50 protein-coding genes and 2 pseudogenes (2 of these 52 only partly in view) are annotated in these 57,671 nt (G+C 66.6%); 22 read left to right on the top strand and 30 right to left on the bottom strand.

Features of this window, described 5'->3' with window-relative positions; translation table 11 throughout:
• Positions 1-451, top strand: the 3' portion of a protein-coding gene (locus OHA40_RS24050) for a TetR/AcrR family transcriptional regulator (RefSeq protein ID WP_330229147.1). 119 nt of this gene lie to the left of the window's left edge; the window shows 451 of its 570 coding nt (coding positions 120-570); its start codon lies off the left edge, out of view; it ends in the stop codon at positions 449-451.
• Positions 452-538: 87 nt separating this feature from the next.
• A complete protein-coding gene (locus tag OHA40_RS24045) occupies positions 539-925 on the top strand; it encodes a hypothetical protein (RefSeq protein WP_330229146.1) in 387 nt (128 codons plus the stop codon).
• Between the two features lie 9 nt (positions 926-934).
• On the opposite strand, the gene OHA40_RS24040 is transcribed toward OHA40_RS24045, so the two are convergent.
• Entirely contained in the window at positions 935-3,388 is a 2,454-nt protein-coding gene (locus tag OHA40_RS24040) for an FHA domain-containing protein (protein ID WP_330229145.1), read from the bottom strand.
• Between the two features lie 620 nt (positions 3,389-4,008).
• On the opposite strand from OHA40_RS24040, the gene OHA40_RS24035 reads away from it, so the two are divergent.
• Entirely contained in the window at positions 4,009-4,935 is a 927-nt protein-coding gene (locus OHA40_RS24035; protein WP_330229144.1) for a DMT family transporter, read from the top strand.
• On the opposite strand, the gene OHA40_RS24030 is transcribed toward OHA40_RS24035, so the two are convergent.
• Positions 4,911-5,069, bottom strand: coding sequence for a hypothetical protein (locus OHA40_RS24030; protein WP_330229143.1), 159 nt, complete (start codon positions 5,067-5,069; stop codon positions 4,911-4,913). The two genes, OHA40_RS24035 and OHA40_RS24030, sit on opposite strands and share 25 nt — an antisense overlap.
• A gap of 457 nt (positions 5,070-5,526) precedes the next feature.
• On the opposite strand from OHA40_RS24030, the gene OHA40_RS24025 reads away from it, so the two are divergent.
• Positions 5,527-7,170 carry a TerD family protein gene (locus OHA40_RS24025; protein ID WP_330229142.1) on the top strand — a complete coding sequence of 548 codons (1,644 nt, stop codon included), beginning with the start codon at positions 5,527-5,529 and terminating at the stop codon, positions 7,168-7,170.
• Positions 7,171-7,230: 60 nt separating this feature from the next.
• Here the strand turns inward: OHA40_RS24025 and OHA40_RS24020 are convergent, their stop codons facing one another.
• The 7 genes from OHA40_RS24020 to OHA40_RS23990 form a co-directional block, all read right to left on the bottom strand.
• Positions 7,231-8,523 (bottom strand): MFS transporter, encoded by a 1,293-nt coding sequence (locus OHA40_RS24020; RefSeq protein WP_442944075.1) that lies wholly within the window; start codon positions 8,521-8,523, stop codon positions 7,231-7,233.
• Positions 8,524-9,090: 567 nt separating this feature from the next.
• Positions 9,091-9,882, bottom strand: coding sequence for a 3-oxoacyl-ACP reductase (locus tag OHA40_RS24015; protein ID WP_442944074.1), 792 nt, complete (start codon positions 9,880-9,882; stop codon positions 9,091-9,093).
• Positions 9,882-11,243, bottom strand: coding sequence for an aldehyde dehydrogenase family protein (locus OHA40_RS24010; protein WP_330229139.1), 1,362 nt, complete (start codon positions 11,241-11,243; stop codon positions 9,882-9,884). The genes OHA40_RS24015 and OHA40_RS24010 overlap by 1 nt, the downstream gene beginning before the upstream one ends.
• On the bottom strand, positions 11,240-11,986 hold the full coding sequence (locus OHA40_RS24005) for a gamma-glutamyl-gamma-aminobutyrate hydrolase family protein (protein ID WP_330229138.1): 747 nt from the start codon (positions 11,984-11,986) through the stop codon (positions 11,240-11,242). Before OHA40_RS24005 ends, OHA40_RS24010 begins: the two co-directional genes overlap by 4 nt.
• On the bottom strand, positions 11,967-13,331 hold the full coding sequence (locus OHA40_RS24000; protein ID WP_330229137.1) for a glutamine synthetase family protein: 1,365 nt from the start codon (positions 13,329-13,331) through the stop codon (positions 11,967-11,969). Before OHA40_RS24000 ends, OHA40_RS24005 begins: the two co-directional genes overlap by 20 nt.
• 125 nt (positions 13,332-13,456) lie before the next feature.
• The gene (locus tag OHA40_RS23995) at positions 13,457-14,845 is read right to left on the bottom strand and encodes a lipase family protein (RefSeq protein ID WP_330229136.1); all 1,389 of its coding nucleotides are present in this window, start codon (positions 14,843-14,845) and stop codon (positions 13,457-13,459) included.
• Positions 14,846-15,011: 166 nt separating this feature from the next.
• On the bottom strand, positions 15,012-16,151 hold the full coding sequence (locus tag OHA40_RS23990; RefSeq protein WP_330229135.1) for an esterase/lipase family protein: 1,140 nt from the start codon (positions 16,149-16,151) through the stop codon (positions 15,012-15,014).
• A 274-nt stretch (positions 16,152-16,425) separates the two neighbouring features.
• Between OHA40_RS23990 and OHA40_RS23985 the strand changes: the two genes are divergently transcribed.
• Positions 16,426-17,673: a PucR family transcriptional regulator gene (locus tag OHA40_RS23985; protein WP_330229134.1), complete on the top strand. Its 1,248-nt coding sequence runs from the start codon at positions 16,426-16,428 to the stop codon at positions 17,671-17,673.
• A gap of 473 nt (positions 17,674-18,146) precedes the next feature.
• Here OHA40_RS23985 and OHA40_RS23980 read toward each other — a convergent pair.
• A pseudogene (locus OHA40_RS23980) lies at positions 18,147-18,473 on the bottom strand (transglycosylase family protein); the annotation flags it as partial.
• Between the two features lie 444 nt (positions 18,474-18,917).
• Between OHA40_RS23980 and OHA40_RS23975 the strand changes: the two are divergent.
• Positions 18,918-20,441, top strand: coding sequence for a sulfatase family protein (locus tag OHA40_RS23975; protein ID WP_330229133.1), 1,524 nt, complete (start codon positions 18,918-18,920; stop codon positions 20,439-20,441).
• Between the two features lie 4 nt (positions 20,442-20,445).
• On the opposite strand, the gene OHA40_RS23970 is transcribed toward OHA40_RS23975, so the two are convergent.
• From OHA40_RS23970 to OHA40_RS23960, 3 genes are all read right to left on the bottom strand, one after another.
• Entirely contained in the window at positions 20,446-20,910 is a 465-nt protein-coding gene (locus OHA40_RS23970; RefSeq protein ID WP_330229132.1) for a YiiD C-terminal domain-containing protein, read from the bottom strand.
• Between the two features lie 181 nt (positions 20,911-21,091).
• Positions 21,092-21,658 carry a type 1 glutamine amidotransferase domain-containing protein gene (locus tag OHA40_RS23965; protein WP_330229131.1) on the bottom strand — a complete coding sequence of 189 codons (567 nt, stop codon included), beginning with the start codon at positions 21,656-21,658 and terminating at the stop codon, positions 21,092-21,094.
• Between the two features lie 58 nt (positions 21,659-21,716).
• The gene (locus OHA40_RS23960) at positions 21,717-22,376 is read right to left on the bottom strand and encodes a MerR family transcriptional regulator (RefSeq protein WP_330229130.1); all 660 of its coding nucleotides are present in this window, start codon (positions 22,374-22,376) and stop codon (positions 21,717-21,719) included.
• 108 nt (positions 22,377-22,484) lie between these two features.
• Here OHA40_RS23960 and OHA40_RS23955 point away from each other — a divergent pair, with 108 nt between their 5' ends.
• The 3 genes from OHA40_RS23955 to OHA40_RS23945 are packed head-to-tail and all read left to right on the top strand — an operon-like array spanning position 22,485 to position 24,417.
• The gene (locus OHA40_RS23955) at positions 22,485-23,447 is read left to right on the top strand and encodes a hypothetical protein (protein WP_330229129.1); all 963 of its coding nucleotides are present in this window, start codon (positions 22,485-22,487) and stop codon (positions 23,445-23,447) included.
• A complete protein-coding gene (locus OHA40_RS23950) occupies positions 23,444-23,890 on the top strand; it encodes an ABA4-like family protein (RefSeq protein WP_330229128.1) in 447 nt (148 codons plus the stop codon). The genes OHA40_RS23955 and OHA40_RS23950 overlap by 4 nt, the downstream gene beginning before the upstream one ends.
• A complete protein-coding gene (locus tag OHA40_RS23945; protein WP_330229127.1) occupies positions 23,887-24,417 on the top strand; it encodes a DoxX family protein in 531 nt (176 codons plus the stop codon). The genes OHA40_RS23950 and OHA40_RS23945 overlap by 4 nt, the downstream gene beginning before the upstream one ends.
• Positions 24,418-24,437: 20 nt before the next feature.
• On the opposite strand, the gene OHA40_RS23940 is transcribed toward OHA40_RS23945, so the two are convergent.
• Positions 24,438-25,979 (bottom strand): class I adenylate-forming enzyme family protein, encoded by a 1,542-nt coding sequence (locus OHA40_RS23940; RefSeq protein WP_330229126.1) that lies wholly within the window; start codon positions 25,977-25,979, stop codon positions 24,438-24,440.
• A 9-nt stretch (positions 25,980-25,988) separates the two neighbouring features.
• On the bottom strand, positions 25,989-26,144 hold the full coding sequence (locus OHA40_RS23935; RefSeq protein WP_330229125.1) for a hypothetical protein: 156 nt from the start codon (positions 26,142-26,144) through the stop codon (positions 25,989-25,991).
• A 183-nt stretch (positions 26,145-26,327) separates the two neighbouring features.
• On the opposite strand from OHA40_RS23935, the gene OHA40_RS23930 reads away from it, so the two are divergent.
• The 4 genes from OHA40_RS23930 (at position 26,328) to OHA40_RS23915 (ending at position 29,062) form a co-directional block, all read left to right on the top strand.
• Positions 26,328-26,897 (top strand): TetR/AcrR family transcriptional regulator, encoded by a 570-nt coding sequence (locus tag OHA40_RS23930; protein ID WP_330229124.1) that lies wholly within the window; start codon positions 26,328-26,330, stop codon positions 26,895-26,897.
• Positions 26,898-27,010: 113 nt separating this feature from the next.
• The gene (locus tag OHA40_RS23925; RefSeq protein WP_330229123.1) at positions 27,011-27,556 is read left to right on the top strand and encodes a TetR/AcrR family transcriptional regulator; all 546 of its coding nucleotides are present in this window, start codon (positions 27,011-27,013) and stop codon (positions 27,554-27,556) included.
• A complete protein-coding gene (locus OHA40_RS23920; RefSeq protein WP_330229122.1) occupies positions 27,553-27,969 on the top strand; it encodes a DUF6463 family protein in 417 nt (138 codons plus the stop codon). Before OHA40_RS23925 ends, OHA40_RS23920 begins: the two co-directional genes overlap by 4 nt.
• Before the next feature lie 361 nt (positions 27,970-28,330).
• Positions 28,331-29,062 carry an alpha/beta hydrolase gene (locus OHA40_RS23915; protein WP_330229121.1) on the top strand — a complete coding sequence of 244 codons (732 nt, stop codon included), beginning with the start codon at positions 28,331-28,333 and terminating at the stop codon, positions 29,060-29,062.
• A gap of 125 nt (positions 29,063-29,187) precedes the next feature.
• On the opposite strand, the gene OHA40_RS23910 is transcribed toward OHA40_RS23915, so the two are convergent.
• On the bottom strand, positions 29,188-30,909 hold the full coding sequence (locus OHA40_RS23910) for an IPT/TIG domain-containing protein (RefSeq protein WP_330229120.1): 1,722 nt from the start codon (positions 30,907-30,909) through the stop codon (positions 29,188-29,190).
• 475 nt (positions 30,910-31,384) lie between these two features.
• Here OHA40_RS23910 and OHA40_RS23905 point away from each other — a divergent pair, with 475 nt between their 5' ends.
• Positions 31,385-32,338 (top strand): alpha/beta hydrolase, encoded by a 954-nt coding sequence (locus tag OHA40_RS23905; RefSeq protein WP_330229119.1) that lies wholly within the window; start codon positions 31,385-31,387, stop codon positions 32,336-32,338.
• A 227-nt stretch (positions 32,339-32,565) separates the two neighbouring features.
• Here the strand turns inward: OHA40_RS23905 and OHA40_RS23900 are convergent, their stop codons facing one another.
• On the bottom strand, positions 32,566-33,990 hold the full coding sequence (locus tag OHA40_RS23900; protein WP_330229118.1) for an MFS transporter: 1,425 nt from the start codon (positions 33,988-33,990) through the stop codon (positions 32,566-32,568).
• A gap of 78 nt (positions 33,991-34,068) precedes the next feature.
• Between OHA40_RS23900 and OHA40_RS23895 the strand changes: the two genes are divergently transcribed.
• From OHA40_RS23895 to OHA40_RS23885, 3 genes are all read left to right on the top strand, one after another.
• Positions 34,069-34,689 (top strand): TetR/AcrR family transcriptional regulator, encoded by a 621-nt coding sequence (locus OHA40_RS23895; RefSeq protein WP_330229117.1) that lies wholly within the window; start codon positions 34,069-34,071, stop codon positions 34,687-34,689.
• Between the two features lie 61 nt (positions 34,690-34,750).
• Positions 34,751-35,185, top strand: a complete 435-nt coding sequence (locus OHA40_RS23890; protein ID WP_330229116.1) for a LysR substrate-binding domain-containing protein — start codon at positions 34,751-34,753, stop codon at positions 35,183-35,185.
• A 72-nt stretch (positions 35,186-35,257) separates the two neighbouring features.
• Positions 35,258-35,677, top strand: coding sequence for a VOC family protein (locus OHA40_RS23885; RefSeq protein ID WP_330229115.1), 420 nt, complete (start codon positions 35,258-35,260; stop codon positions 35,675-35,677).
• An 82-nt stretch (positions 35,678-35,759) separates the two neighbouring features.
• Here the strand turns inward: OHA40_RS23885 and OHA40_RS23880 are convergent, their stop codons facing one another.
• Positions 35,760-36,839 (bottom strand): ADP-ribosylglycohydrolase family protein, encoded by a 1,080-nt coding sequence (locus OHA40_RS23880; protein ID WP_330229114.1) that lies wholly within the window; start codon positions 36,837-36,839, stop codon positions 35,760-35,762.
• Positions 36,840-36,921: 82 nt separating this feature from the next.
• Here OHA40_RS23880 and OHA40_RS23875 point away from each other — a divergent pair, with 82 nt between their 5' ends.
• Positions 36,922-37,479, top strand: a complete 558-nt coding sequence (locus tag OHA40_RS23875; RefSeq protein ID WP_330229113.1) for a sugar O-acetyltransferase — start codon at positions 36,922-36,924, stop codon at positions 37,477-37,479.
• 14 nt (positions 37,480-37,493) lie between these two features.
• Here OHA40_RS23875 and OHA40_RS23870 read toward each other — a convergent pair whose 3' ends face one another.
• On the bottom strand, positions 37,494-38,117 hold the full coding sequence (locus tag OHA40_RS23870; protein WP_330229112.1) for a response regulator transcription factor: 624 nt from the start codon (positions 38,115-38,117) through the stop codon (positions 37,494-37,496).
• Positions 38,114-39,313, bottom strand: a complete 1,200-nt coding sequence (locus OHA40_RS23865) for a sensor histidine kinase (protein ID WP_330229111.1) — start codon at positions 39,311-39,313, stop codon at positions 38,114-38,116. The genes OHA40_RS23870 and OHA40_RS23865 overlap by 4 nt, the downstream gene beginning before the upstream one ends.
• Positions 39,314-39,491: 178 nt before the next feature.
• On the opposite strand from OHA40_RS23865, the gene OHA40_RS23860 reads away from it, so the two are divergent.
• Positions 39,492-40,079: a universal stress protein gene (locus OHA40_RS23860; RefSeq protein ID WP_330229110.1), complete on the top strand. Its 588-nt coding sequence runs from the start codon at positions 39,492-39,494 to the stop codon at positions 40,077-40,079.
• Here OHA40_RS23860 and OHA40_RS23855 read toward each other — a convergent pair.
• Genes OHA40_RS23855 through OHA40_RS23845 form a run of 3 tightly spaced genes read right to left on the bottom strand, consistent with a single transcriptional unit; the run spans position 40,023 to position 43,268 of the window.
• Positions 40,023-40,538, bottom strand: a complete 516-nt coding sequence (locus OHA40_RS23855; protein WP_330229109.1) for an ester cyclase — start codon at positions 40,536-40,538, stop codon at positions 40,023-40,025. The two genes, OHA40_RS23860 and OHA40_RS23855, sit on opposite strands and share 57 nt — an antisense overlap.
• A 2-nt stretch (positions 40,539-40,540) precedes the next feature.
• On the bottom strand, positions 40,541-41,086 hold the full coding sequence (locus tag OHA40_RS23850; RefSeq protein ID WP_330229108.1) for a cupin domain-containing protein: 546 nt from the start codon (positions 41,084-41,086) through the stop codon (positions 40,541-40,543).
• Between the two features lie 13 nt (positions 41,087-41,099).
• Positions 41,100-43,268, bottom strand: a complete 2,169-nt coding sequence (locus OHA40_RS23845; RefSeq protein WP_330229107.1) for an MMPL family transporter — start codon at positions 43,266-43,268, stop codon at positions 41,100-41,102.
• Between the two features lie 159 nt (positions 43,269-43,427).
• Here OHA40_RS23845 and OHA40_RS23840 point away from each other — a divergent pair, with 159 nt between their 5' ends.
• Positions 43,428-44,294, top strand: a complete 867-nt coding sequence (locus tag OHA40_RS23840; protein WP_330229106.1) for an alpha/beta fold hydrolase — start codon at positions 43,428-43,430, stop codon at positions 44,292-44,294.
• Between the two features lie 76 nt (positions 44,295-44,370).
• Here OHA40_RS23840 and OHA40_RS23835 read toward each other — a convergent pair whose 3' ends face one another.
• The 6 genes and pseudogenes from OHA40_RS23835 to OHA40_RS23810 form a co-directional block, all read right to left on the bottom strand.
• Positions 44,371-45,750, bottom strand: coding sequence for a flavin monoamine oxidase family protein (locus OHA40_RS23835; protein ID WP_330229105.1), 1,380 nt, complete (start codon positions 45,748-45,750; stop codon positions 44,371-44,373).
• Positions 45,747-48,806: an AMP-binding protein gene (locus OHA40_RS23830; RefSeq protein WP_330229104.1), complete on the bottom strand. Its 3,060-nt coding sequence runs from the start codon at positions 48,804-48,806 to the stop codon at positions 45,747-45,749. The genes OHA40_RS23835 and OHA40_RS23830 overlap by 4 nt, the downstream gene beginning before the upstream one ends.
• Complete coding sequence (locus OHA40_RS23825) at positions 48,803-53,494, bottom strand: amino acid adenylation domain-containing protein (protein ID WP_330229103.1); 4,692 nt, start codon at positions 53,492-53,494, stop codon at positions 48,803-48,805. The genes OHA40_RS23830 and OHA40_RS23825 overlap by 4 nt, the downstream gene beginning before the upstream one ends.
• 959 nt (positions 53,495-54,453) lie before the next feature.
• Positions 54,454-55,596, bottom strand: coding sequence for an esterase/lipase family protein (locus OHA40_RS23820; protein WP_330229102.1), 1,143 nt, complete (start codon positions 55,594-55,596; stop codon positions 54,454-54,456).
• Between the two features lie 198 nt (positions 55,597-55,794).
• Positions 55,795-55,956, bottom strand: a complete 162-nt coding sequence (locus OHA40_RS23815; RefSeq protein WP_330234498.1) for a hypothetical protein — start codon at positions 55,954-55,956, stop codon at positions 55,795-55,797.
• Between the two features lie 38 nt (positions 55,957-55,994).
• A pseudogene (locus tag OHA40_RS23810) lies at positions 55,995-56,138 on the bottom strand (hypothetical protein); the annotation flags it as partial.
• A 140-nt stretch (positions 56,139-56,278) separates the two neighbouring features.
• On the opposite strand from OHA40_RS23810, the gene OHA40_RS23805 reads away from it, so the two are divergent.
• Both OHA40_RS23805 and OHA40_RS23800 read left to right on the top strand, forming a co-directional pair.
• Complete coding sequence (locus OHA40_RS23805) at positions 56,279-56,929, top strand: TetR/AcrR family transcriptional regulator (RefSeq protein WP_330229101.1); 651 nt, start codon at positions 56,279-56,281, stop codon at positions 56,927-56,929.
• 174 nt (positions 56,930-57,103) lie between these two features.
• Positions 57,104-57,388 (top strand): tyrosine-type recombinase/integrase, encoded by a 285-nt coding sequence (locus OHA40_RS23800; protein WP_330234344.1) that lies wholly within the window; start codon positions 57,104-57,106, stop codon positions 57,386-57,388.
• Between the two features lie 164 nt (positions 57,389-57,552).
• Here OHA40_RS23800 and OHA40_RS23795 read toward each other — a convergent pair whose 3' ends face one another.
• A protein-coding gene (locus OHA40_RS23795) for a LysR family transcriptional regulator (protein WP_330229100.1) crosses the window boundary here: on the bottom strand, positions 57,553-57,671 show its 3' portion. The gene runs 721 nt beyond the window's last position; only the last 119 of its 840 coding nucleotides appear in the window; its start codon lies beyond the right edge, outside the window — the gene reads right to left on this strand; it ends in the stop codon at positions 57,553-57,555.

Genomic DNA, 57,671 nt, shown 5'->3' with positions numbered 1-57,671 from the left:
GGGCGTCTCGCACGCCGCGCCCGCACACCATTTCGGCGATCGAGCGGGCCTGCTCACCGCGCTGGCCACCGACGGCTTCGAGCTGCTGACCGAACGACTCGAGCAGGCCGCCGGGGACTTCCGAGAGGTCGCGGTGGCCTACATTCGCTTCGCGCTCGAGCATCCCGGTCACTTCGACGTGATGTACCGCCACAACCTGCTGCACGCCGACGATCCGAAACTGCAAGCGGCGCGGGAACGTTCGGGCACGGCGCTGCGCTCCGGCGTCTCGGCGATCCAGCCGGAGCACAGCCGATCCCGCCAACAGGCGACTCAACTCGCCGCGTGGTCCCTGGTGCACGGCTTTGCTTCGCTGTGGCGCGAAGGGGCACTACACAATTCGGCGCTGGCCACCGACCCGGATCCGGAGGTACTCGCACGCACGATGCTGTCCACCATCCGGTTCGACTGACCGGAAACCGTCGTGTGCCGAGCCGCCACCGTGTTAGCTGGACATCCGGAAGGAGCAGGCGGCCCCACCCCAGCTGCCCGTCGACACATGGACATCCACGCCTACCCGACCGAGGCGACCACGCCGGTGGACCCGACCGAAGCGCACCGGATCGCCGACCACTACCTCACCGGCGACGACCACGCCTCGCACGGAACCACTTACCGGATCACCGAATTCGACACTTGCTTCGTCGCCGTCGCCGTCTTCGACGGCCCACCGCACGCCGACCCGAACGCGCCGGTAGTGATCGTCGGCGGCTCGGTCTGCGTCATCGACAAGCCCACCGGCGCAGTCTCCTACTGGCCCACATACCCGGCCGCGACGGTCGCCGAACAGTACGCGGCCATGCTCCACGACGGCCGCCTGATCATCGAGGACGACTGGCCGGAGGGAGATGATCAGCCCGACAACGCTGAACCATCCCCTCGATGACGGGTGGCGTCAAAGCCTCGCCCGGCGGGCGCCGCGGCGCCGTGGGCGCAGCTGGTACAGGCGGTACCAGGCCAGCGCGAGGAAGATGACCCCTAGACCGGCGACGACTCCCATGTCGAGCAGCCACGCGCCGAGGGTGTGTCGCCACAGTGGGTCGGGTGCGCCCTCATGGGGTGAGAGTGTGTCGAGGTCGACGGTGGCGGCTCCCGCGCCGTAGCCCCAACGGGACGGCGAGAGATAGGACAGTTGGTCCAGGACGGGTGTGCCGGGGAGCCGCACCAGACCGCCGGTGAGCACCAGTTGCGCCATCGACAGCACTATCAACAGCGGCAGCGTCTTCTCCGAGGTGTCGACCAGTACCGACACCAGCAAGCCCAGTGCCAGCGATGCGATGCCGAGCACCGCCATCGCCAGGATCAGTTCCAGCTCGACCGAGGTGAATATCCCTTTCGCCGGCATACTCTCACCAATGGTGCCGATGAAGAACAACACCGCCGCCTGCACAGTGGTGATCACGCCCAGGACCAGCAGCTTCGACATCAGATAGACGCCGGCCGACAAGCCCGCCGCGCGTTCTCTGCGGTAGATCGTCTGCTCCTTGACGATCTCCCGAATCGAGTTGCCGGTGCCGACGAAGCATGCGGCGAAGATCAGAATCATGAGCTTGGTCGGGGCATCGGTATTGGTTCCCGGCGTCCCGGTGAAACCCTCGCCCGACGGTATCGCGGCGATCAAGCCACCGAGAAGCAGAGGCATCACGCCGAGGAGCGCCAGGTAGCTTCGGTCCGAGGCGATCACCGCCAGATATCGGCGGCACAGCGTACTGAGCTGGCTGAGCTTGGACTGCGGCGCGGGCGGCGGTGCCGGTGGGCGCACTTCCGCCGGGCCGACTTCGTCGGTCAGTCCGACCGCCACGTACTGCTCGAAGCGTGGCGAAGCCTGGAACTCACCGGCCCAGTCGCGGTCGGTGTCGCGATCGAATGCCTGGAAAACCTCAGCCCAGCTGCGCTGCGCGAACTGCTGCAATCCCTCCGCGGGCGGCCCGTAGAAGGCCAGCCGCCCGCCGGGCACCAGGACAAGCAAGCGGTCACAGGAATCGAGATTCGCGACGCTGTGCGTGACGACGATGACGGTCCGCCCGTCATGCGCCAGTTCGGACAGCATTTCCATGACCGTTTTGTCCAGGCCCGGATCGAGGCCGGAGGTCGGTTCGTCGAGGAACAACAGGGACGGCTTGGTCAGCAACTCCAGCGCGACGCTCACGCGTTTGCGCTGCCCGCCCGAGAGCCGATCGATGCGGGTATCGGCGTGCCGCGCCAAACCGAGTTCCTCGAGGACCTCGTCGACCCGCTGCTCCCGCTCCTCGCTGCGTGTGTCACCGGGGAAGCGCAGTTCGGCTGCGTAGAGCAGGGCGCGCCGCGTCTGAAGCTGGCTGTGCAGGATGTCCTCCTGCGGGACCAGCCCGATCCGATGCCGGAGCTCGTCGTAATCGGTGTACAGGTCGCGTCTGTCGTAGCGGACCGTCCCCTCCGTCGCGGGGCGCAACCCGGTGACGGCGCCGAGCAGTGTCGACTTGCCCGCCCCACTTGGCCCGATGACGCCGACGAGCGAACGTTCCGGGATGGGGAAGCTCACCTCGTCGAGGAGCACCTTGCCTTCCGGCGTCCGCACGATGAGGCTCTGCACCGAGACCGACACATCGCCGGTGTCGACGGTCTCGCGCAGTTCGTCGCCGACCAGCCGGGCCGTGGTGTGCCCCATGCTGATCAAATCGGATTCGGATAGGTCTGCGGCGTCGACCCGCGAGCCGTTGACGTAGGTGCCGTTGTGGCTGTCGAGGTCGACGATCCGGTATCTGCCCGGGCCGATCGTGCGCAGCTCGGCGTGATAGCGGGAGACCATGAGGTCGTGCACGACGAGGTCGTTGTCGGCCGCGCGTCCGATCCGGAGGGTGGGCGAGGTGATCCGGACTACCGTGCCGGCGTGGGCCGCCGGAGGCGCCGATCGCGAAACCCGCCGGGGCAGGCCCGGCTCGAACTTGGTGACCGTTGCTTCCTCGTCGAGGTTGTATCCGGGATCGGGGACGACCATCGTGTCTCCGCCGATCTCGCCATCGGACTCGTGGCCGGGTGGTGCTTCCACCGAGCAGGCCAACTGCTCACCGTCCACGGCGTGGCCGAGCTGGAACGTCTCGTCGTGGTCGATCACCATCCGCCCGACCCGGTGGCCCTCGAAAAAGGTCCCGTTGAGGCTGCCCGCGTCCTCGATTTCCCAACCGCCCGAACCCCGCTCCAGAACGGCGTGCACGGAGGACACCCGTGGATCGGCCACAACAATGTCGGCTTCCGGATCGCGACCGACATTATATGCGCCCCCAGCACGTAGCCGATAGACCCGTTCCCTCGTCTGCACCACAAGAACCGGTTCATCGGGAAATTCGGTGGAGGGCAGTTTATCCGCCATAGCGCGAGTATACGACCGTGCCACACTGTCGCCGCAATAGTCGGCCACCCGCCATCCCGCCGCGGTGTTCGCTTGCCTCCAGCCTCACACTCTCTACGACACCCGCCTGACCAGCTCAAACAGACCCGGCGAGCAGGAAGGCGATCGTATCCGGCCCCGTGGAAGCCGCTGCACGAGTCACCCGGCCACGCCGAAAGTAATTCACGATTCAATTCGAAATCCGAACCCCGATCAGGCCGATACGGCGGCTGGACGCAAGATCGAGTCCGAATGTTTCCCAATTCGTTTCCATGGCGCAGAAGCGCCGAATTCTGTCGCTTCCCAAATTGCCTGCCGACAGCGGAAATACCGAGGTAGATCGTTCTTCCATTTCCATAACAAGGCAGTAGGCCCCTGTTATGTGCGGTACACCCGAGCGGCTGACCGCCAGCGCTCCCGCGCACGCCCATCCACCGCTGCACCGCGGACGATTCCGACGGCACCAGCGCATCGAGCCCGGTCGAGCACCGAGTCGCCGAGTCGAGCGAACGACCGAACCGGCAGTTACGAAGGCATCCATTGCTTCTCGGTGGAGCGCCGCGCGTCCGACCCGGCCGACCGCGCCGGAGTAGTCTGCCGGAGTGTCGTCCTCACCGGTCGCCGTCGTTTTCGCCGTCAGTGCGGCCGTGTGTATAGCGCTCGGGGCGGCGATTCGCCAGCGCGCCGCCGCACGAACGGCAGACGCGCCCGACTCGCTCGCGGCCATGGGTGGCATGCTCCGCACCCCCGACTGGTGGCTGGGGACGCTCGTCGGCTTCGGTGGATTCGCCTTCCAGGCGGCCGCCTTGGGTAGGGGCGCGCTGATGCTCGTGCAGCCCCTGCTGGTGCTGTCGCTGCTGTTCGTGCTGCCGCTGGGTGCGTGGCTCAACGGGCGCTCGGTATCGGCCGGCGATTGGGCATGGGCGCTGGCGCTGACCGCCGGGATCGCGATCCTGGTGGTGGTCGGCGACCCCCGGCCCGGCCAGCCGCACGCCGAGACGTTTCACTGGGTGATCGTGGGGCTCCTCGCCGTTCCCTTGTTCACCGCCGCGCTGCTCGGTGCCCGTGCCTGGCCGGGGCGGCGGCGGGCGGTCCTACTGGGCCTGATCGCCGGTGCGCTGTTCGGGCTCGCGGCCGTGCTCGTCAAGGGCGTGCTCGCCACCGCCGACCGAGGCGCGAACGCGGTGCTCGTCTCGGCCGAGACCTACGCGCTGATTGTCGTCGGCCTGTCCGCCACCGTGCTGCAGCAGTACTCGTATCGGGCCGGAAGCCTGCATGCATCGTTCCCGGCGGCGACTGTCGTCGAACCGGTGGTGGTCGGCGCCCTTGGATTCCTGGCGCTCGGCGAGTACCTGGACGTGGACGTCGCGCTGGTCGGGCTGCTGGTGGCCGCGTTCGCGATGGTGGTGATCGCGACGGTCGGGCTCGCGCGCAGCAAAGGCGCCGACGCCGCCCCCGCCCGCCCCGGCCTGCCGGACCACACGCCACGGTGGGACGTACCACCTCAGCTTCGCAGAGACACCTCGTAGTCGTGGAAGCGCACCGCCGACCCTAGACCCGCAATCGAGAGCGCGGGGCCCACGATGGTGTCGTCGACCTCGAATACACGCAGCACCGAGACGTCCGGGACCCGGTTGTACAATTCCGCCAGCACCGCAGCCATCAGTCCGCCGAGGGCTTCCGCACCGGTGTCTCACGGTATGAAAACCATTCCCCCACAGCGTTTTACGCCTCAGTGTCGGAGATCCCGCGGTGACCGTCGCGACCCGGTTCGGCTTCAGCAACGCTACCAAGAGCATTTCCTCTCGCGTCTGCACGAATTCGGCCGGTGTTCAGCCAAGGGCGCGGCGAAGGCGATAGGTCAGTAGGGCCCCGCTTGGTCGACAAGCCCACCGCGGTCGGCATCTGTGCGATGACTCCGGACCACCTGGACTCACTGGATCGGCCCAACCGACCACTGACCGCGGTCGGCTAGGCAGCGCGAGAACACTCGCCCAGACGCTGGGGAGAGCGGAACCAGGCCCGGAGATCGCGAATCTAGCTGCTGCAGTGGAGGACACAGGTACATAACAAGTCGCTATAGACGTAACGGAAGCCACTGCGGGAACGGTGTGCACGGCGTGAAGCTCACCAGAGGAGGGAACGCTCCGGTAACCGCACCGAGCGTGACCGTGCTGCTCGAATGGGGGTCCCGCAACGAGGTCGACCCGCAGGCTCTACTACTGGCTGACACCGGGAAGATCCGGACGAACGACGACTTCGTGTTCTACAACGCAGCGAAGCATCCATCCGGCGCCGTCTCCCTGGACGAGTCCGCGGCGGGCTCCGCGACACTCACAGTGTCCCTCGCCACCGTCGAAGGCTCGGTTTCCCGCGTCGTCATCTCGGGATCGGTCGATCAAGGAACGTTCCGAGACATCCGCGACCTCACACTGACCGTACGCGACGGGACCAGCACGCTCATCGTGTTCGACATCGACCAACCCGATGCCGTCACAGCGATGGTGCTCGGCGAGTTCTATCGCCGAAACGGGGCATGGAAGTTCCGCACGGTCGGCCAAGGGTGGGTTAGCGGACTGCGCGGGCTCGCTGAGGAGTTCGGTGTCGAGGTCGACGATGCGCCTGCCGCGCCGACAGGGGCATCCGCTCCCGCACCCAGCTATACCGCCGCGCCGGAGCCCTCGACCCGGATGGAACCCGCGTGGTATCCGGACTCGACCGATCCCGGTCGTGTCCGCTGGTGGAACGGCACCTCGTGGACCGGCGACACCAGACAGTTGTTTCCCGCGGATCCGTCGATCTGCGAACGCTGCGGCCGCGCGAAGCGGATTCCACGTTTCGGCGCGCCGCCACCATGCCGCTGGTGCGAGTCCGACGTCAATGGCTTCATGGCGACGTGGAAATCGCAGGCATGGCAGGTGCTGACCGCTTCGGGCCCGCGCGGCACCGCGTGGGACGAGCTGTGGGTTGCCCTCCGTTTCCAACGTATTCATGAAAGCAGCGGGAGGGAAGCATTGCGGCCGCTCGCCATGGCCTATCTGGAGCGAGTCGTCGCCTTCGCTTTCGCGGACGACGAGATAGAGCAGCATGAGCTGGACAGCTTCGAGCAGGCCGTGACGGAGCTTCAAGCGGCCATCGATCTGGGCGCAGCGCAACTGCGCGTGAACGAGCTTCGACAGCGCATGGTCCGCGGCCGATCGCTCACGCAGGTGCGGGCGGGCGAGCTGCCCCGCTTGCAACGATCCGGGCTGCACCTGGAAGCCGACGAGACGCTTTACATCGACGTCGCCGCGGCACAGGTCAAGTACTTGGCCAGCGGTCCTCGCCACACCAGCGGCAGGCTGATAGGCAGCAGCAAGAAACTCCGGTTCGTCGGGGCCGGGGCGGGTACCGAACTGCCGTGGTCGAGAATCGTGTCCATCGCCAGCGAGTACGGGAATGTCATCGTCTCGGCGACCACCGCTCGCGGCGGCGGAACGTACAGTGTCGCGGACCCTCAGTACGTTGCCGCCGTGCTCGAAGGGGCACTTCGGATCGCAAAGCGATTGGTACTCGCTCCCGGGCAACGCGACGCCCGCTCGATACCGCCCGACATGAAATCCGAAGTCTGGCAGCGAGATGGTGGCAAGTGCTGCCAATGCGGGGACAACCACTACCTCGAGTTCGACCACATAATCCCGTTGAGCCGAGGCGGCGCAACGAGCGTCGCGAACCTCCAAATCCTATGCCGCAGGTGCAATCTCGAAAAGGGAGCCCGCCTCTGACCCGGGTTCGTCCCGCGGTAAGCGCTCGTTTCCTCGCACGTACAGGAACATCTGAGGAGTTCACGGAGCGGGCGAAGGAAGTCCGGGTGCCGGTTCGGCGGGCAGGTCCGGGACGGGTTCGCCCGCGTCGGGGACTTCCGTGCCGCGCAGGGAGGTTCCGGCGGTCTCGCGGAGGAAGGTCCAGGCGACCAGGCCGATGAGGGAGGCGCCGATCATGTAGACGGCGGGGAACAGGGACCAACCCGTTGCATCGATTACCGCCTCGTTGATCAGCGGGGCGGTGCCGCCGAATGCCGCCGTGGAGACGTTGTAGGCCAGCGCGAAGCCCGCGTAGCGGACGTGGGTCGGGAAGATGGCCGGGAAAGTGGAGCTGATGGTGGACAGCTGCGGCACGTAGAACAGACCGAGCACGATGAAGCCGGCGATGGCCCATCCGGTGCCCTGCCCCATCAGCCAGTACATCGGCACCGCCAGCACCGCGAGGCCCACCAGCGAGAACAGCCACATCGGGCGTCGCCCGACGCTGTCGGACAGCCGACCGAAGAACGGCAGCACCAGCATCATCACCAACTGCCCGACCAGCATCATCGCGGTGGTGGCCGACTCGCCCATGCCGATCGTGTTCTGCAAATAGGTGGGCTGGTAGGTGAGCAGCGTGTAGTTCACCACGTTGAGCGCGACGACCAATCCGGCGAGCGTGAGGGTCTCGCGCCGGTAGGTGGTCAACACTTCCCGCAGCCCGCCCGGCGGGTGCTTGTGCTCGGCGACCTCGCTGAACACCGGGCTCTCGGTCAGCTTGGCCCGCAGGTACCAGCCGGTCAGACCGAGCGGAATCGCGATCAGGAACGGGATGCGCCAGCCCCAGTCGTGCATGGCGTCCGAGCCGAGGACGAGCTGGCAGGCCAGCACCGTCGCGGAGCCGCCGACGAAACCGGCGAGCGTGCCGAATTCCAAGAAGCTGCCGAGGAATCCGCGCCTGCGATCGGACGCGCACTCCGCCAGATACGTTGCGGCGCCGCCATATTCACCGCCGGTCGAAAAGCCTTGCACCACACGCAGAGTGATGAGCAGGATCGGCGCAAGCACACCGACGGTGGCATGGGTCGGCAGCAGGCCGATGGCGCCGGTCGCCGCGGCCATGAGCAGAATCGTGGTGGCCAGCACGGCTTTCCGGCCGATTCGGTCACCGAGCGGTCCCCATACCATGCCGCCGAGTGGCCGGAGGACGAACGAGATGGCGAAGCCGAGCATGGTGCCGAGCGTCCCCAGTTCCCCGGGGAAGAACGCGCCGGTGAGATACGTCGCGGTGGCGGCGTAGACGCCGTAGTCGAACCATTCGGTGGCGTTGCCCATGGCGGATGCCGCCACGGAACGCCGCAGCGGGAAACCGGCCGATGCCTGATCGGTCACGTGCACGTCCTCTCCAGCCCGTACACGGACCTTGATTCGTTCCACCTCCGGCTCCGGACTTCCGGAGGTTCAGCACGAAACAGGGCGATACCCAGGTTTTTCACCAGGCAAACCGGAACGCCCTGGGACGGCCGCGAAAACAGCCGCCCTGAACTGCTGATTCACCAAGTTTGTGACTCCAGTCACAATTGAGTCATCCGACGGCCGTGGCCGGACGAAGTGCGGCGTGCCGCCACCTCCCGACCAACACAGCACGCACAGCCTGCCGGACACGCGTTCCGACCGGAGAATGCCACAGGACGCCACCGGCCGACGAGCACCACGCAGCCTTCCGGGGACAGATGTCCGGCTAGCCGGATGCCATTGAGCGGTCACCGGCCGACACGCAACCCCCAGCCTTCCGGACAAGCGACCCGGTTCGCAGCCTGCCACCGACCGATACGCAACCCACGCGACCTTCCGGACAGGTAATCCGGTTCGGCGCGATCGACGTGCAGCGCATACGCCTTACTACAGCGGCGTCACGTACGCACCCGCGATGCCGCCGTCGACCAGGAACTGCGAGGCGGTGATGAACGAGGAATCGTCGCTGGCGAGGAACGCGACGGCCGCGGCGATCTCCTCCGGTTCCGCGAACCGCCCGATCGGCACGTGCACCAGGCGACGGGCGGCGCGCTCGGGGTCTTTGGCGAACAATTCGCGCAACAACGGTGTGTTCACCGGACCGGGGCACAGGGCGTTGACCCGAATGCCGTTGCGGGCGAACTGGACTCCGAGCTCCCGGCTCATGGCCAGTACCCCGCCTTTGGAGGCGGTGTAGGAGATCTGCGAGGTCGCCGCGCCCATGACCGCGACGAACGACGCGGTGTTGATCACCGAGCCCTTGCCGCGCTCCAGCATGTGCCCGATCGCGTACTTGCTGCACAGGTATACCGAGGTCAGATTGACCTCTTGCACGCGGCGCCAGGCGTCGATGCCGGTGGTCAGGATGGAGTCGTCCTCCGGCGGCGAGATGCCCGCGTTGTTGAACGCGATGTCCAACCCACCGTAGGTGTCGACCGCGGTCTGGAACAGCGCCTCGACCTGGGCTTCATCGGTGACGTCCACCTGGACGTACCGCCCTGCGACCTCCTCGGCCGCCGCTTTGCCGGTCTCGGCGTCGATGTCCGCGACGACCACCTTCGCCCCTTCCGCCGCGAAACGACGGACCGTGGCCAGCCCGATACCGCTCCCGCCGCCGGTGACGACGGCAACCCGATCCTGTAAGCGCTGCAACGTATCTCCTGTCGGATATGCTGGGATCACTGCGTGGCGAGGAAGACGTTCTTGGTTTCGGTGAACGCCAGCGCGGCGTCCGGCCCGAGCTCACGCCCCAGCCCGGACTGCTTGAAACCGCCGAACGGCGTCCAATACCGCACGGACGAATTCGAATTGACCGACAGGTTGCCCGCCTCGACACCCCGGGCCACGCGCAGCGCCAGGCCCACGTCGCGGGTCCAGATCGAGCCGGACAGGCCGTAGTTCGTGTCGTTGGCGATCCGCAGCGCCTCGGCCTCGTCCTCGAATGGGAGCACCGCGACCACCGGGCCGAACACCTCCTCGGTGAGTACACGGTCGGTGGGCGCGCCGGGCAGCACCACGGTCGGCGGGTACCAGAACCCGGGGCCGTCGGGCACGCTTCCGGTGAAGGCCACCTTGGTCGAAGGCTGCACGAACCCGGCGACGCGCTCCCGGTGCGCGGCCGAGATCAGCGGGCCCATCTCGGTGGATTCCTCGGACGGATCGCCGACCCGCACGCCGTGCACCGCCGGTTCCAGCAGTTCGAGGAAACGGTCGAACACACTGCGCTGCACCAGGATTCGAGACCGCGCGCAGCAGTCCTGCCCGGCGTTGTCGAACACGCCGTAGGGCGCCGTGGCCGCCGCACGCTCCAAGTCTGCGTCGGCGAACACTATGTTCGCGCTCTTGCCGCCCAGTTCCAGCGTCACCCGCTTCACCTGCGCTGCGCAGCCCGCCATGATCTGCTTACCCACCTCGGTGGAGCCGGTGAACACCACTTTGCGGACCGCGGGATGGGTGACGAACCGCTGACCCACCACCGAGCCCTTACCGGGTAGCACCTGGAACACACCCTCGGGCAGCCCCGCCTCCAGCGCGAGTTCACCGAGCCGCACCGCGGTCAGCGGCGTGAGTTCGGCGGGCTTCAGCACCACTGTGTTACCCGCCGCGAGCGCGGGCGCGAATCCCCACGCCGCGATCGGCATCGGGAAGTTCCACGGCACGATCACCCCGACGACGCCGAGCGGTTCGTGAAAGGTGATGTCGACTCCGCCCGCGACCGGGATCTGATTGCCCAGCAGCCGCTCCGGCATCCCGGCGGCGTAGTGCAGCACGTCGCGGACGTTGCCCGCCTCCCAGCGCGCGTTGCCGATGGTGTGCCCGGAGTTCGCCACCTCGAGCCGCGCGAGGTGCTCCAGGTCCGCGTCGACCGCTTCGGCGAACCGGCGCAGCAACCGGGCTCGGTCACCCGGCGCCACCTCGCGCCACGCGACCGCAGCGCGTTCGGCCTCGGCGATGGCGGCGTCGGTCTCCGCTTCGCCCAGCAGCTCGACGGACGTCACGATCTGTTCCGTCGCCGGGTTGACCACGTGCGCCGTCGTCACGAGTTCCGCTCCCTTCGGTAGGTGTCGGCCGCCTCGACCAAAGCCCGAGTCAAGCGACGATCGGTGGCGTCGGCCTCCGGATGCCATTGCACACCCACCAGGAACGATCCGTCGGACGCTTCCGCGGCCTCGATCGTGCCGTCGGCGGCGTGCGCGGTGGCGGTCAGACCGTCGGCGAGCCGGTCCACGGCCTGATGGTGGTGGCAGTTGACCTTCACCTCCGGACCGGCGAGTTCCGCGATCCGGCTGCCCGCGGCGGTCAGCACGCGGGTGGCCGTGAAGCCGCCGGCGAGGCCGGAATGCTCCGCATGGCCGACGACGTCGGGCAGATGGGGAATCAAGGTGCCGCCAAGCGCCACATTGGCCAGCTGGAGCCCGCGGCATACCGCCAGGATCGGCATGCCCGCGGCCCTGGCCAGCTCGAACAGACCGAACTCCGACTCGTCGCGATCCGGCCTGGTGTAGCCGGGGACTCCCGCCGAGGGGCCACCGTAACGGGCCGGATCAATGTCGGCGCCGCCGGTGAGCACCAACCCGTCGAGCCGCCGCACCAGCTCGGGACGCGCGACCCCAGCAGGCGGCAGCAACACCGGGATGCCACCCGCGGCCAGCACCATCTCGACGTAGGCATGCGGCAGCACCGCGCTCGGCAGATCCCACGCGTTGAAGCGGGTTTGCTCCACATAAGTGGGCAGGCCGATCACGGGACGGGCTCCCGCGACCTCAGAGTCGTTCGAAACCACGGATTCGCTCCCAGTCGGTGACCGCGGCGTCATAGGCGTCCAACTCGACCCTGGCCGCGTTGCGGTAGTGCTCCACTACATCATCACCGAACGCCGCACGCGCCACCGTGCTGTCCCCAAACAGCTGGGCCGCCTCGCGCAGCGTGTGCGGCACGCGCGGCCGGTCCGAGTGGTAGGCGTTGCCGTGGAATTCCGGCTCCAGTGGAAGCCGCCGATCGATCCCGTGCAAGCCCGCCGCGATCAGCGCGGCCACGGACAGATACGGGTTCACGTCACCGCCGGGCACGCGGTTCTCGAACCGCAGCGAGTGCTCCTCGCCTACCACGCGGATCGCGCAGGTCCGGTTGTCCCGGCCCCACGCGATGGCGGTCGGCGCGAAGCTGCCCGCGACGAATCGCTTGTAGGAATTGATGTTCGGCGCCAGCAGGTAGGTGAACTCACGCAGGCAGTCCAGCTGGCCCGCGATGAAATGCCGCATCAGCGCGGACGTTCCGTCGGCCGCGTCACCCGCGAACACCGGTTCATCCGAGTCGGTGCGCAGGCTCAGATGGATGTGGCACGAATTGCCCTCTCGTTCATTGTATTTCGCCATGAACGTGAGGCTGCGCCCGGCCTGGGCGGCGATCTCCTTGGCACCGGTCTTGTAGATGCTGTGGTTGTCACAGGTGACCAGGGCTTCGTCGTACCGGAACGCGATCTCGTGCTGGCCGGGATTGCATTCGCCCTTGGCCGACTCGACGTACATCCCGGCGCCGTCCATCTCCTTGCGGATGCGCCGCAGCAGCGGCTCGATTCGTCCGGTTCCGAGCATCGAGTAGTCGACGTTGTACTGGTTGGCCGGTGTCAGCCCGCGATACCCCGCGTTCCAGGCCGCCTCGTAACTGTCGTCGAATACCAAGAATTCGAGTTCGGTCCCGACGAACGCGCGCAGCCCCCGCTCGGCCAGTCGGTCCAACTGCTTGCGCAGCACCTGGCGTGGCGAGGCAGCGACCGGCCGTCCCTGTGGCACCACGTGCTCCACGTCGCACAGCACCAGCGCCGTCCCCGGCCACCACGGCGCCATCCGCAGTGTGTGCAGGTCCGGTCGCAGCACGACGTCCCCGTACCCGGTGTCCCAGGACGAGAGGGTGTAGCCGTCGACCGTCGCCATGTCCACGTCCACCGCGAGCAAATAGCCGCACGCCTCGGTGGCGTGCTGGACCACTTCGTCCAGGAAATAGCGTGCCGCGCAGCGCTTGCCTTGCAGTCGGCCTTGCATGTCGGTCATCGCGACGAGCACCGTGTCGATCTCCCCCGTGTCGACATGGTCGCGCAACTGCGCCACACTCAGCATCCCGCTACGCATCCACGACCCCTCTCGGCACCGACCGTGCTCACGGTAGAGCAAAACGGACACGTTCGTGACGGGACACACGAATCGGACCATCGCGTCCCACGGGATCGTGCCTGTTCAGCGTCCCGAGGCGACGGTCAGGACAACGGGTTGCGGAGGGCAGCGGGAAGGATGGACAGGCGGCGCGGACCGATCCGCGGTACCACCGGCAGGCGCGACGCGCGGATGGGCAAACCGAGCCACATCCGGGCCAGCAGACCGGCGAAGCGCACGTGGCCGGTCAACCACGGGCCGGTGAAGGCGAGTGACCAGAGCGTTTTCGTGCCCGCGGGAGGCAACTCGCGATCGGCGAAGCGCGCCGCGAGCCAGTCGACCATCACCGGCAGCGCCAGGAATTGCAGCAGCAGGTGGGTGCTGAGCCGGTCGCGCAGGTAGCGCACGTGAACACCCGCGTCGGCGTACCGTGCGACGTGGCCGTCGACATCCTCGACCGCGATCACTTCGTCGTTCACGCCCTGCAACACGAACATGGGCATGGCGGGAGCGCGATGACCGGGATGGATGTCGTCGAGAATGCGCCGCATTCCGGGCTGCGCGAGCATCGCGGCGAGGCCCTCCTCGCTGTGCTTTTCGACATCGCGCCGCGCGAATCGGTAGAGCAACGGGAAGGTCGCGGTCTGCTCGATCTCGGCCAGCCAGCCGAGGTACCTCGCATCCAAGTGCGAGCTCAGCAGGCGTTCCAGTTCCGGATACCCGCGCCGCAGTCCCGCGGTGAAAACGGCGGCGAAACCCGCGAACAGCGTGCCGTTGAGCCGGATGAACGCGGCGGCCGGGTTGCCGACCGGCGATCCGGCGACCGCGCCGACGACGTTCAGCTCGGGCGCGTACTCGGTGGCCATCTCCGCGGCCCAGGTGGTAGCCAGTCCGCCGCCCGAATATCCCCACAGCGCAACGGGTGTCGTCGTGTCCAGGCCGAGCGGCGCGAAGGTGAGAGCCGCGCGGACGGCGTCGAGCGCGCGATACCCCGGCTCCCTGGCCACACCGAAACGGCCCGCGGTTCCCCCGTGATCCGGGATCGACACCGCCCAGCCCTGTGCCAGTGCGCTGGCGATCAGCGGCAGCTCGAGCTGGGGAATCGACCCGGCCGCCCGCGCACCGCGCCGCAGGGCGTACGAGGGCAGGCATTTGGAGGCGACCGCGTCGATCGCGCACTGGAAAGACACCAGCGGCCGCGGTTCGGCGGGATCCGCGCCCCACGGCAGCAGCACGGTGGTCACGGCGACTTCGGGCACGCCGTCGAGATCGCAGGTGCGATAGAGCAGCTGCCACGCCGAAATACGCTGGCGAACAAGGCCGAAGAAGCCGATCTCCACTCCGCGCGTGCGGACGATCGAGCCGGGGCGCAATCGTCCGACCGCGGGTGGCGGGGTGTAGAACGGATCGTCTTCGGGCTGGATCGGCCGATGCGAGAACGCGGCCGGATCCGGCGGCACGACACCTGCATCCCACTCGGGCTCCACACTCATCCGGTTCATCCTTTCCGACGGCACCGCCGTGGTCTCCGGCACCGCCGCGCCGGTAAATGGCGCGGGATGCCCGTACGTCCACTCAACCAATCTCGCGGCCGGAAAAGAATTGTGCCGGGCGCCAATTAGCCGGTCATGGTTTCTCCCGTCGATGCAGTGACAGCACTTACAGGCTGCCGTTGCCGCCGACCATCCACGGATTGAAGGTGCATTCGAGCGTCGGGTGCGCGACCGGATCGAGCGCGTGCAAAACGATGGACGCCGCGCGCGGGGAGTACATGATCGTCAGATGATCGGACAAATCCTGCTCACATCCTTCTTGCAGCGTGATGTTGTCCACCGTCGCGCCGGGGCCCGCCTGCAGGAAAGCCCAGTGGAAGGGGTTGGCGATCTCGTCGTAGCGGGAGGCGACCGACGTGTAGGCCACGCCGGACACCGTGTCGCCCTGCGCGTTCAGCTTGGCATAGAACGGCGAGCCCGCCGCCTGCTGGATATTCGAAAGGCCGATCAAGGGTTCGGAGAAGCCGAGGATGTCGACGCCCAGGTTGTTGATGGTCCGGCCCAGCGTCGCGATGCCCATCAGCGAAGTGCCGTGATGCGTGGCGCCGAAGCTGATCAGCTTGCCGACTTTGCCCTCGCCCCCGTCGAATTTCAGATAGTGGTTGGCGACCGTGCCGCCTTGGGAATGGCCGACGATGTCGACGGCCTGCGCGCCCGTCGCGGCCAGCACGCGATCAACGAAATCCCGCAGCTGGCGCGACGAATCCTCCATCCGGCCCACCCCGTAGCGTCCCGGCATGATCGTGCCGAGCCCGCCACCTTCCAACAGGCCGGAACGCCCGAAGTTGAAGGCGAACACGCAGTAACCGGCGCGCGCCAGGCGCGGCGACAGGTAGGCGAAGCTGTCGTAGGCGTTCAGCCACGTGGCGTGCAGCAGCACCACCGGCCGCGGGTGTTCGGCGGTCGGCGTGCAGTGCCAGCGATTCGCGCCGGGCGGCGCGGAGTCGGGATGAGCCAGACCGTAGGCGAACGCGGCCAGATAGGCCGACATCTCCGGCCCCTCTCCCAACGCGTCGGAAGCCACGCTGTTCGCCCACCCCGACGAGCTGCCGGAATCCACGATCGCCTGCGGCTGCCTCCCGTCCGGAGCCGCGTTCAGGCCCGCGTTGATGTACTCCGCGAGCGCCTGCTGGGTCGGTTCGATCTCCTCCTGCGCGTGCGCCACTCCGATGCCGAGCGCCGTCGCGATCGTCATGCCCGCGATCACCGCGGCTCCCAGAATTGCCCGCCGAGCGTTGTGCCTCATTGCCAACATCCGATTCACTTCCATTCAGCCCGAAGGTGCGCGGCCCCCCGGTGACGAATAGACCACCGACACACAGTGTTTGCCACGCCACATTCGGCCTTCGATGTGATCGGGACCATATTCACGGCCGCGGTCCGAATCTATGGCGATACCCGAGCGGTGTCACTGCACGGCGAGGAGAAGATTCCGTCCGGAAAATTGGTGCCGGAGCCAAAATTCGCGGGGCGCCACGCAGAACCTTGCCGCGGGTTCTGTGGTCGGAAACAATCGGCGCATGTCCCTCGCGTTGTCCCCAGTCACCGGAGATACCCCTTTGGTCGCCCGGCTGCTCACCCGCTGGCCGCAGATCGCCGAGCGCATGTTCGCCGCGGGGCTCGGCACCACTCCACCGGCTGCCGATCTGCCGGAGGGACACTTCACCGCCGAGGTGCTGCCCGCGATCTACGCCTGTGGCCGCGCGGTGCTCCAGGCGATCGGCGAACAGCGCAGCTTCACCAAGACCGAGGTCGCGACGTTCGTCGCCCCCGTGGCCGAGCGGCATGCCGAGGACCGGTTCCCGCTGCCCATCCTGATCGAGGCCATTCACGGTTCCGCGCAGTCGGTGCTCAAGGAAGCGGCGGCGCTGGCATCCCATGAGGAGCTCGACGACCTCGTCCTCATCGGCAGCCGTCTGCTAGATCTGCTGATGCAGATCAACATCACCGTCGTGGAGACCTACACCGAGGTCGAGCAGTCCATTTACAACGCCGAACGCGAGGCACGGCGCGCGTTGTGCTCGGCGCTGCTGCACGGGCTGCCCGCCGCGGAGCTGGCGGCGCGAGCGGACACCGCCCTGGCCGAGCACTACACCGTGCTCGCGATCCACATCCGGCACGACGACCAGCCGAGCACGGTTGCGACGCTCGTAGGGCGGCGCCGCATCCGCATCCTGCACCGCGCCCTGGACGCCCTCGCCGGTACGACGACGCTGGCCACCTTCGACGGTTGGACCGGAATCGCGTTGCTGCCCAGCGCGTCCGACGCCGAACTCGACGACGCGCGCTACGCGCGGTTGACCGCGGAGCTGACCGAACAGTTCGGCGTGCCGGTGTTCCTCGCCGAATATCCCTCGGTGCCGATGCACGTCATTCCGGAGACCGCGAAGGAAGCCACCGACCTCGCCGAACTCGCCCGCCTGCTGGGCCGGCCCGCGGGTGTCTACCAGCTCGACGACCTGCTGCTGGAGTACCAGCTCACCAGACCGGGCACCGCCCGCGCCCGGCTGGCCGAGCGCATCATCCCGATTCTGGACAGCCCGCACCTGATCGAAGCGCTGGACGCCCACCTGCGCCACGGCTCCGACCGCAAGGCCGCCGCCGCCGAGATCCACGTGCATCCCAACACCTTCAGCTACCGCTTGCGCCGCATCGCCGAACTCACCGGCGTCGATCCCACCGATCCGCACGACTCGCGGTTGCTGGCCGCCGCGCTGACCATCCAGCGCCTGCATCCGGGCCAGCCGACCGGCTCCGGCCAGAGCTAACGGATACCTACCCCGGGACCCCGCTCCGCCCTGGTCACGGGCGGATCACGGGGTACAGGCGCCGAGGTGGGCAGGGCGTCAGCGCGACCGCCGTCTCCCCGGCTATGTCGACACCGACATGACCGCATGGAAGCGTGACATCCTCGACCGAGTGCCATGCTCACCACCGGTGACGTCGCCGAGATGGTCCTGGCCGTCGCCCGGCTGTCCCGTAACGCCGCGGTATCGAACGTCGTGATCTCCCGGGCAGGCGACCGGGGTCTGATGGGCCTGAGCCACGTTACCGGGCCGCGACCGGAGCGGGAGATCCGGTATCGGAGGATAAAGCCGAATTCGCGCGCCACCTGTCGAATTCGGCGCGGATAATTGAATTGCACATTGTGGACGCCCCGCGCGGATACCGCGATCAGATTGTCGCCATGAGATAGCCCAGCGCCTACCGCATTACGCGGTAGACGCCGGATCACGCATCAGAGGTATGAGCCGCACACGGGCCAAGCGCCCGGGCCCTGGGTGGCGAGCACGTTCTCCGCGACGCGGATCTGCTCGGCCTTGCTCGCGTTGGACGGGCGGCCGGAGCCACCATTGGCCTCCCAGGTGCTCTGGGTGAACTGCAGGCCACCGGAGAAACCGTTACCGGTCTCGGTGTTCCAGTTGCCACTGCTCTCGCACTGCGCGACGGCGTCCCAGTTGTGGGCCGACGCGGTGGCGGTGGACAGACCGAACGGAACGGCGACAAGAGCGCCGAGAGCCGCGGTGAAGCCGAGGACACGAGTGGTGAATTTACGGTTTTGCGACATGTGGGTTCCCGCCTGCGCCCACCGACTCGGCGAGATTCGCCGCGTCCCTGTCCCCAGGTGATGTCGGGGATACTCGAACCACGGGACAGGGTTTCCGGCGTTCAGCGATTCGAGCTCGATCTCGGTGTTGCTCCGAGCCGTGACCGACGTTAGCGGAGAAATCGCGGCAGATCACGTGCAGATAACGTCCGAACCGCGTAAACCATTGGTCGAGACTGATGGCCATTCTCGCTGGTCGATTACAGAAAACACGCCGATAGAGATCGGCTGTTATGGGGTTGTTATGTGATGGAGATCACTGTTTAATAGTGAAACGGATCGCATTTCCGCAGGTCCGATCGCTGCGGAAGAAGCTGATCGACCTTCGGCGCGTGCGCTCGCCCCCGGGCGGCAGGCGCCCTAACGTTCGATTCGTTATCTGCCCTTCGAATCGAGGATGGTTCCGTGACCTCGCACCGCACTCTGCGTCGCTCGCTGACCACAGCCGCGATCGCGGCGCTGACCCTGTCGGGGTTCCTGTCGTCGGCCACCGCCCAACCAGACGGGGTGGATGACCGGCCGAACATCGTGCTGATCCTCGCCGACGACCTGGACGCCACGACCACGCCGGTATGGGCGGCGATGCCACGCACCGCGCAGCTGATCCGCGATCGCGGCATGGAGTTCCGCGACAGCTTCGCACCCCTGCCGATCTGCTGCGCATCCCGCGCGTCGCTGTTGACCGGCGAATACGGGCACAACACCGGCGTGCTCACCAACTCGGGCGAGGTCGGCGGCTTCGAGACCTTTCGCGCCAATGGCAACGAGCAGCACACCATCGCCACCTACCTGCAGGACGCCGGGTACCGCACGGGCATGGCGGGCAAGTACCTCAACGGCCTGGAAGACGATCCCGGCCACCTTCCACCGGGCTGGGACGACTGGAACGCGGGCGTCGACAACTTCCTCTACACCGGCTACAACTACACCCTCAACGAAAACGGCGCGATGGTGAAATACGGTGTCGCACCGGCGGATTACGAGACCGATGTCATCCGGGACAAGTCGGCCGAGTTCATCACCGCCGCCGCGGCCTCGGGCGAGCCCTTCTTCTGGTACGCCGCCTCGACGGCCCCGCATTTCCCGATTCCGCCCGCGCCACGCCACCTCACGCAGACCGTGCCCACCGCCGCGCCGCGCTCCCCCAACTACCAGGAGGCCGACGTCTCCGACAAGCCGTCCTGGCTCGTCGACACCGCTTCCGTGCGTTACGCCACCATCGCCGCGACGAACGACCCGGATTACACCAACCGCCTCGGCGCACTGAAGGCGCTCGACGACATGGTCGCCGGGATCGTCGACACGCTCGCGCGCACCGGCGAACTGGACAATACCTATCTGCTGTTCACCTCGGACAACGGTTACAGCCTCGGAGCGCACCGGCTCACCCAGAAGATGGCGCCCTACGAGGAATCCCTGCGGGTCCCGCTGGCCATCGCGGGTCCCGGAATCAGCGCGGGCGCCACCGACGCCATGGCGCTGACAATCGATCTGGCGCCGACCATCCTGTCCTGGGCGGGGCTTCCCGTCCCCGAAGCGATGGACGGACGGTCGCTGGTTCGTCCCCTCGCAGGCGACGGCACCGGTTGGCGCACCGATTTCACCGCCGAGTACGGCGGCCCCGGCGCGGACGGACGCAACGGCATTGCGCAGGAGCAGGTTCCGGGCCGGACGCCGCCGATGTACGCGATCGATATGCCGTCCTGGAGCGCCGTGCGTACCGAGCGCTACCTCTACGTGCGGTGGTACGAGCGCGAAAGGCCGCTCGGCGAGCGGGAGTACGAGCTCTACGACCTCGACAGCGACCCCTACCAACTCACGAATCTGATCAAGACGCCCGATGGGCGCGCGGAGCATGCCGCGACGGTGGCCGCACTGGACGCACGGCTCGCCGCGCTGCACGCCTGCACCGGTACGAGCTGCCGGTGACGACCTACTTCCCGTGCGCGCGGAGCTGGTAGAGCCCTTCGGTGTCGGCCACCACCACGCCGTCTGCGTCCGTGACCACCGCCCGCAACGTGAAGTCGGCCTTGCCGTTCGCGATGGCCTCCGCGGTGACGCGCGAGATCTCTTCCTCCGACAGCGTCGCCTCCGCGCGCACGTCGGTCTTGGCCGGCTTGCGGAAGAAGATGTGCAGGTCCTTCACCAGCGGATAGAACGCCGCGGTGTCGAAGGTGGCGATCGCTATCGCGCCGCCGAGAATTTCCGCGACGGTGAACAGCACGCCCGCGTACATCACGCCGAAATGGTTGCCGTTGCCCGCGGCGGGCACCGAGGTGGCCGCGAAACCGGGCCGCACCTCCACCGCCTGGATACCCATCTTGTGGGCGATCGGGATGGTGAATTCCAATGCCCCGTTGACGATGTCCTTGAACGGAGGAGTATCGACGTCGCCCATCCGCGCAACCATCCCTTCACACCGGAGGTGGCCCGCACCTCGTTGTCTCTGCCATGGCCACCTCGGTGGACCTCAGCGAAGCGTAGGCCCTCGTCGCCCCGCGCCGACAGAGTATTGGCACATTGCCAACACTGTCTACCGCGGAACAACCGATAACCCCGTCCCCTTCGGTCCCGCAACGTCAGCGCGAAGCGGGAACCAGTTCATGAGAAATGGCGGTGACGAAGTCGGGCAGGTCGCCCGGATTGCGGGAGGTGAGCAGCGTCCAGCCGTCCTCCGTGGAGCGGACCGCCGGTTCGTCGACCCAGGCGCCTCCAGCATTGACGAGGTCGGCGCGCAGGGAGAAGTACGAGGTCACCGTCTTGCCCCGAACCAACTCGGCATTCACCAGCAGCCAGGGGCCGTGGCAGATCGCGGCGATCGGCTTGCCCGCGCCCGCGAACTCCTGGGCCAGCTCGATCGCCCGATCGGTGACCCGTAGTTTGTCCGCGTTCACCGTGCCGCCGGGCACCACGAGCACGTCGAAGTCGTCCACGGAGACCTCGTGCAGCGACGAATCCGGTTGCACGACAATGTCTTTGTCCTCATCGTGCCGGAACGTCTGCACCTGTTCGTTCTTCGGCGCGGCGTGGGTGACCCGTGCCCCGCGCTCGCGCAGCTCATCCCGCGGCACCAGCAGTTCGTCCCGCTCCACCCCCGTGTTCGACGTGATGATCAGGACCCTTGTGCCGTCCAACTGACCGCTCATGAGCAACTCCTTTTCGGTCGAAATGGTCCCTCTTCGGTCATGCCGCGCGGCGTCCCGGCTAAACCTCGCCGGATGCGGGAGACGTGGCGTCCTGCGGCGGCAACAACGTGCTGGAGAGATGTTCCTGAGCCAGGCGGCGCAGCGCCGAGAGCAGGGTGTCGCCGAGGATCGTTCCGACGATCGCGGTTTCGGTCATTCGCTCCAGGCCGGGTTCGTTGCCGACCAGGGCGATGTCGGTGGCGGCGATGGCTTCACTGGCGCCCGCGTAATCGTCCATCGCCGCGACCACGTCGGTATGGCCGAGCAGGCGCAATGCGGCGCAGACGTCGACAAGGGTGCCGCGGGCCGGGCTGTGTTCGTGGATACGCCAGCCCCGCCGGTCGAGAAGTGCCGCAACGTCCTCGGCGGCGGCCTCGCGCTGCTCGTCGCCAACCGGCGACCTGCGCCCACCCAGTGCGTATTGCACATGCCCGAGTGAGTCGCGCGCAGACAGGCTGCCGCTGTCGAGCACCGCGAGCAGTTCCTTGGCCACCTCGATGGACAGCCCTCCGATATCGAGCAGTGCCCGGATCAGCCGCAAGCGGCTGACGTGGTCGTCGCTGTATTCGGCCTGGTTGCGATGGGTTCGCACACCCGAAGGCAGCAGCCCCTCGCGCACGTAGTACTTGATCGTCGCGGGCGGGACGCCGCTGAGGCGGCTGAGTTCGGCGATCCGCATCGGACTCCTCGGTCTCGTGAATGTCTTGACAGTGGAAAGTACAGCTATCCATAATTCATAGTGATAGTACAACTATCGATAATAGAACTTTCTGGAAGGTAGAAGCTAGTGACCGACCTGTTCCAGCGCTATCCCGCGCTGTCCTGGCATCGCCCGCTGATGCTGCTCGCCGTCGCGATGGCGTTGCTCGTCGTCTGGTCGATCGCCGGCATGGTGATCGACGATCGCACTCTGACCGGGCTGCCGATCTGGGCAAAATCCGCCAAATTCGCCCTTTCGGTGCTGATCTATGCCGTGACCTGGGCATGGTTGATCGCCCAGCTCCCCCGCTGGCGCCGGACCGCGTGGTGGGCGGGCACCATCGCGGCGTTCGGTCTCGCGCTGGAGTTGGTCGTCATCGTGACCCAGGTCGTGCGGGGCACGACCAGTCACTTCAATTTCACGACGCCGTTGAATGCGGTCCTGTGGGAGACCATGGGCTCATCGATCGTGGTGGTCTGGATCGCCACCCTGATCGTGTCCGCGGTGCTGTTCGTCAATCCGACAGCCGACCGCGCTCGCACCGCGGCGATCCGATATGGCGCCGTGCTGGCGCTCGCAGGCGCCGCCCTGGGGATACTGATGGTGCGGGAGACGCCGGAGCAGCGGGCAGCGGGCGGCTCGATCAGCGGAGCCCACACCGTCGGGCTTCCCGATGGCGGGCCGGGGTTGCCGATTCTCGGCTGGAGCACCGTCGGAGGCGATCTGCGGATTCCGCATTTCATCGGAATGCATGCGTTGCAGGTGCTTCCACTGGTTCTGCTCGCGATCGAACTGGCGTCACGGCGGATTCCGGTATTGCGTTCAGCGGAGACCAGACGAAGGCTGCTCATGATCGCCGCCGCGACCTACGGCGCCCTGCTCGCGGTGCTGACCTGGCAGGCGTTGCGCGGGCAGTCGGTGGTGCACCCCGATGCGGCGACGCTGCTGGCCCTCGGCGCGATAGCCGTTGCTGCCACGAGTGCGACGGTCACGGCACTGCGACCGAAACCCGTTGTGATGGACCGTGTCCCGGTAGGAAACGCCCGATGACGAACCTTCTCTTCGGCATCACCTTCTGGTTCGCCGCCCCATTCTGGGCGCTGATGATCCTTGCGCCGAGGTGGGAGCGGACAAGCGCGGTGGTCGCGTCACCGCTCATCTGCCTCCCACCGCTGGTCATCTACACGACACTGATCGTTCCCGAGTTCGGTGCGTTCGCCGGTGCACTGATCGACCCCACTTTGCCCGGGTTGCAAGCAGTTCTGGGCGACGGCCCCGGCGCCGCGGCCGCCTGGGCGCACTTCGTGGGATTCGATCTGTTCCTCGGGCGATGGATCTTTCTCGACAGCCGCACGCGCGGTCTGCCGCCACTGCTGATCAGTCCGCTGCTGCTGCTCACCATCCTGTTCGCGCCGATCGGCGTCCTGCTCTACCTGCTCATCCGACTCACCAAGGCTCCGGCGCCCAACCGGTCCGTCCCCATGGAGGCATGATGGAAACCCTGCTCGTTCTACTGACCACGCTGCTCGTGCTGCGCGCGGCAGGCGCCCTCGGCGCTCGTCGGTTCGCCGACTGGCCCAGCTGTGCCGCGTACGCCCTCGGCGTGATGCTGATCATGACCGGCACCACGCACTTCCTCCCCGAGGCCTTCGCGGACTCCCCCGTGCCCACGCACGCGGACTTCATTCCCATGGTGCCGCCGGCGGTGCCGCTACCAAGCCTGATGATCTATCTGACCGGCGTTCTGGAACTGCTCGGCGCGCTGGGTCTGTTCCGCACCGAGACCCGCCGCCCCGCCGGGCTCGGTCTCGTCGCGCTGTTCGTCGTCATGCTCCCCGCCAACGTCTACGCCGCCGTCTCCGACGTGCCGTTCAACGGCGCGCCCGCGACCCCGCTCTGGGCGCGAATCCCGGAGCAGGTGCTGTACATCGGCGTCGCCTTGTGGGCAGCAGGAGTGCTGCGTGTCCCGCGACGAGAACGCAACCGAATCGTCGACGCAGGCAACCATGGGATTGCCTGACGACCGCCGAAAGACATCGCTCATCGCCGCGTTCCGCCGGTGCCACGAAGTGCGCTCTTCTGGATTTTGCCGACCGAGGTCCTCGGCAGCGCCTCGACGAACTCGACCACCGAGGGGACCTTGTATTGGGCCAGCCGCTGCCTGCAATACCGCAGCAGCTCGTCCGCGGTCAGCGTATGCCCTTCCCGCACCACCACGACCAGCTTGACCGCCTCGTCACGGAGGCCGTCCGGGATGGCGACCGCGGCGGATTCGAGCACATCGCCGTGCTCGTCGACAACGCGTTCGATCTCGGCGGCCGAGACGTTCTCGCCGGAACGTTTGATGATGTCGCGGAGCCGATCGGCGAATACGACGAATCCGTCGTCCCTGGCGCGGACGAGATCGCCGGTGCGCAACCAGCCGTCGTTCAGTACCGCATTCGTGGCATCCGCGTCGTCCAAGTAGTGGCTCATGAGAGAAACACCGGGAACGCCGTGCACCAGCAGTTCCCCGATCTCCCCTGCTGCCACCTCGGCGCCGTCCTCGCCGACTATCCGGATCCGGGTGGCGACCGGCCGCCCGATCGTCGTGCTGTCTCGTAGGCCGACGAGCGGGTTCAGCAACGGCGGCGCCATGGTTTCGGTCATGCCGTAGATCTGCAGCAGCGGGCAATCGAACCGGCTCTCGAACTCGACGAGCTCGGCTGGGGACAGGTTCTGCCCGAATATGGTTGCCCGCAGCCTGTTGTGGGCGTCGGAATCACCTCGCGCGTTTCGGAGAATCATCCGCGCGGGGGCGGCGAACAAACTCGCCAGTGTCGCGTCGTGCCGACGTACCTGCGCTGGCCAGTTCGACGCCGAAAAGCGATGCGTCACCGCGAGCGAGGCGCCCGTCACGAGACTGGACATCGTGCAGTAGTACTGGGCGTTCGCGTGGAACAGCGGCAGCACCACCAACCACCGGTCATCCGGCCGCATCCGAAGGTGCTGGGCCACCACCGAACCTGCGTGCAAGTAATTGGCGTGGGTGACCACTACACCTTTCGGCGCGCTGCTGGTGCCGGAGGTGTAGAGAATGGCCGCGGTCTCCGTCGGGCTCAGGTCGGCCGGTATCGACACGACTCGATCCGAGGTGACTGATCGGTCCTCGAAATCGTCACCGGCTGTGATGATCTCGACGCCATGGCCGGCGGTGGCCGCCTGGATCCGTTCGGCTGCCTGTCGCTCGCACACCACCGCTGCGCTCGACGAGTGGCGGATCATGTGCGCGAATTCCTCGACGGTGCCGCGCGGATTCATCGGCGCGATGATCGCCCCGAGAAGCGCGGCTCCGAACCAGCAGGCGAAGAAGCCACGGCCGTTGGGTAGCGCGAGCCCGACTACGTCGCCCTTTCCGACGCCCGCGGTGCGTAGCGCGGACGCCCCGGCCCGCGCCAGCGTGACCACGTCGGCGTAGTCGAATTCTTCGACACCGAACTCGTTCTCCAACCGGAGGAACGACGCATCCGGCGTCGCTTCGGCCCGCTCGAGCAGTAGCGACCCGACCGTATGACTGCCGTAGGGCAAATGATGTATATCCATCGCACACCATCACTTCGCGGCCGGGCGAGCATGCCGAGCGCGGTCGAGGTCGCAGAGATCGGCTGCGCGGGCATAGCGGTACAGCACGTCCCTGATGGCTTCCCTGTCCTCGAACTCGGCGAGACTGCGCTCGAGCCTGCCTGCGTCGATATCAGTGGTGGCCATGATCCGGATCTCCTTTGTTCGGATGCATCGGGCGTCGCCGGGGTGATAGCCGGGCGGGGACTTCACCGCGCGTGCACGGTCCGCGCCACCTCGCGCTATGTTGGTCAACATAGAATATGTCATCCAGCTAGTCAATGGTCGGCCGTATAAAATGACTCGACCGAACTCGAGGAAAGGACCGCGGTGGCCGATCGACGCGCCGAGACCACGCGTGAGAGCAGAAGGATGCTGATCGAGGCCGCCACGACCTTGTTCATCGAAAAGGGCTACCAGCAAACGACTTTCGCTGACGTCGCGGAACGATCGGGCATCAGCCGGGGTTCCATTCCCTGGCACTTCGGCAACAAGGAAGGCTTGTTGTCCGCCGTCCTCGACCACGCCTCCGAGACTGTGTTCGACCCCTCCGACGCCACCCGACCCCCGCAGCGTGACGACTTGACCATGCAGGCCAAGCGGTTGTCCATGGTGCGCACGTCGCTGCTGTTCGTCGCCCTGTATGTCGAAGCGGTGAAGCCGGCGTCGCCGATCCACGACAAGTACGTGGCACTGCACGACCGGCTGCGCGATTCGGCGAAGCGGTGGGTCGCCGCCTTCGTCCGGCTACCCGACACGGTGTCCGCCGACGATCTTGCCGTCATTCTCGTCGGCGCGGTCATCGGGATTCATCTCCAGGCGGCGATGGCGCCCGAGAAGGTCCGAATCGACTACGCGGTGGACAAACTCAGCGAGCTACTGGAAGTCCTCGGCAGGTAGCGCCCGGTTCGACCCGAGGCTTGCGTACCGCCGACCCTGCGGTGACGGACCGCACAGGCTCTCCGTGGCATCCCATACGGTATGGTATGGATATCGGAGGCAGAGGAGGTCCGATGAGCAAGCGGGATTGGCTCGACGCGGGATTCGCGGTGCTGGCCGAGGACGGGGCGCGAGCGCTGACGGTCGAGCGATTATGTGCCGACCTCGGGCTGACGAAAGGGTCTTTCTACCACCACTTCCGGGGCATGTCCGGATACCGGACCGACCTGCTCGAGCATTTCGAGACCGAGTACACCGGTCGCTACATCGCCGAAGCGGAACGGGTCGATGCCCCCGCGCGCGACAAGCTGGCGCGCTTGCGGAGTGTCATTCTCGCGGATCACGAAACGGAGCACGCGTTGGAGATCGCGATGCGCGCCTGGGCGATGCAAGATCCCGAGGTCTACCAACTCCACCAGCGCGTGGACCAGCGGCGGGTCGACTACGTGGAATCCCTGCTGCGCGATGTCGGCGAATACTGCGACGAGAGCGAGCCTTTGGCGCGCCTGCTCTATCTCGCACTGATCGGGGCGCAGCAGGTGATTCCGCCGCTACCGGCGCAGGACATCGCCGAGATGTACGCCTTCGTTCTGCGCATGGCGACGAAGAAGGAGGAGTGATATCCGCGCTCGCCCCCTGGGTTCCACGGCTGATCTTCGCGACGGCGGCGATCCACTTCGTGTGGGCTTTCGTCCAGCCCAACGATTGGGCGGGCATCGCGGGCGAAGGGTTCCTGGCGACCGCCGCCGATGTCGACGATCCCGACTACTTCGCGCGCGACGCCAGCGTGTGGTTCATGATGTGCGGAATCGCGCTGTTGTCCATCGGGACGCTCACCCGCGATGCTCTGGCCGCTACCGGCCGCGTTCCCGCCCATGTCGGGTGGTACATGATCGCGATCGGAATTCCGTTGACGGTCATTTATTTTCCCGTCACCGGCGGATGGCTGATCCTGCTCATCGGTGCGGTTGCGCTGGGCGCCGCGCGTCGCTCGGACAGTGGTCTGGCCATCGGTCGGCGACACGCCACCTGATTCCGACTCCTATTCCAAGGCAAGGACGCCGAAGCGCCACTCGCCATCTCTCTGTCGCCTTTGCCATGACCGAATCCCGATGACCCTGCCCTGATCCGAACTATGCGAAAGCCAGGAGCAATGAATTCATCAGCTACGAAAGAGATCGCGGCGACTGATCGGGAGGTGTCGGCGATGTCCTTGCCGCGCAAGGCATTATCACTTGTAGCGGCCCCGGCGGGCGCTCTTCTCGGTGCCGTGCTGGCCTTCCGCATGTATCACCCGCCGCGGCGCAAGCACCACCGTTCTCCGGAGGATTTCGGGCTGAACGCGACGGAACGGGCGGTCGAGTTCGCGGCCGGGCAAGCACATCCACCTGTGGTTGTGCGAGGGCGATGCCGATCGGGTCGTGGTGCTCGGACACGGCGTCGGGCTCAGCAAGTCGGCGTCGCTCGCCCATGCGAAGTTCCTGTACGAAGCCGGGTACACGGTGTGCCTGTTCGACCATCGCAACCATGGCGCCAGCAGCTCCGATCGCCGGTTCCGGCGCGTCGGTGAGCATTTCACCACCGACATCGTTTCGGTGGTGTCAGCGCTGCGCGAATCGCCGACCTACCGTTCGGCCAAGATCGCGTTGTACGGATTCTCGTTCTCGACCTTCCCGTCGGTGCACGCGCTGACCCGGAAGGGGTTCGCGGTGGACGCCATCGTCTGCGACAGCGGGCCCGGCGAGGACGCGCGCGAGATCTTCGAAAGCTTTCTCCGGGCCGGCGCGTTGCCTGTGCCGGACCTCTTCTCGGTCGGCCCCGCCGGAAAGGCCACGGCCGCCTCGATGAGCGCCACCGCGCTGCTCATGCTGGGTGTCGACTGGCCTCCGGCCCCGACGCCTGCCATCGAGCGAGTTCCCGCCCTGACCATCTCAGGCGGCGACGATCGGATCATCACGCCCGACTCGGTCCGATCCTTCGCCGGACGGTACCCACAGTTCCGTGCCCGCATACTGCCGAACGTCGAACACTTGGCAGGACTGAAGACCGAACCGCGCCTCTACACCGAAACCGTCCTCGAATTCCTCGATCGGACATTGCGGACGGACCCGAGCACCGTCGACTGAAACGTCCTCCGGAACATCCTGGCCCGAACGCCTCCAGCCGAAAGGACCGGCCCGCGAATCCGAGTCGGTCCCTTCGGTGCTCGCACCTGCCCCCGCTCAGGCCGAGGCCCGTGCGGGACGGTCCGTCAGCTGTAGGTGTAGAAGACCCCAGTAGCGATACCACCTGGGGTGGCGACCGTTACGGGCACCGTACCGAGTCCCACCGGGGTGACAGCGGTGATCTGCGTACTCGAGTTGATCGTGAACGACGTCGCCGGAAGGATGCCGAAGAACACCGCGGTAGCACCCGTGAACCCGGTACCGGTCAGCGTGACCGTGGTTCCTCCGGTCACCGGACCCGTAGTCGGGCTGATCGACGTCAACGTCGGAGCCGGCACGTACGTGAACGAAACCCCGGCACTCGTACCAGCCGCAGTCGTCACCGTGACCGGCACCGTCCCCGTTCCCGGAGGAGCGAGCGCAATGATCGAGGTATTGGACAACGCGACGAAGAACGTGGCCGGAGTAGCACCGAAATTCACTGCGGTAGCACCCGTGAACCCAGAGCCGGTCAAGCTCACCACAACCCCGCCGGTCACCGGCCCGAAATTCGGACTGATCGAAACAATTGCGGGAATCCCCACGTATGTGAACGGCAATCCGTTACTCGAACCCGACGAGGTAGTGACCGTCACCTGCACCGTGCCCGTGCCGGGCGGAGCGACCGCGGTGACCTGCGAATCCGACACCACCGTGAACGAAGCCGCCGGCGTAGCACCGAAATTGACTCCGGTGGTGGCGGACAGACCCACGCCGGTAAGAGTCACCGAAGTGCCACCGGCTTGCGGTCCCACCGGCGGATTCAAGAAGAACAGGATCGGCGGCAGCACATAAGTGAAGGAAACCCCGGTAGCGATACCACCGGGGGTGGCGACCGTGACAGGCACGGTACCGATCCCTACTGGAGTGACGGCGGTGATCTGCGTAGGCGAGTTGACCGTGAACGACGTCGCCGGAAGGATGCCGAAGACCACCGCGGTAGCACCCGTGAACCCGGTACCGGTCAGCGTGACCGTGGTTCCTCCGGTCACCGGACCCGTAGTCGGGCTGATCGACGTCAACGTCGGAGCCGGCACGTACGTGAACGAAACCCCGGCACTCGTACCAGCCGCGGCCGTCACCGTGACCGCCACTGTCCCCGTTCCCGGAGGAGCAATGGCGATGATCGAGGTATCGGACAACACACCGAAGAACGTGGCCGGAGTAGCACCGAAATTCACTGCGGTAGCACCCGTGAACCCAGAGCCGGTCAAGCTCACCAGAACGCCACCGCTCACCGGACCCGAACTCGGACTGATCGAAACAATCACGGGGACCCCCACATACGTGAACGGAAGACCATTACTTGAACCCAACGGCGTAGTGACCGTCACCTGCACCGTGCCCGCCCCGGGCGGAGCGACCGCGGTGACCTGCGTATCCGACACCACCGTGAACGAAACCGCTGGCGTAGCACCGAAATTCACGGCGGTAGTACCGGACAGGCTCGAACCGGTAAGAGTCACAGGAGTCCCACCGGCGGCCGGTCCTCCGGTGGGGCTGAGCGATGTCAACGAGGGAACCTGAGCGAAGGTATAGGGGACCCCGTTACTCGTCCCGTCCGAGTTGGATACAGTGACCTGCACCGTGCCCGTCCCCGACGGAGCGATCGCCGTTATCTGCGTGGGGGAATTGATCGTAAAAGTGGTTGCGTTCGCACCGAACCGCACCGTGGTCGGTACGAACGCAAACCCGGTGCCGGTGATGACGACGCTGTTACCCCCGGAAGTCGGCCCCGAGGTCGGTGATACAGAAGTGATAGTAGGCATAGCGCTGCCTCCTTGTTGCTGGTTTCACTGCACCGGGGGTGCGCGACCGTTTCGGTGGCCCGGCTCTACACCATTAACTGCCCTGGACCAGCGCAGAAGCAATGCGTGCACCACTCCGATTTGGTCCGTTTTCGGATTTGCTGCCGCGCGTTGACAATCGCCGCGCGTTCGAAGCGGACTTCTCGTCGACAATGTTCGGTGCGTAATCGGGTACCCAGTTTTCGGTACCGCGGGGATGAGAAGTCGTGATGGCTGCTACCAAATTCGTTGCAGGCCAATACTCTATCGACGGGACTTCGCTGTTCGAGTCGCGTCGCATTCGCACGAGCTGTGGCAGCGTCGCATGCCTGCGCAACGGTGCCGATCGCAGACCTATTGTCCCGGTGCCCCTTTCGCGTTCCCCCCAGCCGCTGGCCGGGTGCAGGTGCGCCCCACTGTTCGGAGTGCGGCGCCGATGGATGGGTACTACGGAATAGTGAGTGCTTCAAAGTATTTGGGCGCGTTCCTCAGCGTGCTGGCGACCGCTGCCGCGGCATCCGTGTTCTCCATCCGCCCTGCCGAAGCCGCCCCCGAGCGAGCACACGTGGTCGGCCGGACTCCCCTTGGAGGTTCCGTATCGCAGATCGATGTCTACTCACCCTCGATGGATCGGGTGGTCACCCATCGGGTGATCCGGGCCGCGGGTGGTGGGCCCGCACCAACGCTGTACCTGCTCACCGGTATCGGTGGCGGTGTAGACGGAATCTCATGGTGGGACGACACGGACGTCCGAGAGTTCTTCGCCGACAAGCATGTCAACGTGGTGATGCCGGTCGGCGGCGCCTTCAGCATGTACACCGACTGGCTGGCCGACGATCCAGCGGTCGGCCGCAACCGGTGGCAGACCTATCTCACGCGAGAACTACCGTCGACCCTCGACCACGAACTGGGGGCCACCGGACGCAACGCGATCGCGGGGGTGTCGATGAGCGCGGCCTCCGCGATCGACCTCGCGATCCAGGCGCCCGATGCGTATCAGGCCGTGGCGGCCTACAGCGGGTGCCCCTGGGCCGCCGACGCTGTCGGCGTGGCGATGGTCAGCGCGCAGGTGATCCGCGGCGGCGGGAACCCGGCGAACATGTGGGGGGCACCCGGCGAGACGATCTGGCGGATCCACGACGCGTTCGCGCATGCGCCCGCCCTTGCCGGGAAGACGGTCTACTTGTCCGCCGCTTCCGGCACTCCCGGCGCGATCGACCGAGGCGGCCTGCCGTTCCCACCGCTCGAGGCGATCGCGAGCTCGTGCACGGCGGCCTTCGCGGAGCGTCTCGCCGACCTCGGCCTGCCTGCGATCCATGTCAACCGCCTGGAGGGCGCGCACACCTGGGGACAATTCGAGGCGGACCTGCACGATTCCTGGCCACACCTGGCCCGCGCGCTCGGCGCGTGAGACACCGGCCGTGGCAGCGGGAATGCCGACGCGACCAGTTCCGGCGGATGCTTTCCGACTGCCGCCCACCGTCCGGCAGCCGCTGCGGCAAACGCGTCGTCCAGCATCAGTGTCGCTGGATGCCGCCGCGTCAGGTAGCGGATGAGTGCCGTCAGCCAGCGGCGAGTCGAGCGCTCCGGTGCGGCGTCGGGCGGATCGGTATGTGGCCGGGCGCATCTCGGCTCCGCTCAGCGAATGGCGGACGGCGCCGTGGCGCCGGGTTCTGCGACCGGATCGGTGCGTGGAACGCGCAACACCAGGACCGTGAGCAGGCAGCCGAGCAGCGCCAGCATGGCTGCGGCGGCGAACCCCGCGCGGATGCCGTCGACGAAAGAATGACTGCTCGTTGACTTTTCGGTCACGGTTTGCGCCAGCAGCAGCACGGCCGTCACGCCGATCCCGGATCCGACGCGCTGTGCGGTGTTGACGACACCAGCGGCGATGCCGCGATCGGCGTCGCCCACCGCGGTGACGGCCGGGACTGTGACACCGACGAAAGCGGCAGGTAGCCCGATGCCGAAGACAATCGCCGCGGGCAGCACATCGGTGACGTACGAGCCGTGCTCCGGCAGCCTGGCGAACCAGCCCAGTGCCGCGGCCTGCAGCGCCATTCCGGCAGCCAGCACGCCGCGGGGGCCGATCCGCGCCAACGCGAACGGGATGAGCGTGCGGGACACCACGATATTGACCACCGCGACCGGCAGCACCGCCAATCCCGACAACGTCGGGCTGTAGCCCTGGGTGTTCTGTAGATACAGCGCGAGCAGCGCGAACGCTGGAACATGCGCCGCACCGACGAGCGCGTTCACCGCGGAGGAACCACTCACCTGGCGAATCGCGAACAGCCGCAATGGCATCAGCGGGTGCGAACTGCGCTTCTCGATGACCAGGAAACCGGCGAACAGGGCGACACCGATACCGAGCAGAGCCCAGGCCAGAACGCGGGTGCCAGGATCGCCCCACGCCCCGATCGAGTATCCGATGATCAACAGCGCGGCCGTTCCGGTGAGCGCACCCGGCACGTCGAGTCGCCCGTCGGCTCGTTCCGTGGCGGGCGGATCCGCGGGCAGCGATCGGAGCAACGCCAGCGCCAGCACCCCGACCGGAAGATTGATCAGGAAGATCGACGGCCAGCCGTACGTATCCGTCAGCGGTCCGCCCACTGCGGTGCCGATCGCCGCACCCGCCGCGCCCATCGCACTCCACACTCCGAATGCCCGGCGCCGCGCGGCGGGTTCGGTGAACGCCGCGGTGAGCAGGGCCAGCTGAGCCGGAATCACCACGGCCGCACCGACACCCTGCACAGCGCGCGCACCGATCAGCAGCCACGCCGTACTCGCGAATCCGGCCAGTGCCGACGCGATCGTGAAAACCGACAGCCCGATGCCGAACATGCGGCGCGGACCGTACAGGTCGGCCGCACGACCACCCAGCAGCATGAAGCCGCCGAACGCGAGGAGATAGGCGTTGGTCACCCAGCCCAATCCTGCTTCACCCAGGTCGAAGTGCCTGCCGATCTCGGGCAGCGCCACGTTCAACACCGTCGTGTCCAAGAAGATCACCAGTTCGACAACGGTGATCAGCAGCAATCGCAGCCGCCCTTTCCCACCCATCACACTCCCTTTCGCTAGAGCATTGATCTAGCGAAATGTTCCACTAGAGCCGTACTCCAGTCAAGTACCATCTGGTCCATGCCGAAGAACACCGGAGTACGCGCCGCCCGGACCTCAGCCAACCGTGCCCGCATGCTCGCGGCCGCGCGGGAACTGTTCACCACCCGCGGCTACACCGCGACCACCATGAAGGCCATCGCCGAGGAAGCCGGAATGGCCGTGCAGACCCTGTATTTCACCTTCGCCACCAAGCGCGCGATTCTGACCGAGTTGCTCGACGTCGAGATCGCGGGCGACACCGAGCCCGTCGCCACGCTCGACCGGCCCTGGTTCGCCCAGGCAGTGGCAGCATCGGCGACCGAGCAGATCCAGCTGCAAGTAGCCGCCGCCGGAGCGATCCTGGGCCGGGTCACTCCCTTGTTGGAGGCGGTCCGCTCGGCCGCGGCCACCGACCCGGAACTGGCCGATCTGTGGCAGACCAATATCGCCCAGCGCCACACCGTCCAACTCCGTCTCGGCGAGGCCCTGGCCGCCAAGACTCCCCTACGCCCCGGACTCCACCCCGAACGCGCCGCCGACATCGCCTTGGCCGTCCTCGCGCCCGAGACCTATCACCTACTCGTCCATGAACGCGGCTGGACGAGCCAGGACTGGCAGGACTGGGCCACCGACGCGCTCATCCGCCAACTACTGCCCTGACCGCAACGACCACCGGTCTATCTGTATGCCGCACTGCCACAGCCGATCCGGATTCGACGTTGTGAACGAGCCCCTGTTCACCGACCGGTTCATCGGTGTGGTCCGCAGCGAGCACCCGCTGAGCACCGGGAAGATGACCGCGGCACGGTACGCGTCGGCACGGCATGTGCACGTCTCACGGCGTGGGCTGGCCGAGGGGCTGGTGGACGAGGCTCTGCACCCGACCGGACGCCGACGGGACGTCGTGACGGTAGTGGACGGCTTTGGCGCTGCTTTGGCGCTGGCAAGAGCCTCTGACCTGGTTGCCACGGTTCCCGGGCGCCACACCGCGAACCTGCGGCGCGGAATGCACTCCTTCGAGTTGCCATTTCGAGCCCCAGAGGTGACCGTGTCACTGCTGTGGCATGCCCGGCTGGATGCGGACCCGGCGCACCGATGGCTGTGTGGCCGCGTGCTGGACGTGTGCCGACGACAGACCGAACCGGGAGATGGGTAGACCGGCGAGGACGTCCGGCTCGGTGCCGCGATCCACCCGGGAAGTGTCGTCCGGGGTGGCTAGGGTTCGGGCATGGGTTACGAATTTCAGGTTGTCCTCGACTGTGCCGACCCCCACACGCTTGCCGACTGGTGGGCGGAGGCGCTGGGCTGGGAGGTCGAGCCGCAAGACGAGGAGTTCATCCGCAGCATGGTCGCTCAGGGGCACGCGTCGGAGGACGAGACCACGACGCATCGGGGGAAGCTGGTGTGGAAGGTAGGGACAGCCATCCGCCATCCTGACCGGCCGCGTGTGCTCTTCCAGCTCGTCCCCGAGGCCAAGGCGGTCAAGAACCGCATGCATCTGGACATTCGGGTGAGCGCGGAGCACCGGGCGGCCGAGGTCGAGCGGCTGGTCGGCATCGGAGCGAAGGTGCTGCACGAGGGGCGGCAGGGGCCGTACAGCTGGGTGACCATGGCCGACCCCGAGGGCAACGAGTTCTGCGTCGCGTGAGCTGAGTCGACGAAGCATTGCCATCGGAGGCAGGGAGCCGGTACACCTGGGTGGCATTGCCCCGTCAACCGCGGGAGAACCTCTACAGCCCCTCGTCGAACGGGTACCGGGCGCCGAGGGCGGACCGGTCGCCGAGTCCGAAATTCATGACGAGATCGTCCGCGACCTGGACCAGCACATCGCGCCCCTCGACAGCGGCCGCCCACTCCATCGGCAACCCGGAGACACCATGGACGGCTCCGATCAGATTGCCCGCGACCGCACCGGTGGAATCGGAGTCACCGGAGTGGTTCACCGACAGCAGGAGCGCTGCGCGCGGATCGCCGGTCAAGGCCGCGTACAAGGCGCAGTACACCGCGATGCCCAGACACTCCTCGGCGATCCACCCGGCGCCGACCTGCTCCACCTGTTCGGCGGTGGCCGCATGCTCGGACAACTCGACGGCTCGGGTCAGCGCGGCCACCGTCTCGTCACTCGCGGGAAACGCGGCGAGCTGGGCAACCGTCTCCCGCACCGCAATCGATAGCTCGATACCACTCACCACACGATCGATCAGCGCCGCGAACGCACCCGCCGCGAGGTATCCCGTGGGATGTCCGTGGGTCAGCTGGGCGGCCCGCGCGGCCGTGGTGAAGGCACGATCAGGCCCCATACCTGCGAGCCCGAAAGGCGCCGACCGCATCACCGTGCCGCACCCCTTCGACTGCGGATTCACCGGACCCATTTCACCGAACGAGCGCGGCGCGAGATATCCGCGTGCCTGCTGCCCCAGCCCGGACATGCACGCATTCCCCGGCGCACGCACCGCATACAGAAACGGCAGACCCACCAGCCACCCGTCGGCCTGGAGGGCGGGCTCTTCCTGCCGCTGGGTCTGCAACCAACGCAGATACGCTCGGCGCAGCGCAGGCACCGGGTCAGCGCTCGGCGCCGACCGCAACAATCCCTCCGCGGTGAACAGCGTCATCTGGGTGTCATCGGTGATCTGCTGCGGCGCGTCCTGCGCATACTGTGGGAGGAAGTCCGTCACGCCTTCCGCGCCATAGCGCTGACGAATCTGCTCGAGCTGCAGGAATTCGATGGGCCACCCGAGCGCGTCACCGATCGCCCCACCCAGCAGCGAGCCACGGACTCGATCGAAAACCGTGCTGTAATCCACCACGAGACAGCATCATTCCGCATCCAGCCCACATAAGTCACACCACCGCGGCCGCAACGCAGCCAGATCGGCCAGGATCGCTGACATGACAACGCATAAAGACCGCATGGTGCGCGGGGAACTCTATCGCGACAGCGATCCGGAACTGATCGCCGAGCGCCGGGCCTGCCAGGAGCTCCTGGACCGGTTCAATGCGACGCGATCGGGCGAGGATGACCGACGCCGGGAGATCCTCGAGAAGCTGCTCGGCGGCATCGGCGAGGGCTCCTGGATCATGCCGCGCTTCCAGTGTGACTATGGCTCTCTGATTCGGCTGGGCCGCAACAGCTTTCTGAACTACGACGCGATCGTGATGGACTGTGCTCCGGTGGTCATCGGGGATGACGTGTCCATCGGTCCTCGGGTCCAGTTACTGACCGCCCTGCACCCGATGCACGACCATGAATTGCGCCGCCAACGCTGGGAGACCGCGGCCGGGATCGACATCGGCGACAACGTGTGGCTCGGCGGCGGCGTCATCGTCTGCCCCGGCGTCACGATCGGTGCGAACACCGTGGTCGGTGCGGGCAGTGTCGTCACCAGGGATCTGCCGGCGCGAGTCTTCGCCGCGGGCAATCCGTGCCGGGTCATCCGGCCTCTGTAGGTTCGCGGGGAGCCTCACTCGTCCAGCAGGCCCTGCGCCATCGCCGTCGTCACCGCCGCCGTCCGGTCCGAGACCTCCAGTTTGCCGAATGCCCGCAGCAGATGGGTTTTGACGGTCGCTTGGCTGATGTGCAGATGTTCGCCGATGGCCGCGTTGGTCATCCCCGTGGCGACGCATTTGAGCACATCGATTTCGCGGGTGGACAGCATGGTCGGAAGCGGGCGCCGGGCGTGGCGGACGAGTCGGCCCACCACCGAAGGGGCGAGCACGGTCTCACCCCGCGCCGCAGACCGCACGGCATGGGCCAGTTCGCTGCGGGAAGCATCCTTCAGCAGGTATCCGGCGGCGCCCGCTTCCACCGCGCGCAGGATATCGGTATCGGTTTCGTAGATGGTGACGACGATGATCTTCGTGGCCGGCAGCTCCGCCAGGATGTGCGTGATCGCCGCGACACCGTCCATGCCCGGCATGCGCAGATCCATCAGCACCACCTCGGGCCGGGTGCTTCGGGCCAGTGCCACCGCCTCGACGCCGGAATTCGCCTCGCCGACCACCTCGAGATCGGGTTCGGCCGCGAGCATTCCGCGCAGACCCTCGCGCACCACCGGGTGGTCGTCGACCAGCAGCACGGTAGTCATGCGGGCACCTCCACTTCCACCGAAGTTCCGTCGCCGGGGCGGCTGTGCACCGACATCGTGCCACCGATCTGTTCGACCCGCCGCCGCATGCCGCGCAGCCCGAAGCCCTCGGGCACCGCGTCATCGTCGAATCCGATGCCGTTGTCGGACAACGACAATCGTACGGTGCCCGATCCCTCGGACAGGTCGATCCGCACCTGGGTCGCCCGGCCGTGCTTGCGGACGTTGGTGAGCGCCTCCTGTACCGCACGCAGCAGTACCACCTCGGTTCTGGTCGGCAGCGTCGGCGGTGTCGATCGTGCGGTGACGACCACCGGGACCCCGGTCTCCTCGGCCATCCGGGCCCCCTGCCGCCGAACCGAATCCAGCAGCGTTTCTCCTTCCAGCGTGGCCGGCGTCAATTCCACCACCATGGCCCGCGCCTCGATGAGGTTCTCGCGGGCGGTGACCCCGACCAGTTGGATGTGGTGCCGCGCGGCGTCCAGGTCGGTGTCGAGTTCGGATTCGACAGCCTGGGTGAGGGTGGCGATGCTGGCCAAGCCCTGGGCGAGGGTGTCGTGAATCTCGCGCGCGAGGCGGGCTCGTTCGGCCGCGATCCCGGCCTCGTGGGAGAGGCGAGAGGCTTCGTTCCGGCTGGCGGCAAGCTCGTTCAGCAACCGCGCCTGCACCTCGCTCTGCCTGCCCGCGCGGATCATCGCCACACCGATGAGGGGGCTCACCAGCAGTGCGACCAGCGTGATCGCGGCTGCCGGCGGCAAAAGGTCCGAGCCGGGACCACGCAGGACGAGGACGAGGGCGAGCGGCAGGAGGTTGACCCCGAAAGCCAGCGCCACCGAGGCACGCAGCGGCAACGCCATGAACAACAGCGGATAGACGATCGGCTGTGCGGCAACCGCGGCCGGTGCGAAGGCCTCGGCGGCGACCAGCAGCGCGGCCTCACCGCCGACGAAGAGTGCCGCGCGGGTACCGTATTCGCGTTCTTCCAGCAGCCCGCGCCCGAAAACGGCGTACCAGCCGACCATCGCGGCCAGCGCCGCGCTGGCAGCTATCCGGTTGCCCGGAAAGTGGGAATCGAGGAAGAAGACCACGAGGATCGCCGTGGCGCAGCCGCCGACGACGTAGACGTCCCACAGGTGCCGCCAGGCCGGGGATCGCCAGTACAGCGAAGCCGTCCCGCGCTCATCCGTTGCGGCCACAGGTTGACGATAACACCCATTCTTCAGGTCGACCATTCGGCGCGGCCCTGCGGGGTGTCCGAAAGAGGCTGCCACGCTGGGTGTTCACGGCAGCCCGGCGGTGTCCACCGATCGGTCGACACCGGATTCAGCCGCTCGGTCGTCGCGAGGGCGCCCCGCGCAGGAGAAGCATCGAGGTATGGACGCTCTCGCGGACAAGTCGCAGACGATCGTAGTGAATATCGTGGCTGATTCGGCAGTCTCGAACCTAGCCATGTCCGCGGCCATCGCCATGGCGAAAACGACTCCGACGCGGCTGGTCCTTGTGCATGCCTACACTCCGGCCGAACAGCGCACTTGGGGTGTCGAGAACTATCTCAAAGACGACATCTATCTGATCCGCGGCGCCACTCCCGCCGAGGAGGTGCTGCGCCTGGCGGCGGAGCAGATCGACGGGAACGGTCTGCGGACCACCGATCGTCGAGCGGTGCGCGGCGACCCGGTCAAGGCCCTCGCCACCGTCGCGGGCGACATCGCGGCGGACTTCATCGTGATCGCGGACCCGAAGCCGCATCGGCGCTGGAGCCTGGCCGAAGCCGTGTGGCGCAAATCCGGAATAGCGGTGATTTCTGCATTGCCAGATGGTTGCTCGAATTCGACAACCCGAGATTATCACCGCACATGCCGGTGCCGGTCCAAGGAATTACGGCACCGGCTGAGCGTTTTGACGTCAGCGAGTCGTGGCACGTCGGCGGAGCAGCGTCAACGTGTTGAACATGCCCTTTAACACCCGGTCGGTGACCGATCCGTCCGGCGGCAGCATACCGATCTGACGGGGAAAGGAAAGACCGTCGGTGTAAATTGTGTTCGCAACGATTATCGGACCGTCTAACTGCGCCATGTCGACACCGCGGAGGGTCAACCGCTGCCCGGTCGCGGCGACGCCGTACAAGCGGCCCTTGTCGAATGTTCCACAGGCATTCCAGGACATGGCGACATTCGTCTCGTCGGTGACCATCCGATCCACTTCGAGACGGAAATCAGGCATTGCGGCGAAAAGCATGTCGAAATATCCGCGCACGTCGTCGGCACCACGGTAGATGCCGAGGCCGACGGCGTGATAAACGGTCCGGTCATCCCAGTACGGGACATCGGCGACATTGTGTTCGTTCACCGCGGCGACACTGCCGCGCATGATGTCGGCTGGGCTCGGCTCGGTCGCGGTCATCGCGTCCACCTCGGTCATGATCAGGCGCCACCCGTAGCGGTGGGCACACGGGGCACCTTGACCCCCGCGGTGCGTGCGGCGGTCGCGACGGAGTCGAACAGCAGCCGCAGGATCGGGCTGTGCAGCACCATCGCGTCCTTGTGCTCGTTGAACAGGATCGCCATGTAGACCAGAGTGGCCGGATGCACCATCGCGGTGATCTTGCGCTCGCGGATGAGCAGTCCGAGACGGTCCAGGTACTCCTGGAAGCTGTCGGCCGGATCGTGCACATTCCGGATCACACACGGAGCGTCGAACCTGTTGCGGTAGGTGTGGACCGAGCCTGGACGGACCACGTGTGTCTCGCCCGCCGACACCTTGTGCCAGGTTCCGTTGTCGAGAACCTCCACCGCACCGGAGACCACGTTGAATTCATCGATCTGGGTGGGATGGATGTGCGGCGGGGTGGCCGTCGCCTTCGGCGGCACGGTCATCTCGATCTCGAAACCCTCCTGCGCCGGGTTCCGGGTGCGCTTGGTGAACTTGATGTGGGTGCCGTCCGGCATGGTGAACTCGTCTGTGGTCACTTGCGTGTCCTCCCTAGTTGTCGATGATGGGTTCCGCGTGCGACCCGACCGGTTGGCTCGGCTCCTCGCGCAGCCCCCAGTGGCTGGCGGTGCGGTGCACCCGATCCAGAAAACTCGGCGCCCACCAGTTCCAGTCGCCCAGCAACTGCATGAGCGCGGGTACGAGCAGCGAGCGGATCAGCGTGGCGTCGATCAGCACGGCGAATGCCACGCCGACCGCGACCTGTTTGAGCAGCAGCACGTCCGAGACCACGAAGGAGGCGATCGCCACGAAGAACATCAGCGCGGCCGCCGAGATGACGCGGCTGGTGCGTTCGACGCTCGAGGTCACGGCCTCCCGATTCGACAGCCCGCCGTCGTGCGCCTCTTTGATCCGGGACAGCAGGAACACCGTGTAGTCGGTGCAGATACCGAAGATCATCGCGGTGATCAGGATCGGCTGGGTCGAATCGAGCGCTCCCACGCTGCGATAACCGAGCAGCCCCTCGAACCGTCCGTCCTGGAAGATCAGCACCATGACGCCGAACGAGGCCGCGACGGTCAGCACGTTGATGACGAAGGATTTGATCGGAAGCAGCACGCTGCCGGTCATGACGAAGATGAAGAACGTCGTCGTGATCAACACGACGAGCAGGGCGTAGGGCAACCGCGCGGTGAAGCTCGACATCTGGTCGACGAATCGGGCCGTCTCACCGCCCACCAACGTATGGTCACCGTCCTCGAGTGCGCGAATCCGGTGGACCAGTTCGACACTCTCCTCGGATAATCCCGGCGCGGCGGGGGCGACCGCGAGCACCGAGGTCTCCGATCCGACCGAGACCACCGGGCTCACCCATTTCACGTTGTCGAGGCCGCTGATCCGCTCGGCCAGCGCGGTGGCCTCGGCGGCGGGGCCGCGGTGCTCGACGAAAATCGAGCGCGACAGCGCCGGACCGAATTCGGTACGTAGCGACTCCACCACGCGGCTCGAGCTGTAGGACGGCGGCAGGACCCGCTCGTCGGCCATCACGAATCGGGTACCGAGCCCGGCCGAACCGAGCAGCAGCAGAATCGCGATGACCACTGCCGAGCACAGCACCGCACGGCGCATGGCGAAGTCGGCCATCCGATACCACAATCCCGCGGCGATCGGCCGGGCATCGGATTCCACACGTCGGCGCAACCAGCGCGGCGAGAGCGCATCGATGCGGGGACCGAGCACGATCAGGATCGCGGGCAACAGGGTCAGCGTCGCGAGCGCCGCGACGAGCGGGACGACCAGACCCGCGATTCCCATCGAGCGCAGGAAGTTCTCGGAGAACGTCAGCAGCGAGGACGCGGCCAGCGAAACGGTCAGCGCGCTCAGTGCCACGGTGCGCCCCGCGGTGGCGATCGCGATCGACAGCGCCGATTCGATATCGCCGGTGCGCGCGCGTTCCTCGCGATAGCGGTTGACGAACAGCAGGCTGTAGTCGAGCGCCAGTCCCAATCCGAGCGCCGTGATCAGGTTCAGCGCGAAGGTCGACACGTCGGTGACCTGGGTGAGCAGCCACAGCACCAGCATGGTCATCGAGATGGTGAACGCACCGATCACCAGCGGCATGGCCGCGGCGATCAAGCCGCGGAAGAACCAGAGCGCCAGCAGGAACAGGATCGGGAAGGCGATGAGTTCGGCCTTGACGAGATCGCGCGTCGAGGCGTCGTTGATCTGCACCTGCGCGACATCCAGACCGCCGACCGTCGCCCACGGCACATCCTCGAGCTCGGCCAGCACCGCCCGCGCGGTGTCCTGCCGATCCCGATCGGGCAGCGGCGCGAAGTTCGCTACCACCGCGGCCCTCCGCTGATCGGTGGACACGGTGAATCCGCCGGCCAGTGCGTCCAGCGGACTGGTGACCCGGCGCACGCCCGCCTGTTTCGACAGCAGATCCGCGACCGTGCGGATCCGCTCCTGCGATTCCGGCGCGTTCGGGGCTGCGGGCAGGTCGACCAGGACGGCGATGCCCGGGTTGATATCGAAACCGGCAGCCTCCTTGACGGCGCGTTCGGCCCGCGCGCTCTCGGACGCTTTATTTTGATTGCTATAGGGCACCAACCGCTCGGAGACCACGGCTCCGGCGAATCCGCCTGCGAGTACGAGCAAGAACCCCAGAACCAAGATCGCCCGAACGTTTCGGAGCACCAGTCTCCCCATTGTCCCCATGCGAGGGACACTAGCACGCGGCGACGGCGGGAAACAATTGTTGAATATCCCAAATATTTGTGCGACCAGGACCGCTCGCGACCATCGGCATGCAAGTGTTTCACATTCGTAAGGCGTTATTCACCTACCGAGGGAGACAGGAAAGTACCTTGGTTCGATATGGACTACACGGCAGGAATAGCGTACACCAGAGCCGGAGCGGGAGAGCCACTCGTACTCATGCACGGCACCGGAGGATCGCACGCCATCTGGCGGCCGGTGATCGAACTCCTGAAAGCGGATCGAGAGATAATTGCTGTTGATTTGCCAGGCAGCGGTACCAGCCCCGCTATTCCGAATCGATTGGCGGCGACGAATCTGGAATTCGCGGACCGCGTGTCGGCACTCATCGATCAGCTCGGGCTGGAACGGCCGCATGTTGCCGGAACATCGATCGGCGGACACGTCGCACTGCTGCTCGGCGCGGCGGGTACGGCACGATCGGTAGTGGCCTTCTCTCCCACCGGTTTCTGGAACCGGTGGCAATCGCTGTACACCCGGTCGCTGTCTCGCTCGATGCGGATCGGTGCGCAACTGTCCACCCCGCTGGTGCCGGTGCTGGCCAACACCGTCGTGGGGCGAATGATGATGCTGGGCACCGGCTTCGCACGGCCCGCCGTGGTGCCGCCTGCCGACGCGGCCCGCGTAGCCACCGATATGCGGACCAGCACCGGCTTCGCCGGGATCGGGCGCCATGCCAATCGGGAGCGGCTCGGCGGGGCGCCCGCGTCGACCACCGCGGCGGCCGCCGTGGTCGACGAGTCGATCCGCGACGGCCTGCGCGAGGTTCCGACCACCATCGCCTGGGCGGAGAAAGATCTGTACCTGCCGCTGCGCCAGGCCGCGGTGGCCAAGCGGGCACTGCCCGACGCCAAGCATGTCCTGCTCACCGGATGCGGCCATCTCGCGACCTGGGACAATCCCGCGCTGATCGCCCAACTGCTGCGCGAATCGCACCTCGCGCTGACCGCGACCGAGGCTAGCTGACATCCGGAACCGACTGCTGGAGCGCACATTTCGTGCGCTCCAGCGGTCTCGCAAGCACATCGTGCCAACCCCGCGCCTAAGCGAGAGCCGGTTCTTCATCACCGCGCAATGCCGCCGCGATCTGCCGCGCCGCCCGCCGACCCGACGCGACGGCCCCGTCCATGGACCCGAAGGATTCCCAGATCGTCTCGGCTCCCGCCCAGTGCACCAGCCCGTCGGCCGCGTCCACGTGACGGAGTGGCCCGGTCACCAAACCGCGTTCGGCCAGGCCGAAATAGCAGCCGCGCACCCATGGGTCGGCGGTCCAGTCCTTCTCCAGGTAGTGCTCGTAGTCCGCGGCGCGCGGACCGAACAGGCGCACGAACGCGTCGACAACGCCGGCCCGCCGGTCGGATTCGGACATGGCGGAGAATTGCGTCGCCCAATCACCCGGCACGAAGCCGACCAGGATTCCGACCGCGCCGTCGCACGGCGACACGTCGAAGGTGGCCGCAACCGGCGGCCGGTCGCTGCCCGCCTGTCCGCTCAATCCGGCTGCGCGCCAGAATGGTTCGGGGTACACCAAGGCCACCTTGGCCATCCGCCCCATCGGCAACCCGCGCACGATACGCAGGCGGTCTGCCGAGAGCACCGGATCGAAGGCGATATCACCGAGCAGTGCGGGCGGAATGGCGACCACGGCCCGCCTGGCCCGCACAGTCACCTCGGCCGAGCGAACCTCCACCTGATCTGCACTCTGGATCAGGGCGCGCACCGGCTGCGAAAGCAGCACGCGGTCACCTAGCGAGTCCGCCAACAGTGTCGAAATCTGGTGTGCGCCATCGACGAATAGATCCGACAACAGGCCGCCGCTGGCCGCGGTGAGCGCCTCGACACTGCCGACCGTGCGCATGTACGCCAGCGCCTGCAGCAGATTGACCTCGGCGGGCTCGGCTCCCCAGATCGACCGGGCCAACGAGGCCAGCAGCGTACGGGCCTTCGCATTGCCCATGTTGTTGCGCATCCAGTCGTCGAGCGTCGCGTTGTCCCATTCCGTCGCCCGCGCGGCCAGCCAGGGCGCGTGCTCGGGGACCTGGCCGCACATCATGTTCAAACTCAGACGAGCCTTGCCGATATCCAACAGCGTGAGTGGCGACAGTATCGGGATTCCGGCCCGGAAGCTCTGTACCCGCCCGTCCAGCTCGAGCACTTGCTTGCCGTGGTCGTAGGTCGGATAACCGCCGATACGGAGTTCGTCCGCCAGCGCGATGATGTGCTTCTTGCGCTCACTGAACCAGCACCCGCCGAGATCGACGGTGACATCGGAGCCGGCCGACACCGCCAGCGTGCGACCACCTACCCGGTCCTGGGCCTCCAGCACCACGGTGTCATGGCCGGATGCGGTCAGATCGCGAGCGGCGGTGAGTCCGGCCAGCCCCGCCCCCACCACGACGACCTCGGTCTCGATCGTCTTCATCGGGTCACGCTCGCCAGCTCGGTGAACCGGCCCTCGATATACCGCTCTCGGCATTTGCCGCGCTGCACCTTGCCCGAGGAGGTGCGCGGCACCGAATCACGCGCCACCACAGCGACTTTGTCCGGCGCGTGCCCCAGCTGACTGCGCAGTCGCCGCATCACCTCCGCGGCCACTGCCGGGTAATCCGAGGCGGCGGTCTCCGGTTCGACGAGCACCAGCATCCGTTCTGAATCGGGCAGCGCGAAGGCCACACAGGTCGGGCCGACTCCGGGCACCCTGGCGGTCACGTTCTCGTAGTCCTCCGGAAAGAGATTCCGGCCGCCGACGATGATCATGTCCTTGCGACGGCCACAGATCACCACCCCCTCGTCGGTCAGATATCCGAGATCACCGGTACAGACCCAACCGTCGACAAGTACCCTGGCCGTCTCCTCCGGTTCGTTCCAGTAACCGAGCATCGCCGACGGGCTGCGGAACCAGATCTCACCGACCATGCGATCCCCCAGCGCCCGGCCCTGCTCATCCCGGACTTCGAGTTCGATACCCGCCAGCGGCCGACCGCACGTGGCCAGCACCCGTACATCCGGATCGTCCGGCGAGACCGGGCGCGCCTGCCCCATCGCGCTCAGCGCGCTGCGGGATACGCAGTCGACGACCATCGGTTCGTCCACCGGGCTCGACGTGACGGCGACGGTGCCCTCCGCCATGCCGTACAGCGGGGTCACCGCCTCCGGTCGAAGTCCGTACCGCGCACCCAGTTTCGCGAAACGTTCCATCGTGTCCACGCGGATCGGCTCGGCCCCGTTTCCACAGACGACCAGCGACGACAGATCCAACGGCCGCGGCCGGTCCACCAAACCGCGCACCGCGAGCTCGTAGGCGAAGTTGGGCGCCACCGTGGTCCAAGCCCGATAGCGGGACAGCGCGTCGATCCACGAATCGGGTTTGGCCAGATACTCTTCCGGCGGCTGGACGATGAGCTTCGAGCGGGTCGCGATGCCGGCCAGCAGGCTGATCAGCCCCATGTCGTGGTAGAGCGGCAACCACATCACACCTACCGGGCGGTCCTTGGAACCGACCCATTCCCATCCGGCGGCCACATTGGTGAGCATCTGCCGATGGGTGAGCATGACCGCCCTGGCGTTGCCGGTGGTTCCCGAGGTGAACTGCAGATAGGCGAGATCGTCCGGCTCGATGACGACGCCGGCGACCGGTTCGGCGGTGGCGTGAATCAGATCGCCGCATTTGAGCACGGTGATGTCCGACCGGATACGGCGGCCGAGGAAGCCGTGGAACTTGTCGGCGACGATCAGGCAGGACGCGTCGACGTGGGTCAACCTCCGGTCGATTTCGGCCATCAGTTCGGGCAGATCGGCAATCCGGTGCGGTAGCGGCATGATCACCGGTACCGCACCGGCGAGCCAGGCGCCGAAGAGGCATCCGATCTGCGGGATCGAGGTCGAGGACATGATGACCACCCGGTCCCCCGGCCGGATGCCGCGCTGTGCCAGACCGCCGGCCACCCGGCGGGCCAGGGACCGCAGCTGGCTGTACATCAGGGGGCTTTCCTGGAGATTGCGGTCCACCAGGGTGATACCGGTCGGCTCGGTGGCGGCCGATTCCAGGATGCCGGGAATCGTGTCGGCACCCAGCTTCTCCTCCGGGCGCGGATAGGTCGAGACAGGCCTGTTCGAGGCCGGGTGCTCGCGATCGGTGTGCATGATCATCTCTTCCTGTTCCGGTCGATGCTCGCGGCGCGACGCGCGCTGACGGCGCAGATCGGCGATCGAGTTCAGCCGTCGCGCGCCGCGGTGATCGGTTCCCTCGAGGTACTTGGTGACGGTGCGGGCCAGGCGCGGCGCATCGCGCCGCACAGCCCGGAGATTGCCGCTGAACGGATGGACGTAGCCGATGAAGAACAGCCCGGGTGCGCCCGCCGGATAGTCGGGTGCATGTACGGCGGGCGCCTCGGTCGGCGTCAGCACGTCCAGATCACCGATCAGATCGCGCAGGCCACTTCGATATCCGGTGGCCGCGATGACCACCTCGGGCCGGATTCTGGTGTTGTCCGCCAGCCGCACGTGAGCGTCGTCGAAGCCGACGACCTGCGCCACCGGTTCGATGAGACCGGCACGCAGCGCGGGCAGGAATCCGGTGTCGATAATCGGGGTCACATCGGTGGCGACGTACTGGCTGTGCACGCCCAGCGGCGGGCGGGGTAGCCCGTAGCGCGCCAGGTTGCCGACAACCGCCCGGTTCGGTGGGCCGAGCAGCCAGTCGCCCGCCCGGCCCGGCAGCGGTTCGACGACCGCGGCGGCGGCGAGCGTCGGGAAGCCGAGCACGCTGCGCGGCACCACATGCGGCGGGGTGCGGTAGGCGACCCGGGTGCGCCGTGCACCGCCGTGCGCCACGATCGAGGCGATTTCCGCGCCGGAGTTGCCGGTGCCGATCACGAGCACATCGCGATCGCGGAACGGCTCGGCATTGCGGAAACGCGCCGAATGCAGCAATTCACCCGTAAAACTTTCCAGCCCAGGCCATTCCGGAATTACCGGGTGACGATTGAGACCGGTGGCGACCACCACGACCGGCGCCTGCCAGTCCCCCTGATCCGTCAGCACTTGCCAGCTGCCGGAGCGCCGCGCGATGCGCTCCACGGTGACCCCGAACCGGACGTCGATTCCGAAATGCCGTTGGTAGCGTTGCAGGTAATCCAGGAAAGTGTCCTTGGTGATCCAACGCTCCGCCCGCCACCCGAAACCCATACCGGGCAGATTCGACATTCCTTTCGGTGACTGCAGGCGCACTCGGTCGTAGTGCGTATGCCATGGGGCGGCAAGGACATTCGACTGCTCCAGCACGACGGCCTGTACCCCGCAGGATGCCAGCATCGCGGCGGCGGCGAGCCCGGACGGACCCGCACCGACCACCACGACCCTCGCGATACCGCGCGTCACCGGATACCCGCCGCGCCTGGCGGGCGCGCCGCTGCGTCCGACGATGCCGGCTCGCGGCAGCAGGTGCCACGGTGCACGGCGGATACCTCCCGCGCTCACCGCACCTCCTCGACCGCTGCCGCGGCGAGCGCGCACAGGAGTTCGTGCACCCGGTCGGCCAGCCGCGCGATGGTTTCGGGACCATGCAGGTTCCGGCTGTAGGTCCACACCAGGTGGACCTGCCCCTCCAGCGTCAGCGCCATCACGTCGACGACTCGCGGCCGCATGCCTGTCTCGCTGCGATGCTCCCCGAAGTGATCCACCAAAGGCCGCGCGCCCTGGGTGAAGTATTCGCTCACATCGCCCCAGTAGTTGAAACCGATCTCCGGCACCGGAACGGCGCGCAGCCGGTCGCGCACGGTGTGGTCCTCCATGAGATAGCGCAGCAGCCCGAAGCCGGTGCCCCGGTTGGGTACCGCGCGCAATTGGTCGCGCACGCCGACCAACTCGGCGAGCGGATCGTCGGTGTGGCCCACCCGCAGTAGGACCGGGCTCAGCGTCGAGAACCGGCTGATCGTCCGGGTGACATCGAGATCACCGAAAACACCGTCACGCCCGTGTCCTTCGACCTCGACGAGCGCGCACGGAGTTTCGGTCCACTCCGCGACGGCGCGGGTCAACGCCCACAGCAGCACATCGCGGACCTCGACATCGTGGCTGCGCGGCAGCACCCGGGTCGTCGCCACGGCCGCCTCGCCGCTGAGGCTGGTGATATGGCGGCCGATCGAGGACTGGACATTCGGTCCGAGCACATGGTCGCGCGGCAGCGCCGTCCACCCGGTTTCCGCGATCGCGCGCCAGTACGGCACTTCCTCGGCCAACTCCGCCGAATCGGCGTACGTCCGCAGCGCCAGCGCGGCGGACGCCAGCGACGCCGTCCGCGGCGGCAGCTGGACCGTGGCGCCCACCTCGAACTGGAGGTACGCGTTCACCAGATCCTCGTAGAAGACCCGCGACGAGTAGTAGTCCATCACCACCCAGTGCGAGCTGATCAGCAGGCGCGGCTTACGCGTGGCGCCGAGTTCGAAGTACGCCACCCGCACCGACGGTCCGGCCGTCAGGCTGAGGCCGGCGTGCGATTCCGCCACGCGGGTCGCCAGTTCGCTGTCGACCAGCTCGTCGGGAACGCTGCTCAGATCGATGACGGTCAGCTCGGTCATGCTCGCGGATGGATCCTCCGGCACTACCGCCAGCCAACCGCTGTCGGCGCGCTCGAACCGCATGCGCAGGGCCTCGTGCCTGCGGGTCACCGCAGCCAGTGCGTCGGCGAGCAGGCCGAGGTCGAAACGCTGCTCGATCTCGAACATCGGCCACATGCCGTTCCAATGGTCCTGGTCGGCGAATTCCCTTTCGAAGAACCAGGATTGGCTGGCGGTCAGCGCGACCGGGCCGGTCGGCACCGGATCCTGCCGCGTGGCGTTCGGCCGCGGCCGGGCCAGCTTCGCCTGTCCGGCAACGGTCGGGTTCTCGTAGAACTCCCGCACTGTCAGCGACAATTCGGCATCGGCAAGGCGGGCCATGATCCGGATCGCCAGCAGTGAATCGCCACCGACCGCCAGGAACTGATCGTGGCGACCGATCCGGTCCACCGACAGGACCGCGACCCACGCGTCCGCGATGACTGCTTCGGTCCGATTGGCGGGCGGCTCGTAGGGTTGCTGCTCGTGCTGCGGTGTGGGCAGGGCGCCGCGGTCGACCTTGCCGTTCGCCGACAGCGGCAGGGCGTCGAGCCGAAGATACAGCTGCGGAACCATGTAATGCGGCAGCCGCTGCGCCAGGTGCGCGCGCAGCACCTCATCGGAAAGCGCCACGGCCGTACCACTTTCGGCAACGAAATAGGCGACCAGCCGCTGCCCGCCGGGGTCGGTGGTGACCACGGCGGCGCGGATCTCGGGATGCTGCAGCAGCGCATGCTCGATCTCACCGAGTTCGATGCGGTGTCCCGCGATCTTCACCTGGAAGTCGTTGCGACCGAGGAACTCGATGTTCCCGTCCGGAAGATATCGGCCGAGATCTCCCGTCCTGTACAAGCGCCGTCCCGCCTGGTCTGTGTGGAAGCGTTCCGCGGTGCGTTCCGGGTCGTCCAGGTATCCGAGTGCGACGCCGAGCCCCCCGATGTGGATCTCGCCGATCACATGATCTGGTGTCTGCACCAGATCGTCCGACAGCACCTCGACCGTTTGGTTGTCGAGTTGGCGGCCGTACGGGATGCTGCGCCAGCTGGGGTCGACGGCACCGATCGGGTAGTAGATCGACCAGATCGCCGCTTCGGTGGCACCGCCGAGACCGAGGACGGACAGCGGCCCGGCCGCCGCCACGCGGGCCCGGTCCGGCAGCGACAGCGGGATCCAGTCACCACTCAGCATCGCGACCCGGAACGGGTGGGGCAGTTGGATCACGCGCTGTTCACACTCGTCGACCAAAAGCTCCAGCAGCGCGGGAACGGTATTCCACATGGTCACCCGATGGCCGTCGATCAGCTCGCACCAGTGCCGCGGATTGTGCACCTTGTCGACATCGGGCAGCACGATGGCGCCGCCGCGACCGAGGACGCCGAAGATGTCGTATACCGACAGGTCGAAGTTCAGCGCGGAGATGCCGAGGACCCGGTCGTCGGCCGAGACCGCGAGCCGGCGGTTGAGGTCGTCGATGGTGTTGACCGCGGCGCGATGACTGATCATCACGCCCTTCGGGGTGCCCGTCGAGCCGGATGTGAAGATCACGTAGGCCAATTCGTCCGCCGCCGGCCGCGGCGGCAGCGGTGCCACCGGGAGTGCGAGCAACGTGTCGTCCACCGTCACCACCGCGACTCCGGCGGGGGCGACGACGCCGGGCTGGACGATCACGTGCCCGGCTCCGCTGGCCGCGACCAGCATGCCGATGCGATCGGGCGGCAGTTCCGCGTCGATCGGCACGTAGGCGGCCGCGCACCGCACCACCGCCAGCACCGCGGCGATCTGCTCCCATCCCTTGCGCATCAGCACCGCGACCGGTCGCCCGCGCGAAACACCCTGGGAGCACAGCATGTTCGCGACTCCGGCGGCATACCGATCCAGTTCGCCGAAGGTGAGCACCCTGGTGGAGCCGATGATCGCGGGCGCGTCCGGCGTCGCGGCGATCGCGGCGTCGAGCTCGTCGTGGATCAGCGCCGCCGAGCCTGCCCCGACCATCGATGTCGGACGCGAAAGCCGTTGGTAGAGCGGCACGTCCACGGTCAGCGCGGTCGCATCGGGATCGGCGTACTCATCCGCGGCACGCCGCAGCAGGCATAGATACGCGGCGAACATGTCGTCGAGCACTTCGGCCGGGAAGATGGCCTCGACCGCATCCCAGTTCACGATCAGCTCACCGCGGTGCGAAATCACCTGGTTGTCCAGATAGACCTGTGGCGTCTGCGAAATACCGAATCCGGACGGCGCGATCAAGCCGTCGAAATCGGCGGCGCCGAGTTCACGGATCAGTGCGGTGAAAACCACCGGCATGGCGGCACGTTCCACGCTCCAGCGCCGAGCGATATCCCGCTGGAAATGCACGCCGCTGTAGAGGCGATTGGCCAGATCAGCACGGAGCTGCGCCTGCATTCTCCGGGCCGCGGTATCGAGATCCGCGGCGGTGCGCAAATCGCATTCCAGCAGAATGGTACTGCTGAAATCACCGATGACCCGGGCGAGGTCCGGATGCCAACGCGGCCGATCCGCGAACGTCAGGTTCAGGGTGAACCGCGGTGAACTGCTCCAGGTGCGTAGTACCAGCGCATAAGCGGCCCCGAGCAGAACCGATTTCGTGACGCCGAGCCGTTGGGCGCAATGCTTGAGGCCCTGCCACTCCGTGGCCGACAGCCGCGCGGTACGGCGAGTGAATTCCGGGGGCTCCGCACCGGTCGTGGTCGCCTGTACCGGCAATTGCGGTGTGGGGGCGAAATCATCGATGCGATTCGTCCAATAGTCCCGGGCGGCGGCGTATTCCGGTGTCGCTCGTAGCCGCTCGGTCGCGATCACGTAATCCCGGAACGACACCTCGGGAGCGGTTATCGCGGCCGCATCGTCGACTACGTAGCGCAGCCAGTCCGAAGCCAGGATCTCCATGCTGCCCGCATCGGCGAACAGCATGTCGATGCTGATGCACAACCTCACCTTATCGGTGTCGACGGTGTGCGCACGAATGTCGAACAGCGGCCACACGGTGGCGTCGAACCGCTGCTGGCCGAGTTCAGCACGCGTGTCCGCCAGCGCCCGCTCCACCGCCTCCGGTTCGCTGCCCCGCAGGTCACAGCCGCGGATACGGAACGGCGGCACCTCGGCCAATACCTTCTGCCGACCGTCGGGCAGCAGTACGGCGCGCAGCATCGGATGGCCGGCGATGAGCCGATTCAGGCCGATTTCCAGCGGCGCCACGTCGACACCGAAGACGTCCAGCTCGCCGTAGACATGCGCCGATCGGCCCCCGAGTTCGAAAGCCTGGCTGCCCAGCCAATAGGCGTGCTGGACATCGGTCAGCGGAAATGGCTCGAAGGCCGATTCCGGTCGCGGCTCGAAATGATGGAATGCGATATTTCGCGCGCCCTGCAGCACCTGGACCGCCTGGATTTCATCGGCCAGCACGCCCAGCGTGCACCGCTCGAAGAAAACATCGAGATCCAGTTCGACACCGAAATCCGTCTCGATGGCGGACTTGAGGGCGATCGCGTGCAGCGATTCCATGGTCAGCGGAAAGTCATCCGACAGATTCTCCGCCGGAGCGCTCGTCACCGCAGACCATAGATCACGCAATCGTGCAATCTTTTCTGCGCGTGCTTGTTCGGACGATTCCACACCGGGTGGTCGGTATTCGATCGGACTATTCGTCGGCTCGACAAAGTTTTCAGTATTTTTCAACACTCAGACTCCCGCATCTGTCAGACGCAAGGTTGGTCCACCGTGATGAGACACCGTTGTCGCACGGGCGGTTTGCTCAATTGACGATCGGCGGTGAGAAGATTCAGCCCCTTCGATAACACCGCGTCGATACCCCTTCCCGCACTCAGAGTTCCACGGGCACGCGTGTGTGTCCAGGGGCACATTCCTGCGCCCGTTCGCCGAAACCGGAGGACTGCTATCCCCAAGCAACAATCGATGCCACGGCTCGGACGTGCCGTATCGCCGAGCGGTTCGGTATATGTAACCCCGCGTTTTCATTACCGGCAGCTATCCGAGCGTGTAGCGGTGCCGTCATCCCGCGCGCCCACTGGATGTCGCGGCACGGCCGGAAATATCACAGGAGCCGGTGGCATACCCGACACGGGGGTGCCCGAAGTTCACTACACGCACCGAGATGTGATGCAGCTCACTGATTCTATCTGTTGTCGATTCGCGGATACCGGTCGTGCACAGTGCGGAACTACGCGGCATGATGCACTCTCACAACTCCTGCGACGGCGTCGGCACACCCGCCCGGCGGGCGCGCAGGAGATCGCGACACCTTGGAATCGCACGGCGAATACTGCTGCGTACCACCATCGCTCGCATCAGTGCGAAGATGAAGCGGCCAGCGATACCCACCGCTCGCGAGTTCTTCATCGGGAACGGGTCGGCGCCGACTGGCCGGGCGGTCACCCGCGGCAGCGTCGCGATCGAATCGAGTGTCTGATCCTTTCGCGCTGAGACAGCCCTGTGGCCCGGCCCTGGCGCACACCAAGGACCGGGCCACAGGGCCGATCGCTTCGATGGGATCAGTGACTCGCCCCTCCGATCATCCACGGGTTGAAGGCGCAGACGAGATTCGGATTCGCGTCCGGATCGAGGGCACGCAGGGCGATCGAGGCCGCGCGGGGGGAGTACATGATCGTCAGGTGATCGGACCAGTCCTCGGCACAGCCGTCCTGCAGAGTGATGTTGTGCACCGTCGCATCCGGTCCCGGTGTCAAGAAGGTCCATTCATAGGGATTGGAGACCTCGTCGTGCCGGGGGCCCACCGACGTGTACTCGACGCCGGGCACGGTGTCGCCGCTTTCGTTCAATTTCGCGTAGAACCGCGATCCGACCGCCTGCTGGATATTCGCTTGGCCCACGATCGGCTCATAGAAACCCAGAATATTGATGCCGATATCGGTGATCAGCCGCCCGAGGGTGGCCATTCCCATCAGCGAGGTGCCGTGGTGGGTCGCTCCGAAGGTGATCAGTTTTCCGACCTTGTCGGCGCCGCCCTCGAACTTCATGTACTGGCTCGACACCGGCCCACCCTGGGAGTGGCCGATGAGATCGACCCGGTCCGCCCCGGTCGTGGCGCGCACCTGCTCGACGAAATCGCGCAATTGCCGCGCGGAATCCTCCATCGGGCCCACACCGTAGCGGCCGGGCATAATCGGGCCGATGCCACCGCCCTGCAAAAGACCGGATCGGCCGTAATTGAATGCGTAGACGCAGTATCCGGCACGCGCCAACCGGGGCGACAGGTACGCGAAGGTGTCGTAGGCGTTCAGCCAGGTCCCGTGCACCAGGACCACAGGCCGCGGGTGCGCGGGCGACGGGGTGCAGTTCTCCCGGTTGACTCCGGGCGGCGACGCGTCGGGATGAGCCAGCGCGTGCATGAAAGCCGCCAGGTAGGCGGACATCTCGGGACCTTCGCCGACCGCGGCGGATGCGTAGCTGCGCGCAGCCGAACCCGAGCTGCTGCCGGAGTCCACGATCACCTTCGGTTGCCTGCCGTCGGGTGCGGCTCCCAGCCCCGCGGCCAGCTCGTCGACGAGTTGTTGCTCCGGTGACCTAACATCCGGTTCCGTGTCGGCGGCCGCGACGCCGAGGCTCATGGCGAGAGTGGTGATACCGGCGACAACCGCGGCGCCGAATACGTGGCGACGAATTCCGTGCTTCATTGCAAGCCTTTCCTGAGCGTCCGTAATCGAATCTTTATACGGACACTTTCATCCTGAACTACCGATCCAGCACTGTCACTACGTCACCCACATAAGTCACGAACCGAATTTTGGCTCCGACGACAACTATGCACTCATCCGCACCGCAATATCGAAAATAGGCATGACTCTATCCCGAGAGAAGAAATGTGAGTGAATTCAGCCGAGGTACCGAACAATGCTCTCGGCGACACATGCCGGACGCTGCGCCCCCTCGGCGGCGATCGTTATACGACGCTCGGCCTGCACGCCGCCGGGAACATCCGTGACCGAGATGAGTATCGCGTAGTAGGCCACGGGAAATCCACCAGATTCGGGCATATCAGCGCTGCCCGGTCACCGGGCTGCACCCCGAGGTCGATCAACGCCGCGGCCTGCCCGCGCGCCCGATGCCACAACTGAGCGAAGGCGATTCGCTGCGACCCGTATATCAGCGCGGCCCGATCCGGCCGCCGTCTCGCCTGTCCGGCCAGGATGCCGGCCAACGACAGGGTGGCGTTCATACCGACCGCCTGATGAATCTCGACATCGCTCTCCAAAAAACTAGCAGCGCAAGTTTCCGTCACACCGTAGGACACTGAAACCAGCGGCGCAAGTATCAGTGCCTGGCTGCGACAATGCGGCAGATCGAAAGGAGTCCCCGATGGCCCGACCGCGCAGGCCGCTGCTGACCCGCGAGCGCATCGTCGAGACCGCGCTCGCCCTCGTCGACGCCGAAGGGCTGGCGGCCGTGTCGACGCGACGGCTGGCCACCGAACTGGGAGTGCAGGGACCGTCGCTGTACAACCACGTCCGCACCAAGGACGACCTCATCGATGCGGTGGTCGACGCCGTGCTCGGCGAAGTCGACATCGCCATGTTCGACCAACTCTCGGCCGCCAACCCGGACTGGCGAGCATCGCTGCGTGCCTGGGCGCGCTCCTATCGCACCGCGATGGCCGCGCACCCACGCATCGTTCCGGCCCTGGCCAGCGGGCCAGGTCATCGGCCGAACGCACTGCGCATGGCCGACGCGGTCTTCGGCGGCCTCGTCGCGGCGGGCTGGCCGCGCCGGGAGGCCACCACCGTCGGCACACTCATGCGGTATTTCCTCACGGGGGCGTCCCTCGGCTCGTTCGCCGCGGGCTTCCCGTCCGACGCGGCGGTCTACGCCGACGCGTATCCACATCTGAACGAGGCGCACCTGCTGGCCGATCGGGAACAACGGATCGATCGGGACGCTTTCGAGGTCGGTCTGGAATCGCTGCTCGACGGCCTGGAGAGCAGGTACCGGCTAGCGGTGGATGGCGTGTAGTTCGATCGCCACCAGCAGATCGACCAGATCCTCGACACTGCGCGCATTCCGTCCGGTGAGTTCGGCCCGAGGGGTCCAGTGCGGAGAAAAGTCGCGTCAGCGATCTCTGACCAGCGCGGATTCGACAGTGCCGCAGGGTGATCAGCTGAACGACGCACTGCGGCCGCAGGCGACATCGACCCGAAAACCGGGCGGGCCCGGCTGTCCTACCGGCGCGCGGCCGAACTGTTCGAAACCCACACCGCGCACTACGACGACGGCCCTTACGTCCTGCACCAACTGCGACATTCCCGGTTGACCCACGCCGCCGAGGACGGCGCGTCCACACCGATGTTGATGAAGTTGTCCGGCCATACCTCGGTCCGCAGCCTCGCCGAATACGCTCGGGTGTCCGACGAGGGACTACGCCGGTACCAGGCCGACAGCGACCCGGCTGCACGTCGGCAACCGGGCGGCTGAGTTCTAGGCCACGGCTGTAAGGCGCTCGGCCCGTTGGTCTTCCGTAGGCACGCATCAGCCGGCTTCGAACCGCGCGGGTTGCGGCATTTCCGGATGTATCCCGAATCCGGATGTATCCCGAAAGATTGGTGATGCTCGATACGGTCGGCGAACAGTGGTGTCGATTAGAGGCGTGTCGCGGTGTGGACAAGGTCGGCAACGGCTTTGGATCTGCTGTGTGGCGGCCAAGCGATGACGGTCGTGACGGCGGGTGCGTCTGGCACGGGCACGACGGCATGATCGT

Origin of the sequence: Nocardia sp. NBC_00508 (assembly GCF_036346875.1) — a bacterium.
In the GTDB taxonomy this organism is placed as follows: Bacteria; Actinomycetota; Actinomycetes; order Mycobacteriales; family Mycobacteriaceae; genus Nocardia.
Note: the sequence above shows the minus strand (reverse complement) of the source record. Positions and strands in the feature narration are given on the sequence as shown.

Excerpts from the sequence above, each read along its gene's own strand:
- OHA40_RS23900 (WP_330229118.1), bottom strand. The coding sequence starts at position 33,990 with ATGGGTGGGAAAGGGCGGCTGCGATTGCTGCTGATCACCGTTGTCGAA.
- OHA40_RS23820 (WP_330229102.1), bottom strand. The coding sequence starts at position 55,596 with ATGAAGCACGGAATTCGTCGCCACGTATTCGGCGCCGCGGTTGTCGCC.
- OHA40_RS23835 (WP_330229105.1), bottom strand. The coding sequence starts at position 45,750 with ATGAAGACGATCGAGACCGAGGTCGTCGTGGTGGGGGCGGGGCTGGCC.
- OHA40_RS23910 (WP_330229120.1), bottom strand. The coding sequence starts at position 30,909 with ATGCCTACTATCACTTCTGTATCACCGACCTCGGGGCCGACTTCCGGG.
- OHA40_RS23965 (WP_330229131.1), bottom strand. The coding sequence starts at position 21,658 with ATGAGCGGTCAGTTGGACGGCACAAGGGTCCTGATCATCACGTCGAAC.
- OHA40_RS23845 (WP_330229107.1), bottom strand. The coding sequence starts at position 43,268 with ATGGGGACAATGGGGAGACTGGTGCTCCGAAACGTTCGGGCGATCTTG.
- OHA40_RS23805 (WP_330229101.1), top strand. The coding sequence starts at position 56,279 with ATGGCCCGACCGCGCAGGCCGCTGCTGACCCGCGAGCGCATCGTCGAG.
- OHA40_RS23870 (WP_330229112.1), bottom strand. The coding sequence starts at position 38,117 with ATGACTACCGTGCTGCTGGTCGACGACCACCCGGTGGTGCGCGAGGGT.
- OHA40_RS24045 (WP_330229146.1), top strand. The coding sequence starts at position 539 with ATGGACATCCACGCCTACCCGACCGAGGCGACCACGCCGGTGGACCCG.
- OHA40_RS23840 (WP_330229106.1), top strand. The coding sequence starts at position 43,428 with ATGGACTACACGGCAGGAATAGCGTACACCAGAGCCGGAGCGGGAGAG.
- OHA40_RS23985 (WP_330229134.1), top strand. The coding sequence starts at position 16,426 with ATGTCCCTCGCGTTGTCCCCAGTCACCGGAGATACCCCTTTGGTCGCC.
- OHA40_RS23960 (WP_330229130.1), bottom strand. The coding sequence starts at position 22,376 with ATGCGGATCGCCGAACTCAGCCGCCTCAGCGGCGTCCCGCCCGCGACG.
- OHA40_RS24040 (WP_330229145.1), bottom strand. The coding sequence starts at position 3,388 with ATGGCGGATAAACTGCCCTCCACCGAATTTCCCGATGAACCGGTTCTT.
- OHA40_RS23860 (WP_330229110.1), top strand. The coding sequence starts at position 39,492 with ATGGACGCTCTCGCGGACAAGTCGCAGACGATCGTAGTGAATATCGTG.
- OHA40_RS23855 (WP_330229109.1), bottom strand. The coding sequence starts at position 40,538 with ATGACCGAGGTGGACGCGATGACCGCGACCGAGCCGAGCCCAGCCGAC.
- OHA40_RS23815 (WP_330234498.1), bottom strand. The coding sequence starts at position 55,956 with ATGCCCGAATCTGGTGGATTTCCCGTGGCCTACTACGCGATACTCATC.
- OHA40_RS23990 (WP_330229135.1), bottom strand. The coding sequence starts at position 16,151 with ATGAGGCACAACGCTCGGCGGGCAATTCTGGGAGCCGCGGTGATCGCG.
- OHA40_RS23970 (WP_330229132.1), bottom strand. The coding sequence starts at position 20,910 with ATGGGCGACGTCGATACTCCTCCGTTCAAGGACATCGTCAACGGGGCA.
- OHA40_RS23995 (WP_330229136.1), bottom strand. The coding sequence starts at position 14,845 with ATGAGTGTGGAGCCCGAGTGGGATGCAGGTGTCGTGCCGCCGGATCCG.
- OHA40_RS23945 (WP_330229127.1), top strand. The coding sequence starts at position 23,887 with ATGATGGAAACCCTGCTCGTTCTACTGACCACGCTGCTCGTGCTGCGC.
- OHA40_RS23950 (WP_330229128.1), top strand. The coding sequence starts at position 23,444 with ATGACGAACCTTCTCTTCGGCATCACCTTCTGGTTCGCCGCCCCATTC.
- OHA40_RS23875 (WP_330229113.1), top strand. The coding sequence starts at position 36,922 with ATGACAACGCATAAAGACCGCATGGTGCGCGGGGAACTCTATCGCGAC.
- OHA40_RS24020 (WP_442944075.1), bottom strand. The coding sequence starts at position 8,523 with ATGGGCAACGCCACCGAATGGTTCGACTACGGCGTCTACGCCGCCACC.
- OHA40_RS23895 (WP_330229117.1), top strand. The coding sequence starts at position 34,069 with ATGCCGAAGAACACCGGAGTACGCGCCGCCCGGACCTCAGCCAACCGT.
- OHA40_RS23925 (WP_330229123.1), top strand. The coding sequence starts at position 27,011 with ATGAGCAAGCGGGATTGGCTCGACGCGGGATTCGCGGTGCTGGCCGAG.
- OHA40_RS24030 (WP_330229143.1), bottom strand. The coding sequence starts at position 5,069 with ATGGCTGCGGTGCTGGCGGAATTGTACAACCGGGTCCCGGACGTCTCG.
- OHA40_RS23940 (WP_330229126.1), bottom strand. The coding sequence starts at position 25,979 with ATGGATATACATCATTTGCCCTACGGCAGTCATACGGTCGGGTCGCTA.
- OHA40_RS23935 (WP_330229125.1), bottom strand. The coding sequence starts at position 26,144 with ATGGCCACCACTGATATCGACGCAGGCAGGCTCGAGCGCAGTCTCGCC.
- OHA40_RS24000 (WP_330229137.1), bottom strand. The coding sequence starts at position 13,331 with ATGCGTAGCGGGATGCTGAGTGTGGCGCAGTTGCGCGACCATGTCGAC.
- OHA40_RS23885 (WP_330229115.1), top strand. The coding sequence starts at position 35,258 with ATGGGTTACGAATTTCAGGTTGTCCTCGACTGTGCCGACCCCCACACG.